The organism is Vibrio anguillarum (assembly GCF_001989995.2).
Lineage (GTDB): Bacteria > Pseudomonadota > Gammaproteobacteria > Enterobacterales > Vibrionaceae > Vibrio > Vibrio anguillarum.
In genome coordinates this window covers 1-57,671 of record NZ_JAHGUP010000018.1, presented here as the reverse complement: position 1 = coordinate 57,671, position 57,671 = coordinate 1, and the positions used below count along the sequence as shown (strand labels likewise).

The following is a 57,671-nucleotide window of genomic DNA, read 5'->3' as shown; positions in this document are numbered from 1 at the left end:
TAGGCTACGGGGGTGTGCCGTTAGAACCCAAACAATTCTAATAACTTAATCAGGAGCATAAACATGTTTAAAAACCTTTTTGCAAACCTGCAGAAAGTTGGTAAGGCTCTGATGCTTCCAGTATCAGTTTTACCAGTTGCGGGTATTTTGCTTGGTGTGGGTGCAGCGAACTTTAGCTGGCTACCAGAAGTTGTTTCACATTTAATGGAACAAGCTGGTGGTTCGGTTTTTGGTCAAATGGCACTACTCTTTGCAGTAGGTGTAGCATTAGGCTTCACGAATAACGATGGTGTTTCAGGCCTGTCAGCAATTGTTGGCTATGGCATCATGGTTGCGACGCTAAAAGTAATGGCAGTCGTAATGGGTGTTGATAACATCGAGACAGGTGTTCTTGGTGGTATCCTTGCAGGTGGTGTTGCTGCTTGGGCATTCAATCGTTTTTACAAAATTCAACTTCCTGAATATCTTGGCTTCTTCGCGGGTAAACGTGCAGTACCAATCATTACGGGTTTCCTTGCGATTGCTCTAGGTATTGTTTTATCTGTCATTTGGCCTCCTGTAGGTTCGGCTATCGCGACATTCTCTGATTGGGCTGCTAACCAAAACCCAGTAACCGCATTTGGTATCTACGGTGTTGTTGAGCGTTCATTAATTCCATTTGGTCTTCACCACATCTGGAACGTGCCTTTCTTCTATGAAGCAGGTACATGTACCAACAATGCAGGTACTACCGTTCACGGTATCATGACTTGTTTCTTGACTGCTGATGATGCGTCTCGCGCTGCAGGTAACGGTTTCGGTCAACTAGCGGGTGGCTACCTATTCAAAATGTTCGGTCTTCCAGCTGCAGCAATTGCAATTGCACACAGTGCTAAACCAGAAAACCGTGCCAAAGTAATGGGTATCATGGCATCAGCTGCATTGACTTCATTCCTAACGGGTATCACAGAACCTATTGAGTTCTCGTTCCTATTCATCGCTCCAGTACTTTATGTTGTTCATGCTTTGCTAGCTGGTCTTGCTTATGTATTGACTAACGCTCTAGGTGTTGTTCACGGTCACACGTTCTCGAACGGTTTCATTGACTTTGTTGTTCAATCTCCTCGTGCTGAAAACATGTTGCTATTGGTTGGTCTAGGTATTGCTTATGCAGTTCTATACTATGTCGTGTTTACTTTCGTTATCCGTACGATGAACCTGAAAACTCCAGGTCGTGAAGATGAATCTGAAGAAGCTTCTTCTGCTACAGGCAGTGAGTTAGCTGGTGAACTTGTTGCGGCCTTTGGTGGTAAAGAAAACATCACTAACCTAGATGCATGTATTACTCGTCTACGTGTTTCTGTTGCTAAAACAGAAGCAGTAAACCAAGAGAAATTGAAACAGCTTGGTGCTGCGGGTGTTGTTGTTGTATCGGGTGGCGTTCAAGCTATCTTTGGTACTAAGTCTGACAACCTTAAAACTGAAATGGATGAGTGGATCCGTAATCACGGTTAATTCATATCTTTTCATTCCCCTATAAAAAAGGAGGCGAAAGCCTCCTTTTCTTTTGCCGCTAACTCGCTCATCAGCCATTTCCTATTTTTATAAGTTGATCATTGCCATCTCATTTATTAGTTGAGTTGTCCGCTTGCGGCGATAAGACGGATCTCACACTTGGCTTGTTGACTTAATTCTCTTTTATCTCAAACGATAATCAAGTAAGGGCTATTTCGCTCTATTCCTTTATTCACATGTTTAATTTTGCTGTGGTTTGGGTGGCATGAATAGGTTTGGCTTCAAGAGGCAGGTGTAGCGGTTGTCGACAGGCATAAAAAAAGCCGATGATGACATCGGCTTTTAGAATCAACAGGATTATTGTTTGTTCATGGCTTTTTTAATGCAGATGGCGGCGCCACCCCACGTAATGCCCAAACCAATAATCATCATAATAATTGCACTTGTCGTCATTAGTTGCACTCCTTGCGGCTTGTTGCATTGATTGTTACGCCTATAGCGAATAGTAACCCGATCATGACCCATCCTAGGGTGAGGTCATAACCACCGTAACCCTCTGTGAATAGAGCGTTCAGTTTTGTGGCAACAATAATGGCCAAAATTACAGGTGAGATAAAGCGCAGACAAATATCAAACCACACGCCAATATTGAAATCGGAAATGCTGTTCACGTATTTGCGTACGTCAGAAATCTTAAATAGCCATGCCATGAGCGTAAGTTCCACTAGACAGCTCGCCATAATACCCACGTTGTTTGCGAAGTGGTCGACAAGGTCGAGTAGCAACAGGCCACCGTTGGTCGCAAAGGCCATTGAAACCAAAAACCCTACGCTGATAACTACATTAGCGGCCTTTTTACGGCTCCATTTTAGCTTATCGATGACGGCTGAGGTGACGGCTTCAATGATTGATATGTGTGAGCTTAGGCCTGCAACAACAAGTGCAAAGAAGAATATTGGCCCAAGAATATAGGGCGCTGGCAATAGGTTGATAGCCGCTGGTAACGTAACGAATGCAAGCCCAACGCCCGCAGACACGACTTCTGTCAACGGTTTGCCTTGTTCATGAGCCATGTAACCAAGAACAGAGAAAATCATAATCCCCGCCAGAATTGAGAAACCACAGTTGATCAATACTGTCATGAAGGCGTTATTCGTTATGTCTGATTTCTCAGGAAGGTAGCTGGAATATGCCAGCATGATGGCAAAACCAATACTTAGGGTGAAGAAAATCTGTCCATAAGCAGCAGCCCAAACCTTCACATCCCAGATCTTGTCAAAGTCAGGCTCAAACATGTAGTTCACACCATCTAATGCACCTGGTAGGAAAATCATGCGGCCAATCAAAAGCAGTACCATGATAAACAGTATTGGCATCATGATTTTTGAAGCGCGTTCGATTCCAGATTTCACTCCACCGACGATAGCAGCATAAGTAATGGCCCATGCAATCAGCATTGCAATGGCGATTTTCCATTGAATACTACCGAGATTGGTCGGTGAATTATCGCCTAGTGCTAAATAGTTGCTAAAGAAGAAAGCATTAGTATCGGTTCCCCAACTTTGTGTAAACGACATACCAAAGTAGGAAATAGCCCAGCCAATAACGGCCACATAATACACAGCAATAATAGCGGCAACCCCTACTTGGAACCAACCTAACCATTCAAATTTTGCGTGAATTTTAGCCAGTGTGGCTGGTGCTGAACCGCGATGCTTTTGACCCATACTGAACTCTAGGATCATAAACGGTATACCCGCTGTGATCATGGCGAAAAGGTAAGGGATGAAGAATGCACCACCCCCATTCTCATAAGCCATATAAGGGAAACGCCATATGTTTCCAAGACCGATAGCCGAACCTACGGCAGCCAGAATGAACCCTGCACGGGATCCCCATTGTTCTCGCTTCATTGTTTACTCCTTTACGACTTCCCTGAGGTATGAAGCTTCTCTTCGGCTGCGGAGCCAGTGTTGGAGTGATGAATACTATCGGTACACTAAATAGACCGTGAATATTTGCGCCATCATCCATGAACTGGCAAAAAGTTAGTGTTATATGTTGTCAGCTTTCAGAGAACTCAGAATATTGTTCTTAATAGTTCGATGTGTGTTTGCTGTATCTGAAATAATCAGCTACGCATGGGTTCGAGACTACAGACTAATCTAAGTTAAGGCAATAGATTGTAAATGTTATTCTCTGGTTTTTTGATGGTGTATTAGTTGTTAATTAATTGGGATTTAGGTGGAATGAACGTCATTTTTTAATAAGAATGGAATTTATAACTTCGTTGTCTAAAAAATATAAATGATAAAACTATTTTTTGTCGAAGAGTGTATGACTGAAAAACATACACTCACTAGTGAATCACACCACAATTTTATCTTGGTTTAAAAACGAACTGTTAGGCCGATATTAGCCGAAAATTGATTTATCCAATCAGATTTAAAACGAATCACGCACGTTTCTGAAGAAGGCAGTGTACAGGTTGCTGAAGTTTCGTTGTCAACAGAGGTACCTAACCAACGCACTTGGCTATTCAGCGCAATGTTATCGGTAAAGGCATACTCAAAACCCCCAAACAAGCTTGAAGAAAAACCATATTTATCTTTAGCCCAGTCAACATCCGTATAAGAACCACCGATACCTAGGCCTATATAAGCGGTCAATTGTTGGCTTGTCGGATAATAAATGCTGCTTTGAAAGTGGAGGTAATGGATGTTGGCATCCGCGTTAATGGTTTCAACAACGGTGTTTTGAGTGGCATAAAACAGACCAATTCGGCCTTTTTCGTAATCAGTTTCTATAGCGAGGCCATAACCAGAGGAAGCTTTTAAATCGTATTCATTGCTGGCTTGATCCTCGACTTCGCCCCCAATGATATACCCAAAAAAGGGAGAAACGATGACTTGCGCTTGTGCATAGGGAGCAGATAAAGCTCCGATGATAAGAATGATTTTATTGTATTGATGCATAATTATTAACCTAAGCCACTTTTTAACGATTAGGTTATTGTGATGGTAACTCCATAATTGTGCACGAAAAACCAACGATTCTTGAAGATACTTCACACTGATGTTATTACTTTGTTATCTGATAGGAGGTGGCTATGGAACTTGATCTAAAATATGCATTAGTGATTACTGCAACGGTCTTTACTATTCTCGTCGGTTTTGGTTTGATCGCTATCAGCCATTAATCAACGAGGGTTCTGCTGATGAACACTAGTGGAACTATCTCTGATAAAGAGACGAGAGCGGATTTAGATCGGCTCTCGAAGTACATTGGAGGAAAAAATGCATTGGTTGCCCAAGGTGGTGGCCAAAGAGGTATTTTTACCGCAGGTGTGTTAGATGCGTTCCTTCTTTCCAATTTTGACCCCTTTGATGAATTCTATGGCACCTCTGCAGGTGCATTGAATTTGTGCGCTTACCTATGCCGTCAGCATGGGTTAGGCAAGGCTTTTATTTTAGAACTCACCACGGATGCTAATTTTTTTAATCTATTTAGCTACGTTCGGCGTAAGCAGTTCATGAACTTGGATTGGGCTTTAGATCGCATATCGGAATTTCCTTATCGGTTGGATGTCGATATGGGAGCCCAAGTCCTTGCGAAAAGAAAAGCTTATGCTGCTGTTACCTCAGCACACTCACTCCACGACCATTATTTCCCGATATTAGAAAGTAACTGGCGAGAGGTGTTGATTGCCACCTGTGCGATTCCCCGCTTATATCCGCATGAAGTCAAGCTGGGTGATGACCTATATATTGATGGTGGAGTATCGGCATCAATTCCAGTTCAGGAGGCATGGCGTAGAGGTGCCCGTTTTGTCGCGGTAATCCGCACTGAATGCCCTGATGTCGACGCGGTAGAGAGTGGGTTACCGATGAAGCCGTTGCCTTCTGCTAAGCCTTACAACGAGGCTCATTGGTTACATGAACCTTTGCAAAATATTCAAGGTCAGTGGCGACAAAAATTGTCTTACTGGAAGCAAGAGTGGAGTGGTCTTCTCCATCAACAAATAGAACGTTCTAAGCTACAAAAACGTGAGCAAATGAATTTGGAGCTACTCAATGGTGGACGCTGGTTATTTGGCGCTGATGATATTTATCGCTTGAGTCATTTAATTGGTGACAAGTTTGATTCGGGGTTAGCGGATATGTTAATGGTGCATTACCAAACTTATTCTCTTACTCAAGAATTTTTGCGTGCGCCGCCGGATGATGTTTACATCCTACAGATTGTGCCCAGCGAACCACTGAGGTCAAGATCTCTCTTAAGCAGCAAAGAAGATCTGCTTTATGATTATGAGCTGGGACTGACGGCGGGTTATCGCTTTATCGACCAATTTAACCAAGCGCAGTCGGCATATCAGTCCCGTATTGCATCATCGGATTATTTTCCCCGCGACCATTAAGTCAACGGGGAGCACGGGTTATTCAAGGACCGGCAGGATACGCATGCAGTTGGTTGACCCTTCGACATCCATAATGTCACCTTGAGTGATGATCACTAAGTCACCGAACTCTAACAATTTTTTCTCCTTAAGCGTATTGAGAGCTGCAACGGCCACATCAAAACCAGTGTCTGCTTTGGTATCAAAATAGACGGGTGTGACTCCCCGATATAGAGCGCAGCGGTTTAAACTTCGTTCATTGGGTGACATAGCAAAGATAGGCAGTACAGAATTTAAGCGTGAGGTCATAAGCGCTGTTCTTCCTGATTCGGTCAGAGTCACCATGGCTTTGATTCCTTCCATGTGATTGGCCGCATAGATAGTGGACATCGCGATGGTCTCTTCAGCAGTCACAAACGAAGTATCGATTCGGTAATTTTGTTGGCTAGCTTCGATCATTTTTTCCGCGCCGACACACACTTCGGCCATCGAACGAACCGTTTCTACTGGGTATTTACCAGCAGCAGTTTCACCTGAAAGCATCACCGCATCGGTTCCGTCAAGCACCGCATTGGCAACATCCATTACCTCCGCGCGGGTTGGCATTGGGTTCTCTATCATTGACTCCATCATTTGTGTTGCGGTGATCACTACTCTATTGAGTGCCTTAGCGCGGCGGATCAGTTTTTTCTGCACACCAACCAGCTCAGGATCACCAATTTCTACCCCCAAGTCACCACGAGCGACCATGATCACATCGGAGGCCATAATGATGTCATCAATATTGTGATCACTGGCAACGGTTTCTGCCCGTTCCACTTTCGCCACGAGTTTGGCTTCAAGGCCTGCATCACGAGCGAGGCGGCGAGCGTATTTCATATCTTCGCCATTGCGAGGAAATGAAATGGCCAGATATTCAACCTGTATTTCGGCGGCGAGTAGTATGTCTCGTTTGTCTTTTTCGGTCAGCGCTTCCGCCGATAAACCGCCACCCTTTTTGTTGATGCCTTTGTTATTTGAAAGTGGACCACCGACGGTGACTATGGTGTGTATTTTAGCACCATCGACTGCTGTGACGAGTAGTTGTACTCGTCCGTCGTCCAATAGCAGCAAGTCATCCTGCTGCACATCTTGTGGTAGTTTTTTGTAGTCAATGCCAACCGAGTCTTGGTCACCTTGCCCTGGGGGGAGCTCTGCATCAAGAACAAATCGGTCACCTTCATTTAAGTAGACTTTTCCTTCTTTAAATGTGGAGACCCTAATTTTTGGTCCTTGTAAATCACCAAGTAAAGCGACATGGCGACCCAACTTAGCAGCGATAGCTCTTACTCGTTGCGCTCGCAGTTTATGGTCCTCGGAGCTACCATGTGAAAAATTCATGCGCACAACATTTGCGCCAGCTTTGATAATCGCCTCTAATATCTCGCCTTTGTCTGTTGATGGGCCTAAAGTAGTCACGATTTTTGTTCTTCTTAACACAGCGGTCATTGTGTTCTCCTGATGGGGCGGGAATCTAGATTGAGTATATGCAAGATCTGGCGAAAGAAAGGGGATAAGAGTGAAATTTATCGACAGGTGTCAGATGATTTTTGTCACAAAAAAAGAGGAGTTTCATATTTTTTGAATGTAAACAAATGGCAGTTTATTGGCTAAATACACGAAGATCTAGGTATATCCGTGATGCTTGTCACGGCAATATACTAAAGCGCTTCACAATTACTTCGCAAAGTAAAAAAATTGGCATGTTATTGATTTCTGGAGCTCCCAATGTATATGGCGCAACCAGGCCATATTGATCATATCAAACAGGTCAATGCTGGTCGTGTATATAAACTCATTGACCAAAAAGGTCCCATTTCTCGCATCGATTTATCGAAGGAGAGTGAGCTTGCTCCGGCAAGTATTACCAAAATTACTCGTGAGTTAATTGAAGCTCATTTAATCCATGAAACGACAGTACAAGAAGCGATCAGCCGTGGTCGCCCAGCCGTTGGTTTACAAACCAATAATGAGGGATGGCAATTTTTATCCATGCGTTTAGGGCGTGGCTACCTAATTATTGCCCTGCATGAGTTGGGTGGTGAAGTGTTGATCGACACCAAGATTGAGATCCATGAGCTAGACCAAGATGACGTGCTCGCTAGGTTGCTTTACGAAATTGAAGAGTTTTTTCAAACCTACTCGTCGCAATTGGATCGAGTGACGAGTATCGCAATTACCTTGCCCGGTTTAGTGAATTCAGAGCAAGGGATTGTACTGCAGATGCCTCATTACAATGTGGAAAATCTGGCTCTTGGTCCTGAAATTTATAAGGCGACGGGCCTACCTGTATTTGTGGCGAATGATACCCGAGCTTGGGCACTGGCTGAAAAGTTGTTTGGCCACTCGCAAGGCAATGAAAATTCGGTTCTTATCTCTATTCACCACGGTTTAGGGGCCGGCATTATCCTTGATGGCAGGGTGCTGCAAGGTCGGCACGGGAATATCGGTGAGTTAGGTCATATCCAAATTGATCCGCACGGTAAACGTTGCCATTGTGGCAATATTGGCTGTTTGGAGACAGTCGCCAGTTCGCAAGCAATTCGTGAAGAAGTGGCGCTGCGTATTGCAAACGGTGAGGTTTCATCATTGACTGAGCACAGTGAAATCACTATTGAAGATATCTGTGAGGCCGCAGCAGAGGGTGACCCATTAGCGGTGGATGTGATAGAGAAACTAGGGCGTTATTTAGGGGCCGCAATCGCAATTGTGATCAACCTGTTTAACCCAGAAAAAATTCTTATCGGTGGTGTTATCAACCAAGCTAAGAACGTGTTATACCCTGCATTGCAAAAATGCATCGAAGAGCAGAGCTTACCTGTCTATCATCAAGATCTCGAATTAGTGGAATCACGTTTTTATAAACAGGCAACCATGCCCGGTGCGGCTTTGATTAAACAAGCTCTCTATGATGGACTTTTGCTGATGAAAGTTGTCGAAGGTTAATTTTTTCGCGGTTAGATCATTTATATTTTTTACAATTAACCCATATGGCTATACTGTTATGTGAGTTCACTATAATTTTCGGGATTTCGTATGTCAGGTGTTTTAAATACGGTTGACCAGCGCACCAATCTTGTCGGAGAGAATCGACTTGAGTTGCTTTTATTCAGCTTAAATAGCCGGCAAATTTTTGCGATCAATGTATTTAAGGTGAGGGAAGTGATCAAAGTTCCTCAGTTAACGAAATTGCCCGGTTCTCATCATAATATTACGGGTGTAGCCTCATTGAGGGGAGTGCCAGTTCCTGTCATTGATTTGCGCAGTGCGATCGGTTTTCCTCCATCTCGCTTGGATAGCCAAGAACAGAACCTCATCATCACTGAGTACAATCGAACTATTCAAGGTTTTTTGGTTGGGCAAGTTCGCAATATTATCAATACCGCATGGACTGAAATTCAGCCACCACCGCGTTTAGCTGGCCGTTCTAATTACCTTACCGCTATCACCCATGTTAAAGAGGTCAACAGTAGCCATATTGTTGAAATCATTGATGTTGAAAAAGTGTTAGCTGAGATTATTGATTATGATGTTTCTATCTCAGAAGGCGTTCTTGACCATGATTTGGTTGCGGAGATGGTCGGGCGAAAAATTCTGATTGTGGATGATTCTTCAACGGCTCGTAACCAAATAAAAGGGACGCTCTCACAGCTTGGTTTGGAAATTGTCGAATGCAGAGATGGCTTAGAAGCATTGAATCTTCTGAAGTCGTGGAGCGATGAAGGAAGAGATGTAACGAGTGAGCTTTTACTGATGATCACCGATGCTGAAATGCCAGAAATGGACGGCTATAAACTGACTTCCGAGATCCGTAATGATCCGAGAATGAAATCACTATTTATTACGTTAAACACGTCACTCAGTGGCAGCTTTAATGAAGCCATGGTACAAAAAGTGGGTTGTGATCGTTTTATCTCTAAATTTCAACCCGATTTATTAGTACAAGTGGCACAAGACCGATTACGTGATGTGCTTTCGTAAGATTTTTAGCCATCATTACAATAAAGTCGTCTCTAATGTAATGTGCTGACATGAAATAGTAACGTTCACCTCAAACGACAATGCCTTGCTGATGAGGCAAGGCATTGAAAGATTAAGAAAAAGCTAAGCCATTACTTTTTCGGTTGTGCATCGATACATTGACCATTCACGGCTTGGCTTTCCGGCGCCATTAAATAGAGATAAAGCGGCATGATATCTTTAGGCGTTTTCAACAACTCCACATCTTCAGCGGGATAAGCTTTAGCGCGCATGCCAGTGCGCGTGCCACCGGGATTAATTGCATTCACTCGAATTGATGTGTTGCTTAGCTCATCAGCTAGCACTTGCATCATCCCTTCTGTGGCGAATTTTGACATAGCATAAGTGCCCCAAAAAGCACGACCATCATGGCCTACGGTTGAAGACGTAAATACAATCCGCGCATCTTGAGATTTGTGCAGCAATGGTAGCGCTGCTTGGGTGAGTAAAAACTGCGCTTTGACGTTGACCTGCATGACATCGTCATAAGAATCTTCACCAATCTGATCAAACGGGCTGATCACACCCAAAAGACCCGCGTTATGTAGCACGCCATCTAAGCGACCAAACTGCTCTGCAATGGTATCGATCATATCGAGATAATGTTGCTTGGTGGCTCCTTTCATGTCCAGCGGAACAATCGCAGCTGTTGCGTAGCCAGCGTTTTCTATCTCATCATACGTCTGTTCTAATTTTTTCACCGTGCGGCCGAGCAAAATGACGGTTGCGCCGTGGGCTGCATAGCTGATGGCGGCTTGTTTACCGATACCGTCGCCAGCACCCGTAACTAAAATGACTTTATCTTTGAGGGCATCTGCAGAAACTGAATAATCCACCTTGTGCTTCCTTATTGTTATGATTTGCTTTAAGTCTTCGTGACAAGATGGTTACAATACACCAAATCAAAACCTATGAGGATTAGGACGTTGGAATTTTTATTGGACTACGGCCTATTTTTGGCCAAGATTGCGACAATCGTCATCGCTCTTGTTGTGCTATTGGTCATCGTGAAATCGGTGGGCGGAAAAAACAGCGCGCAGAAAGGCGAGCTGGAAGTGGTGAATTTAACCGAGCGTCATAAAGAAATGGTCGAGCAGATGGAACACCATCTACATGATGAGGCTTTCTTGAAGGCTCGTGATAAAGCAGAAAATAAAAGCGAAAAAGAGAAAAACAAAGCACGTGATAAAGCGATCAAAAAAGCGGCGAAAGAGGGAGCATTAGATACCAAACGTGAACCGCATCTTTTTGTGCTGGATTTCAATGGCAGTATTGATGCTAAAGAAGTGAGTTCACTACGCGAGGAAGTGACCGCCATTCTCGCTGTTGCTCGTCAAGGTGATGAAGTGCTGCTGCGTTTAGAGACTGGCGGTGGCATGGTGCATGGTTATGGTTTGGCTTCTTCGCAGCTCGATCGCATTAAAGCGGCTGGATTACCCTTAACCATCGCAGTGGATAAAGTGGCTGCCAGCGGTGGCTATATGATGGCGTGTATTGCTGATAAAATTGTGGCCGCTCCTTTTGCGATTGTCGGTTCCATTGGCGTTATCGCGCAACTACCTAACTTTAATAAACTGCTTAAAAAACATGATATTGAATTTGAACAGTTGACCGCAGGTGAATACAAACGCACGCTGACTATGTTTGGTGAAAACAGTGATAAAGCGCGCGATAAGTTCAAGCAAGAACTCGAAGAGACTCACGAACTGTTTAAAGATTTTATCCGCGAGCATCGCCCAGCGCTTGACCTTGAGAAAGTGGCCACTGGTGAACACTGGTTTGGGACTCAAGCTCAAGAGCTCGGTTTAGTCGATGAGATCAAAACTTCTGACGACTTAGTGGTTGCTGCGTGTAAAGATAAAACGGTACTGGCGATCCATTATGTGCAGAAGAAAAAACTGACTGATAAATTGGCTGGCGTTGCAGGCGAAGCGGCCGATAGCGTGTTGCTGAAATTGATCAGTCGCGGCCAACGGCCAATCGTTTAAGTTAGGCGCTTCTTTCTCGAAGCAGGCAGATTATTTTTTCAGAGAGTATTAAGCGGATAAGCGGAGAAGTGCGTTACTTCTCCGTTTTTTTTGATCTCAGCCATTCACCGATGGCGAAGATCAACCCGGCCAACATGCCCGCTAAATGGGCTTCGATAGCCACGCGTGCATTAATAAGCTCACTAGTACTACTTGAAGCGCCGAACATTTGCTCCCAGACAACTTTGACAATAACACCAACCACCAGCAGCCAACTGCTGCGACGCCCTTGCAGTGCTTCTTGCAGCGCCAAATAGGCAAACATTCCATGGAGCGCGCCTGAAAGGCCGACATAGACTTGCATACGGCTCAAAAAAAGGCTGACGCCTACCATCAAGCTGGTTGCCAGAAGGCTGATTAACCATTTTTTACTGCTCGGTTGAAACACAAAATGGATAATCCACAGCCCTGCGAGGTTCATACCAAGGTGTGTAAAGTTGGTGTGTGTGAAATTTCCTGTTAGGATCCGCCACCATTGGCCCGCTTCAATGGCAGGCCGATTCCACGCACTGAGGGCGGCCAGTGGCGGCCATTGCAACCCCAAGCAGACCAAGCTGATAGCAAGTAGTGCAAAATAACGATTTTTTTGATGGTTTATGTTTAGTAAGCAAAGGCGAAAGTAATTCACGTTATGTCTCGATACTGTTCTCAATGTGGTAAAGCGCGAAAAGCCTGCATCTGTTCTTTGATCGTACCGCTTTCCTCGTCGGTCGAGCTTATCATTCTTCAACATCCGACAGAAGAACATCGCCCAATGGGCACAGCCCGAATTCTCGATTTATCTTTAGCCAATTGCAGGCGCTTTGTTGCCGAAGATTTTAGCCGGCACACTCAGCTGAATGAGTGCTTAGCTGAGCCGGATGTGCTCAACTATGTACTTTACCCGCATGAGACTGCGCAGCCCGTGTCGGCTATGAATATCAATGCTGATACCAGAAAAGTACGAGTTATTTTACTCGATGGTACTTGGAAGAAAGCGTATAAAATGTGGCAACTCTCGAGCAATTTACATTCGCTACCGTGTTTGCACTTGCCGACCGATCTCAAAGGCAATTATCGCATTCGCAAGGCACCGAGTGAAAACAGCTTATCAACTGTTGAAGCTGGTTTTCATATCTTGTCATTGCTTGAGCCTCGGCAAAATTTTCAACCGCTCCTTGATGCTTTTGATGCGATGGTTGCCTTTCAAATTAGCCAAATGCCAGCTGGGGTTTTTAAGCAAAACTATATCAGCGAGTAACCGCTATATCAGTGAGTAATGATGGCAGAAGCTACCACTCAACCAGCCATTAATAGTGATTATGAGCTGAGAAGAGTTGTTGATGGAGCCTTTGCGCATAGCCATCGGTCATAGCCGAAATATAGTCACAGATAACGCGCATACCATCGTTTTCATTGGTTTGGGCTTGCCACTTACCGCGCGTTGTTTCTGGCAGTAAGCGTTCAGGATCGGCGCTTAGCGCTTCAAATAGATCCATGATGATTTGTTGGCCTTTGTATTCAAAACGCTGCACTTGCGGAATTTGAATCACATATTGGCTCACAAATGATTTCAGTACTTCCAGTGCGGCGGCCATATTGGGTTCTAAATAGGCGTTGAAGGCGAGTAGTTCATTCTCGAAATGCGCATCAACGGCTTGAATATGAATGCTAGTCAGTAGCGCATTAACAATCCCGCCAATCGCATCTTTACGACGGTAATGTTTGCCTGCAAACAGCATTTCACTGATGGAAGCGATGTGTTCTTCAAACCACGCATCGCCGCATTCGGCCAGTTTCGAGGCTGCGGCCTCTTGCCACTGTTGGCGAGTCACCATGCCAAGCACGATGGCATCTTCTAAATCGTGCACGCCGTAGGCAATGTCATCGGCCAGCTCCATGATTGAGCAATCGAGTGATTTAAAGCGAGTCTTGTGATGTTGATAAGGCGTTGCGGGCTGACCACGCATTTGACTGAGTAGGGCTTTATCTTGCGCAGAGAGCGGCTCCGTTACCCAAGAAAAAATCGCGTGATCGCAATCGTATATTCCCTTAGCAGGCGACCACTCTTTAGCCTTCAACTGACGCTGGTGAGCGACTGCATTGGGTTGCTGTACGGCGCGAGTTTGGCTCAGCAGCGCAGGGTATTTTAATAACCCCAGCACAGTGCGGCGTGACAGGTTCATACCATGGTGTTCGGTGTAAGGCTCTAAGCTGGTCACAATTCGAAAGGTTTGCGCGTTGCCTTCAAAGCCGCCGTGATCGCGCATCATATAATTGAGCGCCACTTCGCCGCCATGACCATAAGGAGGGTGACCGATATCATGCGCTAGGCATAAGGAATCGATCAAACTATCCGAAGGCAGCAAATCACGAAACTCTGGTTGTTTGAGTTTAATTTGCGCCACTATTCCAGTGCCGAGTTGCGCAGCTTCTAAGGAGTGAGTGAGGCGAGTGCGATGGAAATCATTCAAGCTAGTGCCATGTACTTGAGTTTTGGCTTGCAAGCGACGAAATGCTGCCGAGTGAAGAATACGTGCCCGATCGCGTTGGAAAGGGCTGCGGTGATCATCGCGGCGGATTTTATGCTCATCATCTTGGCGTTCAAGCCATTTGGGGTCAATGGATATATCCATGCCATCTCCTGCAGTACATTTATGTTTTTCAAACACTTAACAAGTAACTTAGCGTGAGTTAGCTGATTTCGTCCAGCGTTAATTCGAAACTAGGGGCAAAGGTATTGAGAAAATACTCCATCTCAGGTGTATGGCGATCTCGTAAGGTCACGTCTAAACGTTTTTTGGCCAGCGCATATTCATGGTTGCCCGCGCTGAGTTCTTCTAAGCATTTGAGATAGGCGCAGAGTGAATCTGCCTGTTTGACTATCGCCACATCTTCAGGGTGCGCGGCGTCTGAAACGAGATATGGAGCAAAATCCTCACGCAGCTCTTTAGGCAACATCGAGAGCAGTTTTTGTTCGGCGGCGGCTTCTATCTTTTTGTATTCTTTCGCAATATCGGGGTTGTAGTATTTAACTGGTGTCGGAAGATCGCCCGTCAACACTTCACTGGTATCGTGGTACATACCTAAAATCGCAATCCGTTCAGGGTTGACCTTGCCGCCAAATTTTTTGTTTTTGATCACGGCTAAAGCGTGAGCGACAAATGCCACTTGTAGGCTGTGTTCTGAGATATTTTCACTGGAGATGGATCGCATTAAAGGCCAGCGTTGAATTAACTTCATTCGGGCTAAGTGAGCAAAAAAGTGACTCTCTTTCATTGCAATAAACATCCTTGCTGTGTTGGGGCCAAGAGAAAAATTGGCCATCAAAAGAAAACGGGCGCACTTTGTATCGAAAAGTGCGCCCGTTTAGCATATGGAAGTTTACGTCAGAATGCTACTGACTGTAGGTCGATAAGAAACGCTCGAAGCGGCCAATGGCAATTTCCAAATCTTCAATATGCGGTAAGGTGACAATGCGGAAGTGGTCCGGTTTTGGCCAGTTAAAGCCTGTTCCTTGAACCAAGAGCACTTTCTCTTGTTTTAAGAAGTCGAGCACCATCTTTTGATCATCTTTAATACTGTACATTTTCGTGTCAATTTTCGGGAACAGGTACATGGCTCCTTTAGGTTTGACACATGAGACGCCGGGGATCTGGTTGATGAGTTCCCACGCGCGATCGCGCTGTTCGAGCAGTCGGCCGCCGGGCAAAATCAACTCATTGATACTTTGATAGCCACCTAATGCGGTTTGAATCGCATGCTGCATGGGCACGTTGGCACACAAACGCATTGAGGCAAGCATTTCCAAACCAGCCACATAACCTTTGGCGATGTGTTTTGGCCCGGTAAGGAACATCCAACCACCACGGAACCCGCACACACGGTACGCTTTTGACAGGCCGTTAAAAGTGACCATTAAAACGTCATCAGCCAGTGTTGAAATGGGCGTATGGGTTGCACCATCGTATAAGATTTTGTCGTAGATTTCGTCGGCGAAAATGATCAATTTATGCTTTCGGGCAATCTCAACAATTTCCAGCAGGAAATCACGGCTATAGACAGCACCTGTTGGGTTATTGGGGTTGATCAACACAATACCGCGTGTTTTGGGCGTGATTTTACTGTTGATGTCGTTGAGATCAGGATACCAATCGGCTTCTTCATCACACAAGTAATGCACAGCAGTGCCACCGGAGAGGGCGACCGAAGCGGTCCATAATGGATAATCAGGAGCAGGGACAAGCATTTCATCGCCATTATTAAGCAGCGCTTGCATCGCCATCACGATAAGCTCTGAAGCACCATTACCGATGTAAACATCTTCTACATCTAGGCTACGCAGCCCTTTTTTCTGGTAGTGCTGCACCACGGCTTTGCGCGCGGAATAGATCCCCTTTGAGTCGCAATAGCCTTGTGAAGTAGGCAGATTACGGATCACATCAACTAGGATTTCATCTGGGGCGTCAAAGCCAAATGGGGCGGGGTTACCAATGTTTAACTTCAGTATTTTATGCCCCTCTTCCTCCATGCGTTTAGCATGTTTGAGTACAGGACCCCTAATGTCATAGCAGACATTGTCGAGTTTTGACGACATCCCGATATTTTGCATTGTATAATTCCTGAAAAATAAATAATTTCTTTATTAAACTACACTAAATTGATGTTTGATAGAATAAAAATCTGCCACTGTCCGCTTTTAGGATACAGATGAGGATGCCCGTTATCACAGGAATCTGCAAAAGATAACTCGTAACCTTGATTTCGTTTCCCTCTCTAAATAGAGTAGCCGTCAGTAGAGCCCGTGTCTCAATGTTTTCGAGGTCGATTTGTCGCATTTTCATCAAGCTATTGCTCGGTTAATCGAGCAAATAAACGACGCGAAGGATGATGACGTTCGTTTTGTACAAATACTGCAAGAAGCTCCCCCTTTCGCGCCAATTGATTGGCTTGAAGCGCAACCCATTTTCCCTAAATTTTATTGGCAGTCACGTGATACGCGCGAAGAAGTAGTGGCATTAGGTCAACTGTATACTTTTTCTGAGGCTGAACCTGCCTACGCTATTCTTGGTCAGGAACAGCGAGTTTGGGGTGGACGTTCTTTTGATGGGCATACGGACAAAAATCGCCGTTGTCTATCCTCATTTTTCTTTTTACCGCAAATTGAGCTGATTTGCTGTGATGGTCAGTGGTCATTGGCGGCGAATATTACCGCTGAACGCCAACGAACCTTGGTCGCACTGCATAAACTGCAACTTGAAGTTAGTCCGTTACGTGGTATGACGTCACATATAAAACAGGTCACCCATCAACCTAATGAGGTGAAGTGGCAGCAGTTGGTCAATCAAGTGCTTGAGGGAATTGATCATCAAGCGTTTAAGAAAGTGGTGCTCGCGCGGCAAACGACACTCAGTTTAGATAAGCCGTTAAGCGCGGCGCAGTTGCTTAAGGCAAGTGCGGCGCACAATCATCACAGTTTTCATTTTTTATTAGCATTTGATCAAAAACACAGCTTTATGGGGTCGACACCTGAGCGTTTGTACGCTCGTCAAGGGCAGACTTTGTATACCGAAGCGCTGGCGGGAACTATAGGTAGGGGAGAAAATGCGAGCCAAGACATGGAGTTATCTCATTGGCTTACTCAAGACAGTAAAAATCTTAATGAAAATCAATATGTAGTGGATGACATTATTGAACGGTTAACGCCTCATTCTGAAAGGGTTGATGTTGAACAGGACGTCCGTTTAGTGCGTTTGCGCAAAGTGCAACATTTAAAACGGGGTATCCATGCGCAGCTGAAAAAGGGTGTGAATGGTGTACAACTGCTGAACGCGTTACAACCGACCGCAGCCGTGGCTGGCCTGCCGCGTAAAGCGGCGATGGATTTTATTCAGGCTAATGAGCCTTTTGCACGTGGTTGGTATGCCGGCTCAGTCGGTTATTTTAGCCATCAACAAGCGGAGTTTTGTGTGGCGATTCGCAGCGCTTTGCTGGTGGACAATCAGGTCCAACTGTTTGCCGGAGCGGGCATTGTTCCAGGTTCAGTTGCTGAGCATGAATGGCAAGAGTTAGACAAAAAAATGGCAACCTTACTGAGTTTGATCAGCGACCATTTTCCTCTAGGAGTGGCGTCATGAAGCATGACCAAGCAGTGCTGAACCGAATTTGGAGCCAAACGCTACTTGAGGAGCTTACTCGACTTGGGGTGCAAGAGATCTGTATTGCACCAGGTTCACGCTCGACACCTTTGACCTTAGAGGCGGCCGCCAATCACAAGCTCTCAATCCATACTCACTTTGATGAGCGTGGGCTGGGCTTTCTTGCTTTAGGTCTTGCTAAGGCGAGCCAAAAGCCAGTTGCGGTGATTGTCACTTCTGGCACGGCGGCGGCTAATTTACTGCCAGCGATTGCTGAGTCACACCTCACGGGTGAAAAACTCGTTGTACTCACGGCTGACCGGCCCGTTGAGCTCGTGGGATGCGGTGCGAATCAAGCAATCAATCAAGTAGGTATTTACTCATCACATGTCACGCAGGCGGTGAATCTACCCAGTCCATCGACGACTATCCCATTGGCTTGGTTGTTAACCACAGTGGATGAGGCCATGGCCAACCAAGATCACATGGGGGGTGCAATACATATTAACTGTCCCTTTCCCGAACCACTTTATGCCGAACATCATGATGTAGATCTCTACGCGGACTATTTGGCTGTGATTGAAGCGTGGCGTCAGCGTGAGCAAGCATTCAGCTCTCGCCAGTACCAAACCGAAACAAAAACGTTAGATGATGGTGCATGGCTGAGTAAAAAAGGGCTGGTGATTCTTGGGTCGTTGACGTTAGCTGAAGCGAAGAAGGCTAAGCACTTTGCCAACAAACTTGGCTGGCCAGTCTTATGTGATCCACAATCAGGCGTGAGCAGCGAATGGGCGCATTTTGATTTGTGGTTACAAAATGCGCGAGCACGTGAGCTGCTTAGTGAAAGTGAGGTGGTGATTCAATTCGGTTCACGGCTGGTCTCAAAACGGCTTACTCAATGGCTAGCTAGCCATGCCCACACGGGTAACGTGCAGTATATTTACGTTTCACCCCAAATGGCACGTAATAATCAAAACCATCTGATGCAACAGCAGTTTGTCACTGATATTGCGTGCTGGGTCGATCGGCATATTGGTAAATTAACGGCTTTAGGTGCGGCGCAAGCGGGTTGGTCGGATCGGATAAAAAGTGTGGCGCAAGAGATTGCCCAACTGGCTAAATTACATTTGAACGGTGACTCTTCCATTACAGAGATTGGTTTAGCGCTCGATATGGCCGAGCGTAGCGAAGGGGCCGACCTATTTATCGGAAACAGTTTGTTCGTCCGTTTAGCCGATATGTTTGCTCAAATTGAGGGACGTTCGGTTTACTCCAATCGAGGCGCTTCGGGTATTGATGGCTTAGTGGCAACCGCCGCAGGAGTACATCGAGCTAATCATAATCCAATGTTGGTATTTATTGGTGACACGTCATTGCTGTATGATCTGAATTCTCTAGCTCTGCTTAGCCAAGTCAGCACGCCTCTGGTGCTGGTGGTGGTGAATAATGATGGTGGCGCTATTTTTGATCTATTACCCGTTCCCAAAACGCACAAAACCGCCTTGTACCAAATGCCCCATGGCTACCAATTTGAACACGCCGCACGGCAGTTTCGTTTAGGTTATGCTTGTCCGCAAACCTTATCTGCTTATCAAAGCTTGGTCCGTGAACATTTACAGCAGGGTATTGGTACCTTATTGGTTGAAGTGACCACGCCGTCTGGGCAAGCCGGTGAGCAAATCACACAATTTACCCAGCAAGTCTATGCTTTGTAGTCGTTTTTATTGCAGCACCACCACAGGTTCTACGTCGGTCGAGCCAGTGTTGGTTTTTCTACATGGTTTACTAGGCAGTGGGCGAGATTGGTCGAAAACGGCGCTTTTCCTTGCGCCATACTCGCAATTATGGATTGATCTTCCCGGTCATGGCGGTAGTCAGTCTCTCTTATGTGATGACTTTGATGAGTGCTGCGCTCACATTTCTGCAACCGTGCTTAAGCAGCTTGGTGAAAAAACACCTATCGTATTGGTGGGCTATTCACTTGGTGGAAGGCTGGCAATGTATGGCGTGGCGATGCAGCGTTTTTCGGCGTTGAATATTCAAGGTTTGATCGTTGAGGGTGGCAACTTCGGCTTGCAGAGTTCTTTTGAACGTGAGCAACGATTGAAAAATGATCACCATTGGGCACATCGTTTCCAAACTGAGCAGATTGAGCGAGTTTTGGTCGATTGGTATCATCAACCCGTTTTTTCTTCATTAAATCATGAGCAAAGACAAACTTTAGTCACTCAACGCAGTGCTAATCTTGGGGCGGCAGTGGCTCACATGCTACTTTCGACTTCATTGGCAAAGCAGCCTTATCTGCTCGCACAACTTGAGCAAGTCGCATTGCCAATTGTCTATGTTTGTGGGGAGAAGGACAGTAAGTTTGTTCAGCTGGCACAACAAAGCGGTTTCGAATATCGCCAAGTGCAGGCTGCAGGGCATAATGTCCATTATGAGCAGCCCGAAGTATTTGCTCATCTTATTCAAGAGTTTATCAGCCAATGCTAACGCGTTGGTTCAAAAACTATAATTAATAGAACAATGGAAAGCACCATGGCTAAAACAGTCGGTATTACTGAACAAGAATTGTATGCACCAGTCATCTGGAGTGACTGCAGCGCCGAATATGAAGATATTCACTATCACAAATCGCAAGATGGTATTGCCAAAATTACGATTGCCCGTCCTCAGGTGCGTAATGCCTTTCGCCCACAAACGGTTAAAGAGATGATCAGTGCGCTGGCCGATGCGCGTTATGATGAGCAAGTTGGCGTGATCATTCTAACTGGTCTTGGTGAAGCGGCATTTTGCTCTGGTGGCGATCAAGAAATTCGTGGCGACTACGGCGGCTATCGTGATGAGTCCGGTACGCATCATCTCAATGTGCTCGATTTCCAACGCCAAATTCGTACCTGTCCGAAACCTGTAATTGCGGCGGTTGCTGGTTGGGCTGTCGGTGGTGGCCATGTGCTGCATATGATGTGTGATTTAACTATAGCGGCAGAAAATGCCCAGTTTGGTCAAACAGGGCCCAAAGTGGGTTCATTCGATGGTGGATGGGGTGCGTCTTACATGGCCCGTATCGTTGGGCAGAAAAAAGCGCGTGAAATTTGGTTCCTTTGCCGTTTTTATGATGCTCAAGAAGCGTTGGACATGGGGCTGGTCAACACGGTTGTGCCAGTAGCTGATTTAGAAAAAGAGACGGTTCGCTGGTGTCGTGAAGTATTGCAGCATAGCCCTATGGCGCTGCGCTGTTTGAAAGCAGCGCTCAACGCAGATTGTGACGGCCAAGCAGGTTTGCAAGAACTAGCGGGTAACGCAACCATGATGTTCTATATGACAGAAGAGGGGCAAGAAGGGCGCAATGCCTTCAATGAAAAACGCCGCCCTGATTTCAATAAATTCCCTCGTAATCCTTAAGCGTAAAATCGGCTCAAATCATCCATTTTCCGTGATGATTTGGGCTAGTGGTCTCAATGAACAAAGTCGAATATCGAACAAAAGGTTGAAATTATGCGCAGCGCAACACTGTATCGCTACTGTTTACCGATGGATAGCGGCGTTATTCTCCGCAATCAGAAGCTGGTAGAACGTGAAGGTCTGATCATTGAATTACAAGATGATCACGGTTCAGCGTTGGGTGAAGTTGCCCCATTACCCGGTTTCAGTTTAGAGTCACTTGAGCAAGCACAGCAGCAGTTAATCGCGCAGCTTCAGCTTTGGGTTAGTGGTGAGCTTATTACCTATGATGATCTTTTTCCTTCTGTTGCCTTTGGTTTGTCGATGGCGGAGTTAGAGCTGAATGGTGGGTTGCCTCAAGCCGGACACTATCACGCAGCACCTTTGTGCTCAGGGGATCCTGATGAACTGATCCCGCTTCTGAACGCGCTACCGGGCGATCATAGAGTTGCGAAGATTAAAGTTGGGCTGTACGAAGCGATTCGCGATGGGATGATCGTAAATCTGTTTTTAGAATCCATGCCTGATTTGCAATTGCGTCTTGATGCTAACCAAGCTTGGACACCCGCTAAAGCTGAAAAATTTGCCCAATATGTCTCTCCTTCGCTGCGTCAACGCATTGCGTTTTTGGAAGAGCCGTGTCCATCTCCCAGTGACAGCTTGGCTTTTGCTATCAATACGGGCATTGCGATTGCGTGGGATGAAACCTTACAGCAAGCCGTTCGCCGTGCAGATTTTCAGCTAGAAGATCTGACGGGAGCGAAAGCCATTGTGATTAAACCGACCTTGATTGGGTCGGTACAGCGCTGTATCACTTTGATTGAAAAAGCTAAAACATTAGGCATTCAAGCCGTTATTAGCTCTAGCATCGAATCGAGCTTAGGACTTTGCCAATTAGCTCGTTTTGCGCAGTGGCAACTGCCTAATGAAATTCCGGGGCTAGATACGATTAGTTTGTTTAAAGCACAACTCGAAAGCGCATGGCCCAACAGCGCATTGCCGATACAAACGCTCGCTCAGCAAACGGTGGTTTGGCAATCTCAATGCGAGTAGGCGTTTCCTTTTGCCAAAAGCCGTGGCAACAACATGCTTTGTATACGCCGCACGCGATCGCATTGCGTACGGCGAATCAAACCTACACTTGGCAGCAGTTAGCGAACCGTATTGACGCTTATGCTTTTGCAATGCAGCAACAAGGTTTGCAGAACCAAGATGTGCTGACGTTAGTGGGTAAGAACAGCCTTGAGTTAGTGTTAATCTACCTTGCGTCGTTAAAACTTGGCGTGATCTGCGCCATCACCATGCCACAACCTGTGATGCTGCTGAAACAGAAACTCAGTACCTTATACGGAGAGAATAAACCACATTGGTTATGGTTAGGTGAAGGAGCTAGGCTCAAGGAGAATGAGCTAACTTCATTGCTCGCTGACGCTAACATCCGGCTTTATACTCATGAACATGTTACTCATGAACATGTTACTCATGAACATGTTTCGCAGCCCACGAGCGCTATGGTAAACAAGGCTGAGACACAGTTTGCCTCAATCATCTTTACTTCTGGCTCTACTGGGGTTCCTAAAGCCGTTATTCATACTTTTCAGCAGCATTGGTCGTCAGCCAGTGGTTTACTTGAGGTATTTTCATTTCGTTGCCATGATACGTGGCTGCTGAGTTTACCGATGTATCATGTGTCTGGGTTAGCCATTATTTATCGCTGGCTAGTAGCTGGTGCTTGCTTAAAAGTCGGCAGCGGCGATCTCACCCAAGATATAATTCATGTCACGCATGCTTCATTGGTTGCTACTCAACTGAAGCGTTTATTAGACAGTAAAACACCACTCGCATTAACGCATGTGCTGCTTGGCGGAGGGCATATCCCAAACTATCTCGCCCAGCAGGCGGCAAAGCATGGCATTGAAACTTGGGTGGGTTATGGTATGACGGAAGCGGCTTCCACTGTCACAGCAAAACGTGTTAACGCAAGCCAGAGTGTTGGTCATGTGCTACCCAAACGGCAAGTGAAACTACAAGGCCAGCGCATTTTTATTGGCGGTGAAACCATATCCAGTGGCTATTACCAACAAGGCTTAATCACGCCTCTTATGGATGAACAAGGATGGTTCGACAGCCAAGATCTTGGCCATTGGCAGAATGATGAGCTGTGCATTATTGGCCGCGTTGATAACCAATTTATCTCTGGAGGCGAAAACATTCATTGTGAAGAGATTGAAGCGGTATTATCTCACCACCCCGACATTGCTTTAGCTATGGTGATCCCTGTTCATGATGATGAGTTTGGCGCGCGCAGCGTTGCTTTGTTGCAATGCCAAACTATGCCTAAAAAAGAGGCGTTAGAGCAGTGGCTCAATGGCAAGCTTGAAAGATTTAAATATCCCATCGATTATTTTTTAATACCAAATCATTTCAGTGAGACGGGCATTAAAATCTCGCGCAAAGTCCTAAAAACCTGGCTTACTAACCATCAGCATCGTTACTTTCCTCTCACTTAGCTCGGTGAATAAGATACTCTACCTGAAATATTATCTTCGGATGCTGGTTGACTCTATTGAGAGGTGAACTATTACTTATCTATACCACCGACTGAATATTATTAGATAAGTTTTGGAGCGATTGATGAAAAAATACTTAGTATGTTTACCCGCAATAGCCCTCTCTTTCGGTGCTTCTGCCGCGACGAATGTGACCATATATGGTGATGATTCGTATCCACCTTATTCATACAGTGAAAGTGGACGTATTACTGGTATTTATACTGTAATTTTGGAACGCATATTTTCTAAAATGCCAGCCTATAATGTCACGATCAAAGAAATCCCTTGGAAGCGTGGCCTATCAGAAATCGAAAACAGCAAAATATTTGCATTATACCCACCTTATAAACGAATTGAGCAGCGTCCCTATATGGAGTACGAGATGCCTATCCTTGACGAAAAGCTAGTGGTTGTCTGTACAAAGTCAGTGTTAAGTACTCCAAGACCGAATTGGCCAGAAGATTATATGGGCCTTACTATCGGTAATAATTTAGGTTTCGCTGCAGGGGGAGATGAATTCCGTGCGGCTGTTGCGGCTGGTAAGATCGCACTCTCGGAGACCAAGGGGACGCCAAATAATCTCCTTAAGCTGATTGCAGGGCGCGTAGATTGCTACATGAATGACGCTTTATCTATTCGCTGGGAGCTCAGTAAGCTGCAAAAAGAAGGTAAATATGATGGGCAGAGTGTTATGGAAGGCGCAACCATTAGCTCTGAACAAGGATTTCTGGGTTTTGTGACGGATGGTGGTCAGTTCCCTTATAAAGATGATTTTAAAGCCACATACCACAAAATTTTATCTGAAATGAAAGAGAGTGGTGAGCTAGAACAAGTGGTTAGTAGCTTTTTGCAGTAATCCGTAATCGTTATAATCAACAGTATTATTTTAACTTAAAGGTAACAATGACAGGATACTAAAAATAACTGTCATTATTACCATTTGATGGTCTGGTGCTGCCAATCCACAAAACAGACGGGCTTATCTAACATTTCCTTTTGATGAAGTTGATAAAGTTGCTTAGCCACAAACTCCGGTTCAAAGAGCTTATCGCTAGACACATTATGCTGAAATGGTTTAGAAAGCGGGGTGTCGGTGGTTCCCGGATGAAACAGAATGGTTTGTGTGTTGGGATGAGTGCGAGAGAGCTCTATCGCAAAACTTTTCGTCGCCATATTTAGCGCCGCTTTACTCATCCGATAGCTGTACCAGCCGCCACTGTGGTTATCCTCTAAGCTACCTATCCGCGCGCTAAAAACCGTAATTTTTGCAAAAGATTGACGATCAATAAGTGATGGTAAATATTGAAACCAACGCACTTGGCTCAAAACGTTACATTGTAAAAGCCATTGAAAGTAAGACTCGTCAAACCTTGAGATACGCTTTTCTGGTGTATAGGTGTCGTTGTGTAGTTGCCCATTAAAAAACACAATTTGATCAAACTTATGCCCGATATCGGCCAATGTTTTGGCAATCAAGGCCGTTGATTCGATACTGTAGTCGGTTGGAAAATGTTCGCTTGAGGATTGGGCGAGATATTTTTGTCTTGAGACGGTAACGATTGCTGGCGCGAAAGTCTGCGCTTTGAGCTCCTTTATAAAAGCTTGGGCGATGATGCTTGAGGCGCCAATAATGAGGTATTTCATTGTTATCACTCTCTGTTTTTACAAACGCCATTACGGCATTGAGCATGACTAAACCAGCGAGATATCGACATGCGATGTTTTGCAAAAAGGAGATAAATTTGGTCGCTAATCCATTTTAGGACGGGTAAGCGCGTAATGAATAACCAGCGATGTTTGTTGACTAAACGCCAAGCTAGAACGGTCACATCCAGCCCATAAAGCAGATTGCCTTGTTGATCTAAGCCATGCAGTATCGATAACGCCTTGCTTTTGTCGATAGAAGGAAAGCTACGCATAGCATCGCCGTCATTTATGTCGATAAGCTGAACCCGACCATGGTGATCGAAGGTTTTTAATGAACGCATTTCATTGCAGCATAAAGGACACTGCGCATCGAAAAAAATCACTAAAGATGGGGTACTCATATGTATGTCATCAGCCTAACAGCCCGTGAATAACATATTTGTACGTTCACTCTTCAGTATAAGATCAAGCTAGTGTTTGGTTTGCACTCAATCCCAATCTAACGCCAATCTCCCCTGAGCTCGGCGACTTTTTGTTGCATCACTTGTGTTGTTGCCTCTTTGGGGGGGACGGGCTCGCCAGCTTCAATTTCTATATGTGACCAAAAACGAGTCGGTAGCCCACAGCAGGCGCGCCCTTTGGCACGGCTAAAATAGCTTCCCCACAATCCCTTCAATGCCATGGGGATGACAGGCACAGAGCTGCGTTTTAAAATAATATCCATCCCGCGCATGAAATCGCTGATTTCGCCATCCGCGGTTAACCGTCCCTCTGGGAAAATGCAGACGATATGCCCCTCTGCCAATGCTTGTTCTACATCGTTAAAGGCTTGGCGGATAGAACCGCGACGCGTTGCGGAAATAGGTATCACGCCTGCACGTTTCAAAAAGCGACGAAGTGGCGGCAAATTGGCGTAATCCTCTTCCATCACAAAACGAATTAAGCGAGGGCAAACCGCGCTCAGCAACAGTGCATCCATATAGCTAACATGATTGCACACCAGCAGTGCTCCGCCCTTTTCAGGTAAGTGATGAAGATTTTTGTGGCTGACTCGATACATGGTATGCGTCAGCATCCACATTAGAAATCGCACCAAGAAGACCGGGACTTGGTAGCATAAATAGAGTGCAACAAAGCCATTAAGCAAAGCTAATATAATGAAGAACTGAGGGATCGTAAGCTCAAGAAAGCTCAAACAGACAATCCCTAATAGTGCGCTCGCCACCATAAACAGTGAGTTGTAGATATTTAAAGCGGCAATGACTTGTGCGCGTTGAGTGACTTTAGCACGCTGCTGCATTAGCGCATATAAAGGCACAATGAAGATGCCACCGCAGACGCCAATCAACAATAGAAAAAGAAACATCGGCCATAGTGATTGGTAGCTGATAAATTGATAAAAATCAGTAAATTGAGGCAGATTTTCTGGCACGGAGGTTGCCATTAAATAGCCAAATAATGTAATGCCAAAACTGCCGATAGGCACGATGCCGATCTCTATTCTATGATGCGATAATTTGTCGCAGGTCAATGAGCCAGTGGCAATACCAACAGAAAACAGTGCTAGCAAAAAAGAAACGGCGCTCTCTGTGCCATATAAATAGTGATGCGTGAAATTTGGAAATTGAGTTAAGTAGGCAGCACCTAAAAACCAGAACCAACTGATCGCCATTACGCATTGGAAAATAGTACGGTCTTGTTTGGCAATCGCAATGGTCTGCTTGGTTTGCTTAATGGGCTGCCAGCGAAAAACGAGATCGGGTGCGCAAGCAGGGGCTTTAGGAATATGACGGCTGGCTAAATAGCCTAACAACGCAAATACTACCACCGCGCCAGCGGCCACGTATTTAGTGTAGGGCATCGAGGCAATGAGCCCAGCCCCCAATGTGCCTAATAAAATCGCTAAAAATGTGCCTGTTTCCACTAACGCATTACCCGGAACCAATTCATTTGGCTTGAGTTGTTGCGGCAATAAAGCGTATTTGACTGGGCCAAAAAAGGCCGATTGTGTCCCCATCAAAAACAGTAATAACAGTAAAATGGCGTAACTCTCGGTCATAAAACCGATCGCGCCAAGACACATGATGCCAATTTCAGCCAATTTCACTTTACGAATGAAAGCGGATTTTTCGTACTTGTCAGCAAGCACACCAGCAGAGGCAGAAAAAAGGAAAAAAGGAAGAATGAATAGCCCTGCGGCAAGGTTAATAAATAAATTACTGGAAACCGGTAACACGTTCGCTCCAGCAAACGCGACCAATAGCAGCAAGACATTTTTAAAGATGTTATCGTTAAATGCGCCAAAAAACTGGGTGATGAAATACGGAAGAAATCGTTGCTGAGTCAGCAATGAAGATTGAGATTGACTCATTGATGGTCCTTATCGCGCCCAGTGATTAAGATAGTTTGAGAGTAGGTTTTCAATCAGCTCTTTCCCATCGATGGGTTCGGCGGCGAAAAATTTATCATCTACGCTTAATAAGGTAATACCATGTACGCCAGACCACAGGACTCGGCTTGCTTGCAGCACTTCTTGTTGCGAGTGTTGTGGAGCAAGGATGGTCAATAAACCTTCAAGCATGGCGGTCATGTTGTCGATGCGCTCTGCTTGCCACTGGGGAAGTAGTTCGCCATTCATATTATGTTCAAAAATAAGTTGCCAGCGATTGGGGTGCAACTGAGCAAAATCGTGGTAGCAATAGGCCAATTTATACAACGCTTCTTTTGGATCGCTACACTTACCCACCACTTTTTTCGCTTGCGAAGAGAGTTCATCCAAGGTTTGAGCTACCACATGCAACAATAAAAGATTGTAACTGCCGAAGACATTGACCAAAGTGCTAGGTACGTAGCCAATCATGGTTGCGATTTTACGCAGGCTGAGCTCGTGATAAGTGTGATTTTGAAGAAAATGCTTCGCGGTCTTGAGTGTCAATGCAATCAGTTCTTCTCGTGTGTGATCGTTTCGTCTGGCCATGGTTACGTATCAATTATGAACAACGTTCGATATTCTAGTGGGGTGGTGTATAAGCGTCAACTTATGGACGGTTAATTTGCAATATTCTGATACATGTCTGCGAGAAGCAACGGTTTTCTTGTCTATCCGAAGTGGTTATGATGAGTAAGCCTCAATAATTATAACCCTAAGGAAAAACATGAAACGTTTTTTTTCCCTTGTAGCACTGCTGATGGTTGCTGTTGCGATCACACCGATAGCAGAAGCAAAGAAATTTGGCGGTGGTAAATCGTTTGGTAAAAGCTATAAAACGGCTCCAGCGCCCAAACAGCAGACTCAAAAAAATGACACCATTAAGCAAGATCAAGCAGGTAAAGCTGGTTCGACCAAAAAAGGTCTGATGGGCGGATTACTGGGTGGTTTACTCGCTGGTGGTCTACTGGCGGCTTTCTTTGGCGGCGCGTTTGAGGGTATCCAATTTATGGATATTCTGATCTTCGGCCTGATTGCTTTTGTGCTCTTTAAACTGATGCGCGGTATGCTTGGTGCGAAGCAGGGCAGCATGAATCGGCAGCAGCCTGCGTTTGGTGGCGTGAATAACCGGACGGAGTTTGAACAGCCTAACGTGCACAATTTTGAACAACAGCCTCAAGCCACGGGTGGTTTTGGAGCGAATGCACACAGCGATATCCCACATAACTATCCAGCCGGTTTCGATAAGGCCGCTTTCATTAATGGTGCGCGTGAGCACTACCGTATTTTGCAAGGTGCTTGGAACCATAACCAACTTGAAACTGTTGAAGAATATGTATCGGCGAGCTTGTTTGAAGATTTAAAACAAGAGCGCGCAAAGCTAAACGGTGAACAGCACACAGATGTGATGTACGTAGACGCTGAAGTCGTTCGCGCCGATTACGATGCAAGTAAAGCGCAGTTGAGTTTGCAGTTTACTGGCCGCTACCGCGATTCCGTGGAAGGCATTGAAGAAGATATTAATGATGTGTGGCATTTAGAGCGTGATTTAACCGTACCTAATGCACCTTGGTTGATTGTCGGCATTCAAGGCTAAGACTTTTCACGATGGATCCAAAACGCCCAAGTTTGTCTTGGGCGTTTTGCTAGGTCACTAAGCTAATTTAGCCGTTGTTTCAAAGGCTTCTAATTTTGAAAGATAAGGTGTTAAATCACCAATATTGTTTTTCACCCAATCGGCACAGTAATAGGTATCTAAATAACGTTCGCCGCTGTCGCATAACAGCGTCACGATGGAGCCTGTTTCACCTCGTTGTTTCATCTCACTGGCAATTTGCAAAACCCCATAAAGATTGGTGCCGGTAGAAGGGCCTGCTTTGCGGCCGAGTAGTTTTTCCAACCAATAGATCGTAGCGACACTGGCGGCATCCGCAACGGTACGCATTTCATCGACTACGCCGGGAATAAAACTCGGTTCAACTCGTGGACGACCAATTCCTTCAATTTTGCTACCACACTGCAAGGTTAAGCTTGGGTCTCGGCTTTTGAAATAATCATGAAATACCGAGTTTTCAGGGTCGACAACGCACAGTTTGGTATTGTGTTTTTGGTAGCGAATAAAGCGGCCTATAGTTGCTGAGGTTCCGCCTGTGCCTGGGCTCATTACAATCCATGTTGGAACGGGGTGATCTTCCATTTGCATTTGGTTAAAAATACTGTCGGCAATATTGCTATTACCACGCCAGTCGGTCGCACGTTCAGCATAAGTGAACTGGTCCATATAATGACCATTCAGTTCTTTGGCTAAGCGGTGTGATTCGGCATAAATTTGATCAGAGCGATCGACTAAATGCGCTTGGCCGCCATAAAGCTCAATCTGCTCAATTTTTTTACGTGCAGTACATTTGGGCATTACAGCAATAAAAGGCAAGCCTAGTAAACGGGCAAAATAAGCTTCTGATACCGCAGTACTGCCCGATGAAGATTCAATGATAGTCGTTTCAGGGCCAACCCAGCCGTTACAGATGGCATACAGAAAAAGAGAACGGGCGAGGCGATGTTTCAGCGAACCCGTAGGATGCGTACTTTCATCTTTGAGATAAATATCGACCCCAGCGACACAAGGCAAATCGAGCTTGATCAGATGAGTATCGGCCGAGCGTTGGTAGTCCGCTTCTATTTTTCGAATTGCGTTGTTAATCCATTGATGATCGGTGCACATGGTTCTCTCTCCATCGTTATTATGAGGGTAATTTACCCTTAATGTGAGAGAAAAGCTTTGCTATGTTGCCTGTCATTTTGTAGTTTTGGAGAAAATTATTCTCTTATTCTGGGGAAACTATGGAGCTTGATAGAATTGATCGTATGATCCTCTCATTACTGCAACAAGACAGCACTTTGTCGCTAAATGATTTGGCTGAAGCGGTGAACTTAACCACCACACCTTGCTGGAAGCGGTTGAAAAAGCTTGAAGAATCTGGCGTGATTGCGCAGCGAGTTGCCCTGCTTGACCCAGAAAAATTAGATTTGAGTTTTACCGCGTTTGTGTTGATTAAGACCAGCGATCACTCTCACGAATGGTACAGCCATTTTGTCATGACTGTGTCTGAGTATCCTGAGGTGATGGAGTTCTATCGAATGGCGGGTGAGTACGATTACATGATGAAAGTGTTGGTCAAAGACATGAAGTGTTTTGACCAGTTTTATAAAAAACTGGTCAATGGCGTGAAAGGGATTAATAACGTGACTTCAACCTTTGCAATGGAGTCATTGAAGTACACTACCCAATTGCCTCTGGCATAGCCTGCTCGTCCGAGTCTTGTTATTTGGTGAAGCGCATCACACCTTCTTGCACTGCTGTTGCGACTAAATCTCCTTGGCGGTTGTAAATCTCGCCACGCACTAAACCACGGGTATTGCTGGCCGTAGGGCTTTCTATTGCGTAGAGCAACCATTCATCCATTTTGAATGGGCGGTGGAACCAAATCGAATGATCAATCGTCGCGACTTGAAAGTTAGGAGTCATCAAAGAGACTTTATGAGGATGCAACGCTGTGACTAAAAACCCCCAATCAGACGCGTAACCGAGCAAATATTGATGGATGAGTTGGTTATTTGGCAACTCACCATTAGCGCGTATCCACATGTACTGTTTTGGCTCCGCTTTTTGTGGTTTTAGCGGGTTAATTACGGTCACTGGACGCATCTCAATCGCTTTTTCGCCACAAAAAACCTTTTTTATTTTTTCAGGTAATAAGTGTGCAATCTGGGCTGCCAGTTCAGATTCAGAGGCAAAATTTTCAGGACCAGGAATATCAGGCATGGTGTTTTGATGTTCAAAACCGGGCGCTTCACCGTGATAAGAAGCGGTGAGATAGAAAATCGGCCGACCATTTTGAATGGCTTTGACTCGTCTGGTACTGAAACTGCGTCCGTCCCTTAAATTCTCAACATCATAAATGATTGGTTTTTCAGGATCCCCGGGGTAAAGAAAATAGCTATGAAATGAGTGAACAGTGCGGTCGGAATCAACCGTATAGCGAGCCGCCGAGAGCGCTTGGCCAATCACTTGTCCACCATACACTTGTGGCAGACCTAAGTTCTCGCTCTCACCTCGGTATAAACCTTCTTCTAGTTTTTCCAGTTGCAGCAAATCCAATAGTTCATTTAATGGTTTACTCATAGACCCTCACCGAGATTCTTAATGTAATTATTATCATTGTTGACTAAGTCAATATCTTGTTAATACCAAATTGACGACCATGACAGCAGATAAAACCGAACCTATAATCATCACCTATCTAACACCATAACTGAGGTTTTATCCTTATGAAAAAGGCACTGTTGCTGATTATGTCGTCTGTTTTGGGGCTAATACTTGTGGGTTGCCAGTCAGCGCCAAAATCAACCTCTTCCGAGAGCAATATTCAATCTATCATGGGTACGGTTTCATACCGTGAGCGTATTGCACTGCCGGATAAGGCGCTTGTCACTATCACTTTGCAAGATGTTTCATTGGCTGATGCACCCGCTAAAGTGATCGCAAAACACCGCTTTGAAACTAACGGAATGCAAGTGCCGCTTAAGTTTGACTTGGCATTCGACAACCGAAAAATTGATGCTCGCCACCGTTACAGCGTCAGTGCTCGTATCGAAGTAGATGGAAAACTGCGCTTCATTACGGATACCAATTACGCCGTGATTACTGATGAGAATAACACTAAACGGGTTGATTTGCGTTTGGTTGGTGTTAAACAGTAGTAAAAACAGAAGCAATAAAATAGACGCAATACTATAAAAAACAGTAAAACAAGAAATAGTAAAACAGCCCTTTCCCGAGCTAGATAAGCGGGAAAGGCGCTTGACCGAAAGGGGCTTAGGGGCGCCACTGGTATAATCGAAGTTTTATTTTGCCATGCTCGTTCACTTCGACGCCTTCGGCGATCAATTTCTGTCGTTGACGTAATAAATCCTCTCCTTTTAGCGAAATCTCTCCTTTGCTGTTGATCACACGAAACCAAGGTAATCGGCTGTTTTGAGGTAGGTTACCTAATGCTTTTCCAACATGGCGTGCGTAGCCGGGGTAGCCAGCTAAGCGAGCAATTTCCCCATAGGTGGTCACTTTTCCTGCGGGAATTTGATGTATAACTGCAAAAATCTGCGCTAAAAATTGGTTCATGCTGACAATTCGTCCATACTAGCAGTGTCCTAGTTCGATAGTTACCAAGGAACGGTATAAGGAGAGGGCATGCTATTTTCTACCTTTCAATTTTTAATCACAACCGTGTTGGCTGTGGTTTGTGCAAGAGCAATAGGTTTAAGCGAAGGGGACATCCCTGTGCTGGCCATCGTGATCCCTGCGCTGTGGATTTTACCGCAAGGGGGTGTCGCGGGTGTGTTGCTACTGGCCGCAATGACCGCTTACGGTTTCACTTTATCTTATCAGCCGATCGCCCTTTCTGTCAGTGTTTGGGTGCTACTCCCGTTGTTGATGGTGGTCTTTTCTAAACGCAGTAGCATAGGTGTTATCTTAGTGAGCACGCTGATCGTACTGACGTTGCAAGTCGGTATCATCGTTACTCAATCGGCTGGGAAATTAGGCGGTACAGGCTGGCTTACTGTTATTCAGACTCTTTCTGTTATCGTTGTTTGGTGGTCGGTTGCGCACTGGAAGCCATCCAATAAGCACCGTTGGTGGGCGTTAGGGTTACTGCTACCGCTATGGATGGCCGATTTCTCGTATGCGGTGTTAGTTGCGTTAAGCATTACTGGCATTATGGCGTCGATGGAAAGTTTAACCCAATCCAAACCAGTCGCAGTGAATTGGAATGGTTTGTTATGCTGGACACTTCCAACGGTAGGCTTTGCAAGCTTAGTCGTCTCGCCCACAAGTGACGTACCAAACCCAGTATTCGTGGTTTGGATCTGTTTGCTGGCTACCGCTTGGATGACTGATTATCTACTCAAGAGCACCGAAGAGAATACCGAATGACCAGAACACAACTGAATGTAGATTAGAGCATGTTGTGGGTGAAGTTGTGACTTCATTCTTATGCATATATAGAGCATTAGTATATGATGCTCTCCTCTCATTATAATAATATAAACGTCATGGTTCGTGCATTTCGGCTAATAGGTCTTTTATGGCTAGCAACGGCGGCACACAGCGTCACCAGTGCTCCCATAATCAACGCTAAAACATATCGAGTAGCGACAGAAGCGGACGATGTTGTCACGCGTATTTTGTTTGATGCCATTGCTTACCAATTTCGCCTTGAGATTGACTATGTTAATTACCCCAGCTTTGATGCGATCTTGACCGCTATCGAACAAGGGGAGAGCGATTTTGCAGCCAATGTGACTTACACCGAACAGCGTGCTCAACGCTTTGATTTCTCAAGTCCTACCAATATTGAATATACCTATGCATTTAGCCACAGCAACGTACAGTTAACCGATCTGGCGAGGGTCGGGGTTCCCAAAGGAACGATTTATGGTGAGCTGATTGCCGCTTATTTTCCTCATATTATACAGGTTGAGTATGATGGTGCTCGGCGTGCCAAAGAACTTTTAAGCACGGCTGAAGTCGATGTTGTCGTAGACGCGATTAATCAATTAAAGCCGATGTTGATGGCAGGGCTCGATGCGCAATTGCTTAATGACCAACTGCCTATTCAGCCGGTTGCCATTATTACGCCAAAAGGGCACAACACTTTATTACTCAACAAAATTCAAGAATATGTACACTCAGCGTCGGTACAAAAACTGCTTAGAGAATCAGTACAAAAATACCAATTTGATATCCGCAAGCAGGCGTTGCGTCAATCCGTCATCGATAGTGGCTTAAACGTGCAGCGACCGTTAAAAGTAAAATTGGAGAACATCAGCCAATTTGCTCAGTATCAGCACGATGGTAAAGTGAAAGGAATAAACGCGGACATTGTTTTTAAAGCATGTGACATTCTGTTGCTCAAATGCGAACTGGCCAGCCAGCCAGACGAAACGTGGGAGAGTATGTATGCCGATTTGGTCAATAAACGCATTGATATCCTAGTACCAGTTACCGTCTCTCAACAACGAAAATCCGACGTTTATTTCAGTGACACGTATTACCAGCCTGAAGCCGTCTTGATTAAGCGTGAAAATTACAAAGACAATGTTTACAGCAATGTGTCTGAATTAATTGTTGAGCGCATCGGCGTGATTAAAGAAGATTTCTTTGAAGAGCTGTTAGGAAAAATGCTGCCCAATAAAGTGCTACATGTTTATAAAACTCAAAATGAATTGGTCAAAGCCTTGCTCGGTAAGGAGGTCGATTACATCGTTCTAAACCGTGCCAACTTTAACCAAATATTGCGCGAAGCGGATAACTTATTGCCGTTGGAGGAAGATCTATTTATCGGCAGTTTTTACTCGTCTGAGATTGCAATGGGCTTTCCCAAAAATAGCATGGGCGCTTCGCTGGCTCCTTTATTTACTCGTGCTATTAAGATGATTGATACGCAGAAAATCATCAACACCTATGATTATCAACCGAATTGGCGAGCAACGTTAGCGGCCGAGAAAACTTTTTCACGTCACACTCAATGGCTGTTTACGTTGGTATTTGGCTTCTTGTTAGTGGTCGCTTTCTATCTACACTCACAATCTGTTACCGATAATTTAACCAAGCTGCGTAATCGCCGAGCTTTATATCGCCGTTATTCGAGAGGCTTAAACAGCGATCTAACCTTGATTTATTTAGATGTGAATAACTTTAAGCCGATAAACGATAACTATGGTCATGAAGTGGGGGATGAAGTGTTGAAAGCACTTGCCAGCCGTATCGATTCTATTTGGCGTGGTCGTAGTTACCGAATCGGGGGTGATGAGTTTATCCTGATTGGGCAATATAGTGATGAGGAGCTTGAGCCTGTGTTAATGCAGTTAGAGTCCTTTACCTACAGCGATTCTGCTCGAAATTTAAACATAAAAGTCAATGTGGCGATTGGTGTGTCGAATTACAGAGATCATTTCATGAGCCTGGAAGAAGTATTGCACCAAACTGATATTGCCATGTACCAAAGTAAGCACCACGGTAGCGGTCAACGAGATAATACAAAGCCTCTTCTCAAGATAATCAGAAGTTCAAACAAGAGCTAAAATAGTCCACCTATTTTATTGAGTAGAAGAGAAAACAGAAGATTTGTTCAAATGGTGTTCACTTAAAACAAAAAGCTTCCATCCATTGGGATTTCGGCTTGCAATCATTACTATGATGCTTGATAATCGCCGCACTCTTTGGCTAGCAAGCCAAGAAAACAAATCAATGGAGGCTCTGGTCCTCCCGCAACACTAACTTGTGAACTCGGTCAGGCCCGGAAGGGAGCAGCCGCAGCAGGCGACGTGTGTGCCGGGATGTGGCTGGGGCCTCCACCCTTTTGATGTTTGCAACATATGTTCGCATAAATTGCAGAATAGTTTGCAAATTTGCATTATAAGTCTTCATAGACTATTTTTTGTTGTATGTTTACAACAAAAGTGACTTGGCTATGTTTGACCAAACTAAGAAATCATCTCACGTACACAACATCTGTAAGTTCATGAGCTTGAAGAATGATGCTGTTGTTCGCACTCTCTCCATTCTGGAGTTCGATTTCTGTTTTCACCTCGAATACAACCCAAACATCAAAAGTTTTACCTCTCAACCTTTTGGCTTTCATTACCAATTCAATAATCGTAAATGTCGATATACCCCAGATTTTTTAGTGACGGATCACAAGGGGCAATCAACTTTCTTCGAAGTTAAGCACTCCAGTCAGATACTCAAACCTGATTTTAGGGAGCGCTTTGAAGAGAAGCAGAGAGTAGCGTTGAATGAGTTCAACAGACGGCTAGTTTTAGTTACTGAAAAGCAAATCAGGATGGGACCAACGTTAGACAACTTTAAGTTGCTACACCGCTATTCTGGATTGCGTACAGTGACAGAATTTCAAAAGCGAGTTTTGGCTTTTATTCAACGCAAGCAAATGGTGAAACTGCAAGATGTGTCTTTGTATTTTGGTCTATCAGAGCAAGACACACTTATCTCTACTCTACCTTGGATCTCTTCGGGGCACGTTAAAACAGACCTCAATACGATTGGCTTTGGTCTAGAAACTTGCGTTTGGTGCTAACTATGCCATCGGACTCTAATAATATATTTGGGTTCTTTGATGAGTTTGAAGCGTCAGAAGAAGAATCACAACGGCTTCCCAAAGAGCTAGTGCTAGAACCCATTGAAGTACTGTCGACCATAGATAGCTTGCCAGCAAAAATTCAGGAAGAGGTTCTTCGCCGCATAAAAGTTATTACCTTTGTGGAGACGCGCTTGAAAGGTGGGTGGACTGAGAAAAACTTGAACCCCATCTTAAGTCGCGTTGAGTCAGAATTACAGCTTACTCCCCCTAGTTGGCGGACTGTAGCAACTTGGAAAAAATCCTACTCTGAAGCAGGTAGAGAACCATGGGCACTTATTCCGAAGCATACGTTTAAGGGCAACCGCCAAAAAGAAATGGATTCGCAATCCTTGATTGACGAGGCAATTCAGAGCGTATACCTGACACGTGAACGACTTAGCGTTGCAGAAGCATACCGATATTATAAGAGTCGAGTGATTCAAATAAATCGAGGGATTGTTGAAGGAAAAATCAAGCCAATTGCCGAACGTTCTTTTTACAATCGAATAAATGAGTTGCCCCCTTATGAAGTGGCGATTGCAAGATTTGGTAAACGATATGCAGATCGGGAGTATCGCTCGGTTGGTCAGCAGGTCGCTGCAACTAAACCTATGGAGTTTGTTGAAATAGACCATACACCAGTTCCAGTGATTTTGATTGATGATGAATTAGATATTCCTTTGGGCCGCCCCTATTTGACGATGCTTTATGACCGTTTCAGTAAGTGCATTGTTGGTTGCAGTATCAACTTTAGAGAGCCAAGCTTTGACTCTGTTAGAAAGGCTCTGTTGAATTCACTTTTGGATAAAAGCTGGCTCAAAGCAAAGTATCCATCGATTGAGAATGAGTGGCCTTGCCACGGTAAGATTGATTGCTTGGTCGTCGATAACGGTGCCGAGTTTTGGACTCAAAGCTTGGAAGATTCGTTACGGCCTTTGGTGTCAGACATTCAATACAGTCAAGCAGCGAAGCCTTGGCGAAAGTCAGGGATCGAAAAGTTGTTCGATCAAATGAATAAAGGGTTAGTTAACGCGCTGCCTGGAAAAACCTTCACCAATCCTACTCAACTACAAGATTACAATCCGAAGAAGGATGCGGTGGTCAGGGTATCGGTATTTCTTGAATTACTCCATAAATGGATTGTCGACTATTATCACATGGCACCAGATTCTAGAGAGCGTGAGATTCCATACCACAAGTGGCACCAATCGAAATGGACGCCTTCTTACTATGATGGTGCTGAGAAGGAGCAACTCAGAGTAGAGTTAGGATTGCTTAGACACAGAACCATTGGAGTGGCTGGGATCAGGCTGCATAACTTACGTTATCAGTCCGCCGAGCTTATTGAATATCGGAAATATTGCACACCTAATAATGGCAAAAAGCTTTTTTTTAAGACCAAAACAGATCCTTCTGATATCAGCTACATTCATGTTTACCTAGAATCAGAAAAGAAGTACATAAAAGTTCCAGCGGTAGACAACAGCGGGTATACAAACGGACTTTCACTTTTTGAACACCAGCGCATACAAAAAGTACGCAGACTGAACACCAAGGAGCTCGCTGATGATGAGGCTCTTGCGGATACATTTCTATATATGAAAAAACGTATCCAGGAAGAAACCGATAGATTCCGTCGTGTTAAAAGTAGCAAGCCCAATCTTCCTAAAACAGGTAACACTTCGAAACTAGCAAAGTTTAATGATGTCGGATCTGAGGGACCAAGCTCGATCAACGAGACTCCTGTTAGGCACAAATCTGAGGTTGTCTTCGATACCACAGAGCACTTAGATGACGATGATTTTGAAGATATTGAAGGGTATTAATTTGAATTTAACGCCAAAGCAGCTTGAGCAGCTAAAGTCCTTTGAAACCTGCTTTATCGAGTATCCCGCGATAACTGAAATCTACTCTATTTTCGATCAACTTCGTTTCAATCACACTCTAGGTGGTGAACCAGAGTCTTTCTTGTTAACTGGTGAGGCCGGAAGTGGAAAGACGGCTCTGATCAACCACTACTTATCACGCTTTCAATCAGGTTCAACTTGGGGAAAGCAGCCAGTATTAAGCACTAGAGTGCCAAGCCGTATCAATGAACAGAATACGCTTACCCAATTTTTGGTTGATTTAGATTGTAAATCAGGAGGAAGAGGTGTTCGGCGTCGTAATGAAATCGCTCTTGGCGAAGCGGTTGTAAAGCAACTTAAACGAAAATCTGTTGACCTGATTATTGTTAATGAAATTCAAGAGCTTGTTGAGTTTTCAACCGCAGAACAGAGACAAGTTATTGCCAACACATTCAAATATATAAGTGAAGAAGCAAGAGTCTCGTTTGTGCTAGTGGGTATGCCTTATGCTGATGTGATAGCGACAGAACCACAATGGAACTCGCGGCTAAGTTGGAGGAGAAAGATACATTATTTCAAGTTGTTGAAAGCGAATAGTCATTCGAGTAGAACGGCATCTTATGGGTTTGACTTAGAACAAAAAAAGCATTTCGCCAGATTTGTCGCGGGTTTGAGTTCAAGGATGGGCTTTGATGAGCCACCAGTACTTACAAAGAATGAACTGCTATATCCTTTGTTTGCAATGTGCCGAGGAGAATGTCGAACGTTAAAACATTTCTTGAAAGACGCGCTGCTTATGAGTTTTAACGAGAATGCTGATACGATCGACAGAGCAATTTTGTCACGCACTTTTGCATTCAAGTTCCCTTACCTAGATAACCCGTTTGATCGTCCTTTAGAGAAGCTTAGTCTTCATCAAATTGACTCTGGTTCTGTTTACAACTTAAATGCGATCACCACTGAAGATAAAATAGTGGCTCCTCGCTTTACTGACGCCATTCCGTTGAGCATGCTATTGAGTAAAAATGGGCTTAAAGCTTAGAGGCTACTTTTCACGGTTTAGGCTGTCCAACAGCATCGCTTTCTCTTCATCACTCATTTTGTCAATCGCACACGCCAATTCTGCGCTTAAATCATTTTCACAAAAGAAATAATTTAAAGGAACATTAAGTTCCTCAGCCATACGCTGTAGCGTGCCAATATCAGGTACATGTCTTCCTTTTTCGTAATGATTCATACGACCACTAGCCGAGCCTTGTTCCATGCCAATTTTCACCCCTAAATCTTTTTGGGTGATCTTGGCTTTTTTACGCGCAGCTTTGAGCCTCGCTGGGATTGGGTTGTCTTTTTGCACTTACACATTTCTTTTCAACCTTTAGATAACTTAGATTGTCTAAGTTTTACTGATTTTTGTATACTTAGCAATCCTAAGTTTTAGTTGTGTAAATGTTCAGATGAAGAAATCCAAGAAAATAAACGCATACATGTTTAACCTATTGATAGAAAAAGAGATGGATAACTTTTTAGTTGTTGAACTGAGAGATGCGTTGATGTCGATTACTAAAAATGTCACAGATCCGGATGAAGCGAGAAAGTATGTATATAGGCAAATACTCTCATTTGAACGTAAAGGTTGGCTTTTTTCTACAGGAAAAGATCGGGCTAAGAGATACCAAAAGACAGAGTTATTTCATCAAATAGACTTTTCACCCCGTGAATCAGAGGTCAAGTCACCACCTGAAACAGAGTTAATCACTGAAGTACCGATGAGTGGATTAGCTGTATTACTAAAAGAAAAAAATCAGCATGAAGGTGAGCTGGCAATTGTTCTTGGTGAAGTTGAAGAATATCAATCCTTGATCAACCGATTTCCACAAAATCGTGATCTGTTTTTACCTTTGTTTACTGATGCAAAGGAATGTTCAGCTCGTCTGCTTGGTAAAATTAACGCTATATCTAAAGCTCTTAAAGCATCTGGTTTTCGAGGGATTGAATGTTAAGGTTATGGCAAGATCAATGTGTACAAATAGCTCTGAATAAGTTTGAAAAACAACATGCTCACTTCTTTTGTCAAGCAACGCCGGGTGCAGGTAAAACAGTGATGGCCGCTGAATTAGCAAAGCAGTTATTTATACGTGATGAAATAGATCTCGTGTTGTGCTTCTCTCCATCACTCACAGTCTCTGAGAGCATTAAACGAACATTTTCTTGGAAATTAGATTGCTCATTTAATGGTGGTTTGGGTTCTTTAGGCGCTTCTTATACTTATCAAACTATTCGTTTTTTAGGTGATGATTTTTGGAGTACGATGAGCAAGCATCGTGTGTTTGTAGTGTTTGATGAAATTCATCATTGCTCCTATGAAGAGCAAGGGCGATCAAATGTATGGGGTGAGCAAGTGCTCGCGAAAATTCAAGGATTGGCTAAATACACTCTCGCTTTATCAGGAACGCCGTGGCGTTCTGATTCTCTACCTATTGCGATGGCTGACTATACCGACCCTGAAGGTCAGCTAATTTTCGATTATCAATATGGATTAAAGCAAGCCATCCAAGATCAGGTCTGCCGACGTCCAAAAATCGTATTGGTAGACAATGAACATTTAACCATCGACGGCAAAGGTGAGATGCAGTCCTTTTCTTCGATATTAAATCTTCTCAAAGAATCAGATATTTCTTATCAAAGCGTTATTCACAATGAAGAGGCTATGGGTTATTTGCTTGAGGAAGGGTGCAAAAAACTAGCGCAGATCCGTCAACAATCACCGCAAGCTGGCGGTCTAGTTGTTGCTTCCTCGGTTAAGCATGCGAAAGTGATACAGGAGTTACTGATACAAAAATTTGGGCAATCGGCGTGTATTGTTACGTACCATCATGATTCGCCACTTGAAGAAATTGATGCTTTTAGGCATGGGAACAGTCAGTGGATTGTCAGTGTTGGGATGATCAGCGAAGGCACTGATATTCCTCGGTTGCAGGTTTGCTGTCATATGAGCTCAGTGAAAACAGAACTCTATTTTAGGCAAGTTTTAGGTCGAATACTGAGAGTCACAGACAGCCCAAATCAAGAAGCGTGGCTTTTTACCTTTGCGGAGGAAAGCCTTGTCGGTTTTGCTGAACGGATCGAACAAGATATCCCAGATACGTGCATGTTCATAAAGGATAAACAGGATGAAGAACAGTTAAATTTTCTTAATACTTCAATAGCTCCAAAGTCAGAATTAAACCGATATTCATCAACGCAAGCGAATACTTTTACTTGGCAACAAATAGACAGTGACTCAGTGTCCAAGAATTCTGAGTACTCCCCAACGTTTGAGGAGCTGCGTTTTGGTCTGTTTAAGCAACGGGTTTTATCAGCATTTATTTAATGGTCGATTAGGTTAAGATGGGAACCATAATGTGATGAAGGCACGATATAACCTTAGGGCAGCAAAGGTAATGCGCTCGGCTTGATATGAACTTTGTTATATACTGCTCAACTAAACGATTTTCTGAGTCTGCAGTATGGTTACCGGCGTCAATAAAGCAAAATTATCTGAAACTGACATTATTACTAAGTTCATACTTCCTGCAATTAAAAATTCTGGCTGGGATGATATGGCTCAGATCCGCCAAGAAGTTAAATTGCGTGATGGTAAAGTCATTGTGCGAGGTCAAGCGGCTGCTCGTAAAAAAGTAAAATCAGCAGATATTGTTCTTTATCACAAACCAAGTATGCCACTTGCCGTTGTGGAAGCGAAAGCGAACAAACATGAAATTGGTAAAGGCATGCAACAAGGAATCGATTATGCCTCTTTGTTAGAAGTGCCTTTTGTTTTCGCATCCAATGGTGATGGTTTTATCTTTAGAGATTTAACCAATTCCGCTCAACTTGAAACTGAAATTCGTTTAGAAGATTTCCCAACACCACAACAGTTGTGGGAGAAATACTGCCTTTGGAAAGGATATAAAACGGAGCACTTACCCGTGATCACTCAAGATTATCACGATGATGGGAGCGGTAAGTCCCCTCGGTACTACCAGTTGCAGGCTATAAACAAAACAGTTGAAGCCGTCGCAACTGGGCAAGATAGAATCTTGTTAGTAATGGCGACAGGCACAGGTAAAACCTATACTGCCTTTCAAATCATTTGGCGACTATGGAAAGCGAAAGCCAAAAAGCGAATTTTATTTCTTGCTGACCGCAATATTCTTGTTGATCAAACCAAAACCAATGATTTTCAGCCGTTCGGTACAGCAATGACCAAAATAACGGGGCGCAAAGTTGATCCTGCTTTTGAAGTACACCTTGCGTTGTATCAAGCACTAACAGGGCCAGAAGAAGAGCAAAAAGCCTATAAGCAAGTTGACCCTAATTTCTTTGACTTAATCATTATCGATGAATGCCATCGTGGTAGTGCATCTGAAGACAGCGCTTGGCGAGAAATTCTTGAGTACTTTAGCTCGGCAACCCAAGTTGGTTTGACTGCGACGCCTAAAGAAACGGATGAAGTGTCAAACATTGAATACTTTGGCGATCCTGTTTATACCTACTCGCTAAAAGAAGGCATCGAAGATGGTTTCTTAGCCCCTTACAAGGTTATACGTGTCGATATTGATATTGATGTTCAGGGTTGGCGACCAACCAAAGGGCAAACCGATAAGCACGGTGAAATCATTGAAGATCGAATCTATAATCAGAAAGATTTTGACCGGACGATGGTAATTGATGAGCGCACAGAGTTAGTTGCTAAAACCATTACCAACTATTTAAATCGTACTGACCCAATGGCGAAAACTATTGTCTTCTGTAATGACATCGATCATGCAGAACGTATGCGCCGAGCACTGGTTAATCTAAATCCAGAGCAAGTGAATAAGAACGACAAGTACGTAATGAAGATCACGGGCGATGATGAAGTTGGCAAAGCTCAGTTGGATAACTTCATCAACCCGAAGAAAAAGTACCCTGTTATTGCCACAACATCAGAGCTAATGAGCACCGGTGTGGATGCTAAAACCTGTAAGTTAGTAGTACTTGATCAAGGTATCCAGTCAATGACCAAGTTTAAGCAGATCATCGGCCGTGGTACTCGTATTGATGAGCGCTATGGCAAGCTATGGTTCACTATTTTAGATTTCAAAAAAGCCACAGAGTTGTTCGCTGATGAACGCTTCGATGGTACTCCTGAGCGTGTAAAAGTTACCACTCCTAAACAGTTTGAAGATGAAGACGACTTAGATGACATCATTGAGGGTATGGATGATATTGATGCCGACAACCCATTTGGTGATGAAGATATTGACTCTGATTCAATCCAAGAGCCTGAATCTTCTTACGGTGATAATTTTGGTGGTTCATCGAAAGGCGGTGCAGAAGGCAATGATGATTGGAACGACGAAAACAGAGTTCGTAAATTCCATGTAAATGGCGTATCCGTTAAAGCCCTTGCTGAGCGTGTTCAATATTACGATTCAGATGGTAAGCTTGTGACCGAATCATTCAAAGATTACACACGTAAGACAATGGTGAAGCAGTTTGCATCTCTCAATGACTTTATTAAACGTTGGAATGAATCTGAACGTAAACAAGCCATTATTGATGAACTAGCAGAAGCAGGTATTTTATGGGAAGTACTCGAAGATGAGGTAGGTAAAGATATGGACCCATTCGATATGATTTGTCATGTCGTTTACGGCCAACCCGCTTTAACTCGTAAAGAACGTGCGGACAACGTCAAGAAGCGTAACTATTTCACCAAATATGGCGATACCGCTCAACAAGTACTGAACAATCTGTTAGACAAATACGCCGATGGTGGCGTGGCAGAGGTTGAAAACATTACCGTGCTTAAAGTCGCACCATTTAATGAAATCGGAAGCATGAAAGAGATCATTAACAATGGTTTTGGTGGCAAACCGCAATACTTAGAAGCAGTTAATGAACTAGAAGCGGCTATCTATCAATCTGCGTAACGATATTCACAAAGTGTAGATACGGAAACTGTTGAGGTCGCTAAATTAGCGGCCTTTTTCATTGTCATTGAACAGATCTAGTTCTGCAGAGAGTTCTGTTAGTTGGTTAGCTAAAGCGTTATTGATGCAGTCATGCTCAACATACTTGGGAATCACCATTCCTAGCTTTAAAGCTTGATAATCAGGGTGTTCCGCGAGTATTTTCAAGTATTGTTTTAGCCGTTCGTCAGGAGTGGATTCACGTTTTAGGTGTTTTTTGATATTTTGACCCAGCTTACGAATCTCATCTTTGTCAGTCTCTTTAAAATCATCGTTATTGTTGAGCTCATCATAAAGCACGCTTGCAAACTGATGATGACTCCAACCCAAGGCATCCAAAGTGTGTTGAATTTGTTTTTGCTTTTGTTTTTTAGCTGTCCCCATTTGTCCCTAACCTCCTAGTTATTATTCCTTTGTCTTAGCGAAGACACATTAATCACGATAACAAAGGATAAAATCATGACTAAATCTAAAACCCCAATGACACCTGAAGCCGCTGCTCGCATTCAAGGTAATGTCGCAAAACAAAATGGTGGCAAAGTACCAAAAGGCGATTTTGTTGGCCGAGCACAGCGTGCTGCTGCCAACAACCAAAAAACATCTAAATAGAGGAAATTACCATGAGTACTCAAAACCCAAACTACCCAAGCAAAACTGGTAACCCATCTGGTCCCGGGCGCGGTAATACACCTAAGCGTTAATATTTAAAAGAGAGGTAGCTAAATGCTGCCTCTCTTATTTAAGAGCAACTTCTAGCATGTTGCTTGAATGTGTGAAGGAACATATCTTGATCAGACTTATAGTCTGAGAACGCCACATCATTTTCGGTTTTTTCTAATGCGCATAAACAGGTTTCCCGTTTACTTTCATACCAACTTACCGACACAAGGTTTTCGCTAGAATTTACGCAAGTATCGACAATTGCGTATTCTACTTCCAAAGGATACCTTTTTTTGTCTAATTCACTTTCAACAGCGTAAGCGCCTACAGCACCAACCAGAAAAGCTGTACTGGCAGAAACGAGCTTTCGTTTACTGAATTTATAACCTTTGAAATTTTTCTTACATTCAGTGCATGAAATGTTCTCAGCAAATTCAATCAGGTTATCCGTCTGACAATGCGGGCATTCTATTTTCATTTTCTAGCCAAATTGGTGGGTTATTGTTCTATGAGATCGTTTTAATACGTGTTTGAGTGATTAAAGCATAATCATTCCTATACATTCATAGAGCTAGCTTAAATTTTTTGATCTAAGTTCTGCTATAATTCGGCCAAATTTTAGGTCAGTTAAAGTAGTAAGCCATGTCTATCAGTTCAGTAATCAAATCCATTCAAGACATCATGCGTAAAGATGCGGGGGTCGACGGTGATGCACAGCGCCTTGGACAAATGTCTTGGTTGTTATTTCTTAAAGTGTTTGATGCTCAAGAAGAAGAGTTAGAACTGGAACTGGACGATTATAAAACTCCAATCCCTGAGCAATACCTATGGCGCAATTGGGCTCAAGATGCTGAAGGCATTACCGGTGATCGACTGCTTGAGTTCGTAAACGACGACTTGTTCTACAAGCTAAAAAACCTAATCGCCCCTGTTGACTTGAACCCACGTGGTTATGTGGTGAAAGAAGCGTTTAGCGATGCGTTCAACTACATGAAAAACGGTACGTTGCTTCGCCAAGTAATCAACAAACTGAATGAAATTGATTTTACTGATTCTTCAGAGCGCCACCTATTCGGTGATATCTACGAGCAAATTTTAAAAGACCTGCAAAGCGCAGGCAATGCGGGTGAGTTCTATACTCCTCGTGCAGTCACTCGTTTTATCGTTGACCGTCTAGATCCAAAATTAGGTGAATCCATTATGGACCCTGCAACGGGGACGGGCGGTTTCCTTGCTTGTTCATTCGACCACGTTAAAAACAACTACGTAAAAACAGCAGCTGACCACCAAACGTTGCAAAAGCAAATCCACGGTGTCGAGAAAAAACAACTGCCACACCTTCTATGTATTACCAATATGATGTTGCACGGCATTGAAGTACCTGTACAAATTAAGCACGGCAACACACTAAGCAAACCGCTTTCAAGCTGGGATAGCAATATCAATGTAATTGCGACTAACCCACCGTTTGGTGGCACGGAAGAAGACGGGATTGAAAAGAACTTCCCGGCTGAAATGCAAACTCGTGAAACGGCGGATTTGTTCCTACAACTGATTATTGAAGTACTGGATCCTGCAAATGGCCGTGCGGGTGTGGTATTGCCTGATGGCACCTTGTTTGGTGAAGGCGTAAAAACCAAAATCAAAAAGCTGCTAACCGAAGAATGCAACCTGCACACCATTGTGCGCCTGCCAAACGGCGTGTTTAACCCTTACACGGGCATTAAAACCAACATTCTGTTCTTCACCAAAGGCAAACCAACCAAAGACGTGTGGTTCTTCGAGCACCCATACCCAGAGGGTGTGAAGAACTACAGCAAAACCAAACCGATGAAGTTTGAAGAATTTCAGGCAGAAATCGATTGGTGGGGCAATGAAGCAGACGGCTTTGCCAGCCGCGTAGAAAGCAACCACGCGTGGAAAGTCTCGATTGATGAGATCATCGCCCGTAACTTCAACCTAGACATTAAAAACCCGTATCAAGGCGAAGTGGTCAGCCATGACCCCGATGAACTGCTAGCAAGCTACCAAACGCAACAGCAAGAAATCACCGAGCTACGCAACCAACTGAAAGATATTCTGGGGAATGCCCTGTCTTCTTCACAAACAGCTTCATCATCGCAAACTGCGGATGAGGTGAAGTAATGTCTGCAGAAAAACTGATTACTGATCATATCGATATTTGGACGTCGGCCATCAAAGCAAAATCTGCGTCTGGTCGTGGTAGCAGCAAAAAGCGCGAGCTTTACGGCATCAAAAAACTGCGTGAGCTTATTTTGGAATTGGCAGTGCGTGGTAAGTTGGTGCCGCAAGATCCGAGTGATGAGCCTGCTTCAGTACTGCTTGAGCGAATTGCGGCTGAGAAAACGCAGTTGGTGAAAGATAAAAAGATCAAAAAGCCGAAGCCACTGCCGCCCATCAGCGACGAGGATAAGCCGTTTACTCTGCCGCTAGGGTGGAAGTGGGCAAGACTCGGTTCTTTGGGATTGATGGCATCCAGCTCCCGTGTCCACAAAAAGGATTGGCAAGACAGCGGGGTCCCCTTCTACCGTGCGCGAGAAATTGTACAGCTATCCAAGTATGGTTCAGTGGATAATGACTTATTCATCTCTGAAGCGCTTTTTGAGCAGCATGCTCAGAGCGGTTTTGTACCTGAACCGGACGATCTGATGGTGACCGGCGTGGGGACTATTGGCATGCCCTACGTTGTTAAAGCTGGCGAAAAGTTCTACTTCAAAGATGCCAGCGTACTTATTTTTAAGAACTATCACGGGCTAAGTGCCGAGTTCCTGTACTACCTGTTCAAGTCTCGGTACTGGCTCGATGCAATTCACAAAGAAAGTATGGGCACTACGGTGCACACGCTGACGATCAGCCGAGCCAATGAAACGCTTGTTCCGGTTATCCCTGTTGAAGAACAACACCGCATCGTCGCCAAAGTCGACGAACTGATGGCGCTCTGCGACCAACTAGAACAGCAAACCGAAGCCAGCCTTGATGCACATCAGGTATTGGTAGAAACCTTGCTGGCGACGCTCACCAACAGCCAAGACGCCACCGAACTGATGGCGAACTGGACACGCATCAGCGAGCACTTCGATACCTTGTTCACCACTGAGCAAAGCATCGACCAGCTAAAGCAAACCATCCTGCAACTGGCGGTGATGGGTAAGCTGGTACCGCAAGACCCAAATGATGAACCAGCAGCAAAACTGCTTGAGCGTATTGCGGAAGAAAAAGCGCAGTTGGTGAAAGAGAAGAAAATCAAAAAGCAAAAAGCCCTGCCGCCGATAGCTGATGATGAAAAGCCGTTTGAACTGCCGAATGGGTGGGAGTGGGCGAGAATTTTCGATGCTTCTTTGTTCAGCGAATATGGAAGTTCAGAAAAAACTGTCACAGAGCTACCTGATGGTGTCCCCGTATTAAAGATGGGTGATATTCAGGCTGGTAAAGTCATTCTAAGAGAGCATCAAGTAGTTTCTGCACAAATCGAGGATTTACCAAATCTATACCTGAAGTTTGGTGACGTTCTATATAACCGTACGAACAGCGCTGAACTAGTAGGCAAAACAGGTATGTTTAAAGGGGAGGATGATGTTTATACATTTGCTTCTTACCTAATTCGTATACGTTGCAGCTTCAATAACGTGATGCCTGAATATTTGAGCTTGAGTATGAATACTCCATTATTCAGAAAAACTCAGATAGAACCGCACATCAAGCAACAGTGTGGACAAGCAAATGTAAACGGTACGCTAATGAAGCACATGCTCGTATCAGTGCCACCAGTTAGAGAACAGGCGCGATTGATGGCAAAAACCAAAGAGCTTCTCTCATTTTGTGAACAGCTAAAACAACGCTTACGCGACAGCCAACAAACCCAACTTCAGCTTACTGATGCTGTTGTTGAGCAGGTAGCTTAGGTATTCGCTTGTGAAGCATAATCTCCCACCTTTGCAAATAAAGGAAATGGACATCCATTAGGATTAATAGATGATAACTAACTTTGAATTAGAAAACTTTAAAGCATTTTCCCATAAACAAGCATTAAGGCTAGCTCCGATTACATTAATTTATGGTCCCAACTCTTCGGGGAAAAGTTCTGTCATTCAGGCTTTGATGATGCTGCAACAAACAATGTTAGCAAAAGATAAACAAGGGGAGCTAGTCACTTCGGGTGATTCAATTAACCTTGGTACATTCGAGTCTCTTGTTCATCGGCAAGATAGCAATAAGAAACTATCATTTTCGATTGAATATACCAGTCAGCATGATGCTCAAGAATATAGGCAAAGGCACTCATATGATATGTTATTTGCCAATGCTGATATACGCAAGTTAGAAATTTCGTATGAGAATAAGAATGATAAAACTGTTTTAACAAATTACAGCTTTAAGTGTGGAAGCAAGAACCTAGAAAAAGTTAGCTTCCAACTTGAGAGAAAGCGTGATACTTCAATCGGTCCAATATATTCACTTACACAGAGCGACAGCTTGCGTAGAGTTATAGGAAGCCGTGAGAAGATAGCTAAAGATGATGGTAAGGCTTGGAACAGTCTGGATAATAGTCTGTCTCAACCGTTTTATGTTTCTTCAAACTTAAATCTCCCTACAAGTGTTAATTCTACAGAGTCAGCTTTAAGCTCTTACACGAACAAAGTGATTGATGACTTTAGTTATGTTGTTGGAGATCTTAAATATTTAGGACCGTTAAGAAGCTCTCCCAAGCGATTTTATTCTGATGCGATTAGCAGCTACCAACGTGGACAAGGCAAGAATAACTTAGGTTTAGAAATCTATAAATCGAGTGCTACTACGAAAGATAAGATGAACTCGTTCCTTGCTGAATTTAATATTCCGTACAAAATTGATGTTGAAGATCTTGGTAATGTGAATTCAGGTCCATTAATTTCTATTCAGCTCACAGATTTACGCAATGGTGCAGTTGTAACTCCTAAAGATGTCGGCTTTGGTATTGGACAGGTGCTTCCGATAATATTAGAAGCGATAGTCTCAAAAAAGAAACTGATTTGTGTTGAGCAACCTGAAATACACCTACATCCACGCCTTCAGGCTCATCTCGCAGATCTATTTATAGAATCGGTATCAGCAAACCATAAAAATCAATGGATTATCGAGACTCATAGCGAAGCTTTAATGCTTCGTATTCAAAGACGAATTCGCGAAGGAACTTTACCAAAGGAAATGGTATCAGTTTTATATGTAGATGTGGGCGATTTAGGAGCACAGGTTACAGAGCTCAAGCTGGATGATGAAGGCGACTTCTTGACCCATTGGCCGAATGGTTTTTTTGAAGAACGTGTTAATGAAATGTTTGGACTTTAATTATGCTGACAACATTTTATTTTGATAGTGAGCTTTTTGATGATAAATCTTTACAGCTAATCGCTCAGTTGAACATATCATTATTAGAGAGTTGGCAGCACTATGGCTGTTTAGGTATCTGCGCAAGTCACAAAAAGGAAATACTTGCTTCTATAAATAAAGTACCGCCTAAATATTCTGTTAAATGGCAAACTGCATTATCTCAGTTTAAAAACACAGTGATTACACCAAGTATAGTGACAATATCTGACTACGATAGTTTCGACCATGTAAAGGATGAACTAGTTAAGCAAAATGTTACTACCGGAATAATTGCAACGGACTATGCAGATGATTTTAAAGGATATGATAACCCTGACAAGTTTGAAATCGTTTCTCCAGTGAATTTTGGGGAGTCAAAAAACTTCGAAAAAAGTAAGAGCTTATGTTTAAAACAAATCAAAAATGGTGATGATATCAATACGATTTGGGACGAGAGGTTTAAGAACCTAGCGCTTCATACTAAGAGAATAACCATTATTGACAGGTTCTCTGCTCTTAATATCTTAGAAGATCATAAATTAGGGAAGCGAACAGCTCTAGATAAATTTATAGAGTTTCTTTCAACTACGGGTAAAAAATATGAGATAACTATATTTGGTGCATGTGATATAAATGGAAAAATGACGAATGCAACAGATCTAAAGTCCTATTTAGATAATGTGCTTAGGAAAAAGCCTTTTTATAACCAATCTGTTGTAAATTGTAGTTTTGCTCTGTGTAAGAATCGATTTTTTGGCCAAGAGGCACATGATCGAATGATACGTCTAGATGATTATGTGTTTGAGATTGGTAATGGTATCGATATTTTCCGAGAAAAACCTATTTCTAATAATTCATTTACCATTAAGCCTCTAACTTTCACAAATTTTGAAGACATTTATATTGCTTTAAATCGCAATCGTGAACCTGGTTGTACTAGCTTGTAAAGTGGGGGCAATTGTAATTTGGACTAAACTTTAAATTGATTTCTAGTCACAATTTGACTCTACAGAATTTGAATTACTCGGATTAACGGCCATACTAAAACTTAGACATTCTAAGCTTTGGCGGTGGCATGTGAATACAGACATTCAACTTTACCCTAACGAGTCGCTCGAAAGCTTCTTGCTGCGCTTATCGCAAGAACAAGGCTACGAGCGATTTTCTCATTTCGCGCAAGATATCTGGTTTGATACGATGGATCAGCATGAAGCGATTGCTGGTGCTTTCCCCCTTGAGCTCAACCGAATCAATATCTACCACGCTCAAACCACAAGCCAAATGCGGGTGCGAGTGCTTATCCATCTTGAGAACCAATTAAGGCTCAACAACTTTGGCGCACTTCGCCTTGCGTTGTCACATTCAAAAGCTCAATTTTCTCCCGAATACAAAGCCGTTCATCGGTTGGGATCTGATTATCCTTTCATTTTTCTTGGTAAACGCTTCACGCCTATTTGCCCCCTATGTATTAGTGAGGCTCCATACATTCGTCAACAGTGGCAATTTATCTCTCACCAAGCTTGTGAACACCATGGCTGTAAACTGGTTCATCACTGTCCTGAGTGTAAGTCGAGACTTGAATACCAAAGTACCGAGAGTATTAACCAATGTGAATGTGGTTATGATCTACGAAACTCGCCATTAGAGGATGCGCCAGAGGCTGAGGTATTGGTCGCTCAATGGTTGTCAGGAAATAATTCAAAACCTTTGAGATTACTGAAGGCAGAAATGACGATATCTGAGCGCTATGGTTTTTTACTATGGTACGTTAATCGTTACGGCGATATTGAGAACATCAGCTTTGAGTCATTCATTGAATATTGTGGCGCTTGGCCAACGCCATTGTGGCAAGACCTCGATGCCTTGAAAGAGAAGGCTGAACTTGTCCGAGTAAAAGATTGGAAGAAAATTTTTTTCAATGAAGCTTTTGGTGCTCTGCTTAAAGATTGTCGCCAATTACCGAGTAGGCAGTTAAGTCGGAATGCTGTACTCACTCAAGTGTTAGCCTACTTTACCAAGCTAATGGCAATGTTGCCTTCAAGTGCTAAAGGAAATATAGGCGATGTTCTGCTTAGCCCGTTAGAAGCTTCTACGCTGTTCTCTTGCACAACCGATGAAGTGTATCGCTTGTATGAGTTTGGAGAGATAAAAGCTGCTATCAGGCCGCGAATGCACACCAAAATAGCGAGCCACGAATCTGCCTTCACTCTAAGAAGTGTTATCGAAACAAAATTGACGCGAATGTGCTCTGAAAGTGATGGTTTAAGCGTATACCTACCTGAGTGGTAATCATGACGAAATTAAATGATTTATTAGCAATTGAAGGTGAGACGGTAAAGCAAGCCGTTCTGAAGAAGATGTTCATGCCGTATACGGAAAACGTCTGTATCGATGGGCTAGAAAAAGAAGCTCTGACTATTCTGTTGAACTTAAGCTCTAATCATAAAGGAGATAAATGCACCGATTGGTTGGACGTTGCCCGTGCTAAAAAGTACTTAAAAAATGATGAAAATCTGGCTGAGTCTCTTGCTGAAATCCAATGGCTCCACACTCATAACCTAAAGTTTCCAGATTGCCGTGTTAAGGATCAGCGGATAATTGCGCGACCTCTTTCTACAACCGAGGAGTTTATTTCAAGTGCAGGATTGGATCAGCGATTGGGATGGGCTCATAATTCTGCTGTCTATCGTCACACATTGTGGTTACTGAATCCTTTTAAATGGCAATCACAGCCAGTGTGTATTCTTTCGCTTATTCAGCAGAAAAACCCAGTTTGGCTCGATCTACTTACAGAATTTGGCTTGGATGTGAAGTCACTTGCTCGCTTACAACGTGCAATTGAAGAACAACTCCCTGAGAATAGTTTTCCCGACAGTGTCAGTACTTACAGTAAGCAACTACGGTTTCCATGGGGGGATGATTATGTTTCGATAACCCCCGTTGTGAGTCATGCTCTTCAGTGCGAATTAGAAATAAGAGCGCGAAGTCCTGAAAACAAGCTCAGTTTTGTCTCTTCGTCACTGCCTAACTCTCCCAGTATTGGGAACCTGTGTGGCAGTTTGGGTGGGTATATGAGAGTCCTAAATTACCCGCTAGGCGTTAAACAGACCAAGGGTGGGACGTTAACGGCAAGTCGTCAAAAGAGTGGTCATTACTTTGATGACTATCAGGTAACTAACGCCAAAATTTGTCAGGTACTAAATCGCCTAACTGGGTCTGAGCCATCCAAAACACAGCGGCAAAGAGAAAGAGCTCGTCAGGTTAGGAGTAAGATTTTACGAAAGCAGATAGCCTTGTGGATGCTTCCACTCATTGAGTTAAGAGATATCGCCGAATCTGAACCCAATCAGCAGCAACTAGAGTATGACGACACCTTAGCTCAAGCCTTTTTGTCGTTACCAGAATTGGAGCTTGGCTCTTTGGCTGGTGAGTTTAACCGACGCTTACATCTCGCGTTTCAAAATAATATTTATTCTGCCAAGTTTGCTTATCACCCAAAACTGATGCAGGTAGCTAAAGCCCAAGTGACATGGGTGCTTGAGCAACTTAGTAAGCCAATTAACAATCAAGATATGGTGACGGGGGAGCAATATATCTACCTGTCGTCAATGAGAGTGCAAGATGCGGTAGCGATGAGCAGTCCTTATTTGTGTGGCGTTCCTTCGTTAACGGCCATTTGGGGGTTCATGCACGATTATCAAAGGCAATTTAATCAATTAGTTAACAATGGTTCCCCAGTTGAGTTTTCGAGTTTCGCTTTTTATGTTCGAAACGAGAATATTCAATCAACAGCGAAGCTGACTGAACCTAATTCAGTGGCCAAAGCGCGAACGGTTTCTAATGCGAAACGACCGACCATTCGTAGTGAACGATTGTCTGATCTAGAGATAGATCTGGTCATAAGGGTTAATAGCGAGAGTCGAATTTCTGATTTTGAGTCAGCGCTTAAGACCGCACTTCCAAGTTCGTTTGCTGGAGGGGCGTTATATCAGCCATTGATATCGTCACAGATAGACTGGCTCAGAACCTTTACGAGCAAGGGTGAGATTTTCCATGTGTTAAAGGGGTTACCGGCATACGGGCGATGGTTATACCCAAGCGAAAAGCAGCCTGCGAGTTTCGACGAACTAGAGCAGTTTTTAGCAAAAGATGCAGATATTTTGCCTGTTTCTATTGGATATCATTTATTAGAGCATCCTACTGATCGGGGTAACTCAATTACCGACTGTCATGCCTATGCAGAAAATGCTCTTGGTATTTCTAAGCGCTTGAACCCGATAGAAGTTCGTTTTAGTGGAAGAGATCACTTTTTTAGTCAGGCCTTTTGGTCGCTAGAATGCAGTAGCGAAGCTATTCTTATAAAAAACGATAGGAATTAATCGCTTATGGAACTTTGTAATCAGTTGAACTATGTACGATCACTCTCTGCTGGCAAGGCATATTTCTACCATTTGTCTAACGATGGTGAGATGTGCCCCCTTGAGATCGACAGGACACGGTTGCGGGCCCCAAAAAGTGGTTATGCCGAAGCCTATAAGGGGGACAAGTTTGCTGAAAAGAATGTTGCGCCCCAAGATTTAGCTTATGCCAATCCTCAGTACATTGAAGAGTGCTATGTAAAGCCTGGTGTTGATGATATCTATTGCGCTTTTTCACTTCGAATCCGAGCGAACTCCCTAAATCCTGATGTGTGTAGTGATGATGAAGTGCGCCATAAGCTTTCATCATTGGCTAAAACTTATAAAGAGCTCAATGGGTATTCCGAACTTGCTCACCGTTACGCAAAGAACATTTTACTTGGAACATGGATTTGGCGTAATCGAGAGTGCCGAAAATTAACAATAGAAGTCAAAACCAGTGATTCAGAAACCGTGATTATAGAGAATGCGGCAAGGCTATCTTGGTATGGGCATTGGGATGAAGCCTCAACAGAATGTCTGGAAAAGCTCACTGCTTATTTGACACGAGCATTATCTGACTCAAGTGAATATTTCTATATGGATGTTAAAGCCAAGATAGGTGTGGGTTGGGGGGATGAGATCTACCCTAGTCAAGAATTCTTAGATAGCCGCGAAGATGGCGTTCCTACTAAGCAACTAGCAACCGTAGAGCTACTGAGCGGAAAAGAGACAGTCGCATTTCATGGGCAAAAAGTTGGTGCAGCTTTGCAGTCCATTGACGACTGGTGGCATGAAGATGCAGACAAGCCCCTAAGAGTGAATGAGTATGGTGCAGATAGGGAATACGTCATAGCAAGACGACACGTAACTTTCAAGAACGATTTCTATCAACTGCTCAGAAATACCGAGAATTGGATTGAAAGTATGACTGCTACCCAAACCATTCCTAATGATGTTCATTTTATTATGTCGGTCTTAATCAAAGGTGGACTGTTTAACTGTTCAAAGTCAAAGTCAAAAGCGAAGGCTAAGTAAGGGACAACCATGACCAAGCGTTACTACTTCTACATACGTTATATTCCTGCCCATGCTGACTTCGAACTTTTGGCGGGTCGATGCATTCATCAAATGCATATGTTTATGGTCAATAACCCACAAGTGATGAACCGAATAGGCGTTAGCTTTCCAAGCTGGGGTGAATCTTCAGTTGGCCAAACTATAGCCTTTGTTGCTGAAGATAAAGATATGATGATTGGGCTTTCTTTTCAGCCCTATTTTTCTTTGATGATAAATGAAGGTTTATTCGAACTATCGAGTGTCTGCGAGGCACCTGAGAGCTTGGGGGAAGTAAGGTTTGTTCGCAACCAAATGATTAACAAGAGCTTTTTAGGCTCGAAGAAACGGCGAATTAAACGTAGCATGGTGAGAGCCGAGCTTTCTGGGGCTGAACAACGATTACCAGTCGCGGTGGAAGAGCGTGTAATCGATAGCTTTCATAGAATACCTATTTCTAGCGGTTCATCAGGGCAGGATTTTATTCTGTTTATTCAAAAGGAGTTTGTAGGTGAGCGTGCTGAATCCAGTTTTAATAGCTATGGTTTTTCAACCAATAATGAAAAAAGAGGGACTGTTCCTGACTTGATGCTTTAACCCTTTTTTGAAAACTCTTGTTCAGATAAACAAAAACAATGACTTACAACATTTAAATATTATAGGGTATTTTTTTGATTTGTGACTTTAAGCACGCAGAATCAGAGACTTGATGACTATGCTTTATAGTGACCTGCCGCATAGGCAGCCAAGAAAATCATGCGTAACGCTTTTGCAAGTTCATCGTTGTGACCTGCCGCATAGGCAGCTAAGAATAGGTCAGGAAGAAAGCAACCTGCCTGCTGAACAAGCAGTTAATAAACGAAACCATCAAGTTTTTGGCTTGGTGGTTTTTTTGTTTAAAAGGTTCCCTATGTATTTAAAAAGACTTGAAGATATTGATGTTAATTTCAATGACTATGAGGTAGGACTGTAAGCGCCCCATGATCCC

Annotated in this window: 54 protein-coding genes and 1 other RNA gene; 36 read left to right on the top strand and 19 right to left on the bottom strand. The window is 43.9% G+C overall.

Translation table 11 applies throughout. The annotated features are described in order from the left end of the window. The first annotated feature begins 63 nt into the window (after positions 1–63). A complete protein-coding gene (gene ptsG, locus PL85_RS04595; protein ID WP_115339167.1) occupies positions 64–1,494 on the top strand; it encodes a PTS glucose transporter subunit IIBC in 1,431 nt (476 codons plus the stop codon). A 357-nt stretch (positions 1,495–1,851) separates the two neighbouring features. On the opposite strand, the gene PL85_RS04590 is transcribed toward ptsG, so the two are convergent. The 3 genes from PL85_RS04590 to PL85_RS04580 form a co-directional block, all read right to left on the bottom strand. Further along, a complete protein-coding gene (locus PL85_RS04590) occupies positions 1,852–1,947 on the bottom strand; it encodes a MetS family NSS transporter small subunit (protein ID WP_010319106.1) in 96 nt (31 codons plus the stop codon). Further along, positions 1,947–3,407 (bottom strand): sodium-dependent transporter, encoded by a 1,461-nt coding sequence (locus PL85_RS04585; protein ID WP_017045264.1) that lies wholly within the window; start codon positions 3,405–3,407, stop codon positions 1,947–1,949. Before PL85_RS04585 ends, PL85_RS04590 begins: the two co-directional genes overlap by 1 nt. Positions 3,408–3,884: 477 nt before the next feature. Beyond that, entirely contained in the window at positions 3,885–4,469 is a 585-nt protein-coding gene (locus PL85_RS04580; protein WP_174223798.1) for an outer membrane beta-barrel protein, read from the bottom strand. A gap of 134 nt (positions 4,470–4,603) precedes the next feature. On the opposite strand from PL85_RS04580, the gene cydH reads away from it, so the two are divergent. Together cydH and PL85_RS04570 are read left to right on the top strand one after the other, a co-directional pair. Continuing rightward, entirely contained in the window at positions 4,604–4,693 is a 90-nt protein-coding gene (gene cydH, locus PL85_RS04575) for a cytochrome bd-I oxidase subunit CydH (RefSeq protein ID WP_094123948.1), read from the top strand. A gap of 18 nt (positions 4,694–4,711) precedes the next feature. After that, positions 4,712–5,911, top strand: coding sequence for a patatin-like phospholipase family protein (locus PL85_RS04570; protein ID WP_064625709.1), 1,200 nt, complete (start codon positions 4,712–4,714; stop codon positions 5,909–5,911). 18 nt (positions 5,912–5,929) lie between these two features. Here the strand turns inward: PL85_RS04570 and pyk are convergent, their stop codons facing one another. Further along, positions 5,930–7,378, bottom strand: a complete 1,449-nt coding sequence (gene pyk, locus PL85_RS04565; RefSeq protein WP_017045267.1) for a pyruvate kinase — start codon at positions 7,376–7,378, stop codon at positions 5,930–5,932. A 279-nt stretch (positions 7,379–7,657) separates the two neighbouring features. On the opposite strand from pyk, the gene mlc reads away from it, so the two are divergent. Beyond that, positions 7,658–8,875 (top strand): sugar metabolism global transcriptional regulator Mlc, encoded by a 1,218-nt coding sequence (mlc, locus tag PL85_RS04560; RefSeq protein ID WP_013856420.1) that lies wholly within the window; start codon positions 7,658–7,660, stop codon positions 8,873–8,875. Positions 8,876–8,965: 90 nt separating this feature from the next. Further along, positions 8,966–9,910 (top strand): chemotaxis protein CheV, encoded by a 945-nt coding sequence (locus PL85_RS04555; RefSeq protein ID WP_017048555.1) that lies wholly within the window; start codon positions 8,966–8,968, stop codon positions 9,908–9,910. 131 nt (positions 9,911–10,041) lie between these two features. Here PL85_RS04555 and PL85_RS04550 read toward each other — a convergent pair whose 3' ends face one another. Next, the gene (locus PL85_RS04550) at positions 10,042–10,785 is read right to left on the bottom strand and encodes a YciK family oxidoreductase (protein WP_115339165.1); all 744 of its coding nucleotides are present in this window, start codon (positions 10,783–10,785) and stop codon (positions 10,042–10,044) included. Positions 10,786–10,875: 90 nt separating this feature from the next. Here PL85_RS04550 and sohB point away from each other — a divergent pair, with 90 nt between their 5' ends. Beyond that, positions 10,876–11,937, top strand: coding sequence for a protease SohB (gene sohB / locus PL85_RS04545; protein ID WP_115339164.1), 1,062 nt, complete (start codon positions 10,876–10,878; stop codon positions 11,935–11,937). A 73-nt stretch (positions 11,938–12,010) separates the two neighbouring features. On the opposite strand, the gene rrtA is transcribed toward sohB, so the two are convergent. Beyond that, entirely contained in the window at positions 12,011–12,604 is a 594-nt protein-coding gene (rrtA, locus tag PL85_RS04540; RefSeq protein WP_094500313.1) for a rhombosortase, read from the bottom strand. Between the two features lie 3 nt (positions 12,605–12,607). On the opposite strand from rrtA, the gene PL85_RS04535 reads away from it, so the two are divergent. Then, positions 12,608–13,216 (top strand): tRNA-uridine aminocarboxypropyltransferase, encoded by a 609-nt coding sequence (locus PL85_RS04535; RefSeq protein WP_088732716.1) that lies wholly within the window; start codon positions 12,608–12,610, stop codon positions 13,214–13,216. Between the two features lie 49 nt (positions 13,217–13,265). Here PL85_RS04535 and PL85_RS04530 read toward each other — a convergent pair whose 3' ends face one another. From PL85_RS04530 to PL85_RS04520, 3 genes are all read right to left on the bottom strand, one after another. Then, positions 13,266–14,591, bottom strand: a complete 1,326-nt coding sequence (locus PL85_RS04530) for an anti-phage deoxyguanosine triphosphatase (RefSeq protein ID WP_026028279.1) — start codon at positions 14,589–14,591, stop codon at positions 13,266–13,268. Between the two features lie 58 nt (positions 14,592–14,649). Next, the gene (gene yfbR, locus PL85_RS04525) at positions 14,650–15,234 is read right to left on the bottom strand and encodes a 5'-deoxynucleotidase (RefSeq protein WP_029189779.1); all 585 of its coding nucleotides are present in this window, start codon (positions 15,232–15,234) and stop codon (positions 14,650–14,652) included. A gap of 118 nt (positions 15,235–15,352) precedes the next feature. Next, entirely contained in the window at positions 15,353–16,567 is a 1,215-nt protein-coding gene (locus PL85_RS04520; protein ID WP_013856428.1) for a pyridoxal phosphate-dependent aminotransferase, read from the bottom strand. Between the two features lie 217 nt (positions 16,568–16,784). On the opposite strand from PL85_RS04520, the gene PL85_RS04515 reads away from it, so the two are divergent. From PL85_RS04515 to PL85_RS04485, 7 genes are all read left to right on the top strand, one after another. Continuing rightward, positions 16,785–18,092, top strand: coding sequence for an isochorismate synthase (locus PL85_RS04515; protein WP_013856429.1), 1,308 nt, complete (start codon positions 16,785–16,787; stop codon positions 18,090–18,092). Then, complete coding sequence (gene menD / locus PL85_RS04510; RefSeq protein ID WP_115339163.1) at positions 18,089–19,807, top strand: 2-succinyl-5-enolpyruvyl-6-hydroxy-3-cyclohexene-1-carboxylic-acid synthase; 1,719 nt, start codon at positions 18,089–18,091, stop codon at positions 19,805–19,807. The genes PL85_RS04515 and menD overlap by 4 nt, the downstream gene beginning before the upstream one ends. Beyond that, on the top strand, positions 19,797–20,585 hold the full coding sequence (gene menH, locus PL85_RS04505) for a 2-succinyl-6-hydroxy-2,4-cyclohexadiene-1-carboxylate synthase (RefSeq protein ID WP_115339162.1): 789 nt from the start codon (positions 19,797–19,799) through the stop codon (positions 20,583–20,585). The genes menD and menH overlap by 11 nt, the downstream gene beginning before the upstream one ends. A 45-nt stretch (positions 20,586–20,630) precedes the next feature. Beyond that, a complete protein-coding gene (gene menB / locus PL85_RS04500; RefSeq protein ID WP_115339161.1) occupies positions 20,631–21,497 on the top strand; it encodes a 1,4-dihydroxy-2-naphthoyl-CoA synthase in 867 nt (288 codons plus the stop codon). A gap of 93 nt (positions 21,498–21,590) precedes the next feature. Further along, the gene (gene menC, locus PL85_RS04495; RefSeq protein WP_013856433.1) at positions 21,591–22,589 is read left to right on the top strand and encodes an o-succinylbenzoate synthase; all 999 of its coding nucleotides are present in this window, start codon (positions 21,591–21,593) and stop codon (positions 22,587–22,589) included. Continuing rightward, positions 22,580–24,046 (top strand): o-succinylbenzoate--CoA ligase, encoded by a 1,467-nt coding sequence (gene menE / locus PL85_RS04490; RefSeq protein ID WP_115339160.1) that lies wholly within the window; start codon positions 22,580–22,582, stop codon positions 24,044–24,046. The genes menC and menE overlap by 10 nt, the downstream gene beginning before the upstream one ends. Positions 24,047–24,170: 124 nt before the next feature. Then, positions 24,171–24,944, top strand: coding sequence for a substrate-binding periplasmic protein (locus tag PL85_RS04485; RefSeq protein ID WP_017044397.1), 774 nt, complete (start codon positions 24,171–24,173; stop codon positions 24,942–24,944). Between the two features lie 77 nt (positions 24,945–25,021). On the opposite strand, the gene PL85_RS04480 is transcribed toward PL85_RS04485, so the two are convergent. The 4 genes from PL85_RS04480 to PL85_RS04465 all read right to left on the bottom strand — a co-directional run bounded on the left by PL85_RS04480 (position 25,022) and on the right by PL85_RS04465 (position 28,712). Beyond that, positions 25,022–25,732 (bottom strand): SDR family NAD(P)-dependent oxidoreductase, encoded by a 711-nt coding sequence (locus tag PL85_RS04480; RefSeq protein WP_088729001.1) that lies wholly within the window; start codon positions 25,730–25,732, stop codon positions 25,022–25,024. Positions 25,733–25,737: 5 nt separating this feature from the next. Beyond that, positions 25,738–26,136: a thiol-disulfide oxidoreductase DCC family protein gene (locus PL85_RS04475; protein ID WP_017044399.1), complete on the bottom strand. Its 399-nt coding sequence runs from the start codon at positions 26,134–26,136 to the stop codon at positions 25,738–25,740. A gap of 98 nt (positions 26,137–26,234) precedes the next feature. Continuing rightward, positions 26,235–28,106 (bottom strand): MFS transporter, encoded by a 1,872-nt coding sequence (locus PL85_RS04470; protein WP_115339159.1) that lies wholly within the window; start codon positions 28,104–28,106, stop codon positions 26,235–26,237. A gap of 9 nt (positions 28,107–28,115) precedes the next feature. Then, positions 28,116–28,712: a TetR/AcrR family transcriptional regulator gene (locus PL85_RS04465; RefSeq protein WP_013856438.1), complete on the bottom strand. Its 597-nt coding sequence runs from the start codon at positions 28,710–28,712 to the stop codon at positions 28,116–28,118. Positions 28,713–28,890: 178 nt separating this feature from the next. On the opposite strand from PL85_RS04465, the gene PL85_RS04460 reads away from it, so the two are divergent. Further along, the gene (locus PL85_RS04460; RefSeq protein ID WP_013856439.1) at positions 28,891–29,760 is read left to right on the top strand and encodes a Tim44 domain-containing protein; all 870 of its coding nucleotides are present in this window, start codon (positions 28,891–28,893) and stop codon (positions 29,758–29,760) included. A 57-nt stretch (positions 29,761–29,817) separates the two neighbouring features. Here the strand turns inward: PL85_RS04460 and PL85_RS04455 are convergent, their stop codons facing one another. Next, positions 29,818–30,885, bottom strand: coding sequence for a PLP-dependent cysteine synthase family protein (locus PL85_RS04455; protein WP_017045283.1), 1,068 nt, complete (start codon positions 30,883–30,885; stop codon positions 29,818–29,820). A gap of 119 nt (positions 30,886–31,004) precedes the next feature. Between PL85_RS04455 and PL85_RS04450 the strand changes: the two genes are divergently transcribed. After that, positions 31,005–31,466, top strand: coding sequence for an Lrp/AsnC family transcriptional regulator (locus PL85_RS04450; RefSeq protein WP_017044403.1), 462 nt, complete (start codon positions 31,005–31,007; stop codon positions 31,464–31,466). A 19-nt stretch (positions 31,467–31,485) separates the two neighbouring features. Here PL85_RS04450 and tesB read toward each other — a convergent pair whose 3' ends face one another. Next, on the bottom strand, positions 31,486–32,346 hold the full coding sequence (gene tesB, locus PL85_RS04445; RefSeq protein WP_017044404.1) for an acyl-CoA thioesterase II: 861 nt from the start codon (positions 32,344–32,346) through the stop codon (positions 31,486–31,488). A gap of 146 nt (positions 32,347–32,492) precedes the next feature. On the opposite strand from tesB, the gene PL85_RS04440 reads away from it, so the two are divergent. Then, entirely contained in the window at positions 32,493–32,924 is a 432-nt protein-coding gene (locus tag PL85_RS04440; protein ID WP_115339158.1) for a YbaY family lipoprotein, read from the top strand. A gap of 115 nt (positions 32,925–33,039) precedes the next feature. Here the strand turns inward: PL85_RS04440 and PL85_RS04435 are convergent, their stop codons facing one another. Then, a complete protein-coding gene (locus PL85_RS04435) occupies positions 33,040–33,342 on the bottom strand; it encodes an MGMT family protein (protein ID WP_013856444.1) in 303 nt (100 codons plus the stop codon). A 69-nt stretch (positions 33,343–33,411) separates the two neighbouring features. On the opposite strand from PL85_RS04435, the gene PL85_RS04430 reads away from it, so the two are divergent. From PL85_RS04430 to PL85_RS04405, 6 genes are all read left to right on the top strand, one after another. Further along, on the top strand, positions 33,412–34,155 hold the full coding sequence (locus PL85_RS04430) for a VP0952 family biofilm-associated protein (RefSeq protein WP_115339157.1): 744 nt from the start codon (positions 33,412–33,414) through the stop codon (positions 34,153–34,155). Positions 34,156–34,238: 83 nt separating this feature from the next. Next, positions 34,239–36,305 carry a GGDEF domain-containing protein gene (locus tag PL85_RS04425; protein WP_115339156.1) on the top strand — a complete coding sequence of 689 codons (2,067 nt, stop codon included), beginning with the start codon at positions 34,239–34,241 and terminating at the stop codon, positions 36,303–36,305. Between the two features lie 173 nt (positions 36,306–36,478). Then, positions 36,479–36,575: signal recognition particle sRNA small type (gene ffs, locus PL85_RS04420), an RNA gene on the top strand. 119 nt (positions 36,576–36,694) lie between these two features. Then, positions 36,695–37,318 (top strand): TnsA endonuclease N-terminal domain-containing protein, encoded by a 624-nt coding sequence (locus PL85_RS04415; protein ID WP_017045287.1) that lies wholly within the window; start codon positions 36,695–36,697, stop codon positions 37,316–37,318. Between the two features lie 2 nt (positions 37,319–37,320). Further along, the gene (locus tag PL85_RS04410) at positions 37,321–39,186 is read left to right on the top strand and encodes a Mu transposase C-terminal domain-containing protein (RefSeq protein ID WP_115339155.1); all 1,866 of its coding nucleotides are present in this window, start codon (positions 37,321–37,323) and stop codon (positions 39,184–39,186) included. Next, positions 39,152–40,249, top strand: coding sequence for a TniB family NTP-binding protein (locus PL85_RS04405; protein WP_115339154.1), 1,098 nt, complete (start codon positions 39,152–39,154; stop codon positions 40,247–40,249). The genes PL85_RS04410 and PL85_RS04405 overlap by 35 nt, the downstream gene beginning before the upstream one ends. A 3-nt stretch (positions 40,250–40,252) precedes the next feature. Here the strand turns inward: PL85_RS04405 and PL85_RS04400 are convergent, their stop codons facing one another. Continuing rightward, a complete protein-coding gene (locus PL85_RS04400) occupies positions 40,253–40,561 on the bottom strand; it encodes a helix-turn-helix domain-containing protein (RefSeq protein ID WP_017045290.1) in 309 nt (102 codons plus the stop codon). Positions 40,562–40,661: 100 nt separating this feature from the next. On the opposite strand from PL85_RS04400, the gene PL85_RS04395 reads away from it, so the two are divergent. From PL85_RS04395 to hsdR, 3 genes are all read left to right on the top strand, one after another. Next, the gene (locus tag PL85_RS04395) at positions 40,662–41,207 is read left to right on the top strand and encodes a hypothetical protein (protein ID WP_064625671.1); all 546 of its coding nucleotides are present in this window, start codon (positions 40,662–40,664) and stop codon (positions 41,205–41,207) included. Beyond that, positions 41,201–42,577, top strand: coding sequence for a DEAD/DEAH box helicase (locus PL85_RS04390; RefSeq protein WP_115339153.1), 1,377 nt, complete (start codon positions 41,201–41,203; stop codon positions 42,575–42,577). Before PL85_RS04395 ends, PL85_RS04390 begins: the two co-directional genes overlap by 7 nt. A 136-nt stretch (positions 42,578–42,713) precedes the next feature. Next, entirely contained in the window at positions 42,714–45,164 is a 2,451-nt protein-coding gene (hsdR, locus tag PL85_RS04385) for an EcoAI/FtnUII family type I restriction enzme subunit R (protein ID WP_115339152.1), read from the top strand. Positions 45,165–45,209: 45 nt separating this feature from the next. On the opposite strand, the gene PL85_RS04380 is transcribed toward hsdR, so the two are convergent. Further along, complete coding sequence (locus tag PL85_RS04380) at positions 45,210–45,587, bottom strand: elongation factor Ts (RefSeq protein WP_115339151.1); 378 nt, start codon at positions 45,585–45,587, stop codon at positions 45,210–45,212. Positions 45,588–45,662: 75 nt separating this feature from the next. On the opposite strand from PL85_RS04380, the gene PL85_RS04375 reads away from it, so the two are divergent. After that, entirely contained in the window at positions 45,663–45,812 is a 150-nt protein-coding gene (locus PL85_RS04375) for a hypothetical protein (protein ID WP_017045295.1), read from the top strand. Positions 45,813–45,942: 130 nt separating this feature from the next. On the opposite strand, the gene PL85_RS04370 is transcribed toward PL85_RS04375, so the two are convergent. Further along, complete coding sequence (locus PL85_RS04370; protein WP_017045296.1) at positions 45,943–46,341, bottom strand: hypothetical protein; 399 nt, start codon at positions 46,339–46,341, stop codon at positions 45,943–45,945. Positions 46,342–46,505: 164 nt separating this feature from the next. Between PL85_RS04370 and PL85_RS04365 the strand changes: the two genes are divergently transcribed. From PL85_RS04365 to PL85_RS04325, 9 genes are all read left to right on the top strand, one after another. Then, positions 46,506–48,008 (top strand): N-6 DNA methylase, encoded by a 1,503-nt coding sequence (locus PL85_RS04365; protein WP_115339150.1) that lies wholly within the window; start codon positions 46,506–46,508, stop codon positions 48,006–48,008. Then, complete coding sequence (locus PL85_RS04360; protein WP_115339149.1) at positions 48,008–49,786, top strand: restriction endonuclease subunit S; 1,779 nt, start codon at positions 48,008–48,010, stop codon at positions 49,784–49,786. Before PL85_RS04365 ends, PL85_RS04360 begins: the two co-directional genes overlap by 1 nt. Before the next feature lie 70 nt (positions 49,787–49,856). Continuing rightward, positions 49,857–51,209, top strand: a complete 1,353-nt coding sequence (locus PL85_RS04355; protein ID WP_115339148.1) for an AAA family ATPase — start codon at positions 49,857–49,859, stop codon at positions 51,207–51,209. A gap of 2 nt (positions 51,210–51,211) precedes the next feature. Next, complete coding sequence (locus PL85_RS04350) at positions 51,212–52,177, top strand: hypothetical protein (RefSeq protein ID WP_115339147.1); 966 nt, start codon at positions 51,212–51,214, stop codon at positions 52,175–52,177. A gap of 130 nt (positions 52,178–52,307) precedes the next feature. Next, positions 52,308–53,519, top strand: a complete 1,212-nt coding sequence (locus PL85_RS04345) for a TniQ family protein (RefSeq protein WP_115339146.1) — start codon at positions 52,308–52,310, stop codon at positions 53,517–53,519. A 2-nt stretch (positions 53,520–53,521) separates the two neighbouring features. Beyond that, a complete protein-coding gene (locus tag PL85_RS04340) occupies positions 53,522–55,609 on the top strand; it encodes a type I-F CRISPR-associated protein Csy2 (RefSeq protein ID WP_115339145.1) in 2,088 nt (695 codons plus the stop codon). Positions 55,610–55,615: 6 nt separating this feature from the next. Then, positions 55,616–56,665 (top strand): type I-F CRISPR-associated protein Csy3, encoded by a 1,050-nt coding sequence (csy3, locus tag PL85_RS04335; protein ID WP_115339144.1) that lies wholly within the window; start codon positions 55,616–55,618, stop codon positions 56,663–56,665. 9 nt (positions 56,666–56,674) lie between these two features. Then, positions 56,675–57,280 (top strand): type I-F CRISPR-associated endoribonuclease Cas6/Csy4, encoded by a 606-nt coding sequence (gene cas6f / locus PL85_RS04330; protein ID WP_115339143.1) that lies wholly within the window; start codon positions 56,675–56,677, stop codon positions 57,278–57,280. 112 nt (positions 57,281–57,392) lie between these two features. Then, positions 57,393–57,656, top strand: a complete 264-nt coding sequence (locus PL85_RS04325) for a hypothetical protein (protein ID WP_115339142.1) — start codon at positions 57,393–57,395, stop codon at positions 57,654–57,656. Positions 57,657–57,671 lie beyond the last annotated feature (15 nt).

Coding starts and splice junctions, on each gene's coding strand:
- ptsG (WP_115339167.1), top strand. CDS start 64: ATGTTTAAAAACCTTTTTGCAAACCTGCAGAAAGTTGGTAAGGCTCTG.
- PL85_RS04590 (WP_010319106.1), bottom strand. CDS start 1,947: ATGACGACAAGTGCAATTATTATGATGATTATTGGTTTGGGCATTACG.
- PL85_RS04585 (WP_017045264.1), bottom strand. CDS start 3,407: ATGAAGCGAGAACAATGGGGATCCCGTGCAGGGTTCATTCTGGCTGCC.
- PL85_RS04580 (WP_174223798.1), bottom strand. CDS start 4,469: ATGCATCAATACAATAAAATCATTCTTATCATCGGAGCTTTATCTGCT.
- cydH (WP_094123948.1), top strand. CDS start 4,604: ATGGAACTTGATCTAAAATATGCATTAGTGATTACTGCAACGGTCTTT.
- PL85_RS04570 (WP_064625709.1), top strand. CDS start 4,712: ATGAACACTAGTGGAACTATCTCTGATAAAGAGACGAGAGCGGATTTA.
- pyk (WP_017045267.1), bottom strand. CDS start 7,378: ATGACCGCTGTGTTAAGAAGAACAAAAATCGTGACTACTTTAGGCCCA.
- mlc (WP_013856420.1), top strand. CDS start 7,658: ATGTATATGGCGCAACCAGGCCATATTGATCATATCAAACAGGTCAAT.
- PL85_RS04555 (WP_017048555.1), top strand. CDS start 8,966: ATGTCAGGTGTTTTAAATACGGTTGACCAGCGCACCAATCTTGTCGGA.
- PL85_RS04535 (WP_088732716.1), top strand. CDS start 12,608: ATGTCTCGATACTGTTCTCAATGTGGTAAAGCGCGAAAAGCCTGCATC.
- PL85_RS04530 (WP_026028279.1), bottom strand. CDS start 14,591: ATGGATATATCCATTGACCCCAAATGGCTTGAACGCCAAGATGATGAG.
- yfbR (WP_029189779.1), bottom strand. CDS start 15,234: ATGAAAGAGAGTCACTTTTTTGCTCACTTAGCCCGAATGAAGTTAATT.
- PL85_RS04520 (WP_013856428.1), bottom strand. CDS start 16,567: ATGCAAAATATCGGGATGTCGTCAAAACTCGACAATGTCTGCTATGAC.
- menD (WP_115339163.1), top strand. CDS start 18,089: ATGAAGCATGACCAAGCAGTGCTGAACCGAATTTGGAGCCAAACGCTA.
- menH (WP_115339162.1), top strand. CDS start 19,797: ATGCTTTGTAGTCGTTTTTATTGCAGCACCACCACAGGTTCTACGTCG.
- menB (WP_115339161.1), top strand. CDS start 20,631: ATGGCTAAAACAGTCGGTATTACTGAACAAGAATTGTATGCACCAGTC.
- menC (WP_013856433.1), top strand. CDS start 21,591: ATGCGCAGCGCAACACTGTATCGCTACTGTTTACCGATGGATAGCGGC.
- menE (WP_115339160.1), top strand. CDS start 22,580: ATGCGAGTAGGCGTTTCCTTTTGCCAAAAGCCGTGGCAACAACATGCT.
- PL85_RS04485 (WP_017044397.1), top strand. CDS start 24,171: ATGAAAAAATACTTAGTATGTTTACCCGCAATAGCCCTCTCTTTCGGT.
- PL85_RS04480 (WP_088729001.1), bottom strand. CDS start 25,732: ATGAAATACCTCATTATTGGCGCCTCAAGCATCATCGCCCAAGCTTTT.
- PL85_RS04475 (WP_017044399.1), bottom strand. CDS start 26,136: ATGAGTACCCCATCTTTAGTGATTTTTTTCGATGCGCAGTGTCCTTTA.
- PL85_RS04470 (WP_115339159.1), bottom strand. CDS start 28,106: ATGAGTCAATCTCAATCTTCATTGCTGACTCAGCAACGATTTCTTCCG.
- PL85_RS04465 (WP_013856438.1), bottom strand. CDS start 28,712: ATGGCCAGACGAAACGATCACACACGAGAAGAACTGATTGCATTGACA.
- PL85_RS04460 (WP_013856439.1), top strand. CDS start 28,891: ATGAAACGTTTTTTTTCCCTTGTAGCACTGCTGATGGTTGCTGTTGCG.
- PL85_RS04455 (WP_017045283.1), bottom strand. CDS start 30,885: ATGTGCACCGATCATCAATGGATTAACAACGCAATTCGAAAAATAGAA.
- PL85_RS04450 (WP_017044403.1), top strand. CDS start 31,005: ATGGAGCTTGATAGAATTGATCGTATGATCCTCTCATTACTGCAACAA.
- tesB (WP_017044404.1), bottom strand. CDS start 32,346: ATGAGTAAACCATTAAATGAACTATTGGATTTGCTGCAACTGGAAAAA.
- PL85_RS04440 (WP_115339158.1), top strand. CDS start 32,493: ATGAAAAAGGCACTGTTGCTGATTATGTCGTCTGTTTTGGGGCTAATA.
- PL85_RS04435 (WP_013856444.1), bottom strand. CDS start 33,342: ATGAACCAATTTTTAGCGCAGATTTTTGCAGTTATACATCAAATTCCC.
- PL85_RS04430 (WP_115339157.1), top strand. CDS start 33,412: ATGCTATTTTCTACCTTTCAATTTTTAATCACAACCGTGTTGGCTGTG.
- PL85_RS04425 (WP_115339156.1), top strand. CDS start 34,239: ATGATGCTCTCCTCTCATTATAATAATATAAACGTCATGGTTCGTGCA.
- PL85_RS04415 (WP_017045287.1), top strand. CDS start 36,695: ATGTTTGACCAAACTAAGAAATCATCTCACGTACACAACATCTGTAAG.
- PL85_RS04410 (WP_115339155.1), top strand. CDS start 37,321: ATGCCATCGGACTCTAATAATATATTTGGGTTCTTTGATGAGTTTGAA.
- PL85_RS04405 (WP_115339154.1), top strand. CDS start 39,152: ATGACGATGATTTTGAAGATATTGAAGGGTATTAATTTGAATTTAACG.
- PL85_RS04395 (WP_064625671.1), top strand. CDS start 40,662: ATGAAGAAATCCAAGAAAATAAACGCATACATGTTTAACCTATTGATA.
- PL85_RS04390 (WP_115339153.1), top strand. CDS start 41,201: ATGTTAAGGTTATGGCAAGATCAATGTGTACAAATAGCTCTGAATAAG.
- hsdR (WP_115339152.1), top strand. CDS start 42,714: ATGGTTACCGGCGTCAATAAAGCAAAATTATCTGAAACTGACATTATT.
- PL85_RS04380 (WP_115339151.1), bottom strand. CDS start 45,587: ATGGGGACAGCTAAAAAACAAAAGCAAAAACAAATTCAACACACTTTG.
- PL85_RS04375 (WP_017045295.1), top strand. CDS start 45,663: ATGACTAAATCTAAAACCCCAATGACACCTGAAGCCGCTGCTCGCATT.
- PL85_RS04370 (WP_017045296.1), bottom strand. CDS start 46,341: ATGAAAATAGAATGCCCGCATTGTCAGACGGATAACCTGATTGAATTT.
- PL85_RS04365 (WP_115339150.1), top strand. CDS start 46,506: ATGTCTATCAGTTCAGTAATCAAATCCATTCAAGACATCATGCGTAAA.
- PL85_RS04360 (WP_115339149.1), top strand. CDS start 48,008: ATGTCTGCAGAAAAACTGATTACTGATCATATCGATATTTGGACGTCG.
- PL85_RS04355 (WP_115339148.1), top strand. CDS start 49,857: ATGATAACTAACTTTGAATTAGAAAACTTTAAAGCATTTTCCCATAAA.
- PL85_RS04350 (WP_115339147.1), top strand. CDS start 51,212: ATGCTGACAACATTTTATTTTGATAGTGAGCTTTTTGATGATAAATCT.
- PL85_RS04340 (WP_115339145.1), top strand. CDS start 53,522: ATGACGAAATTAAATGATTTATTAGCAATTGAAGGTGAGACGGTAAAG.
- csy3 (WP_115339144.1), top strand. CDS start 55,616: ATGGAACTTTGTAATCAGTTGAACTATGTACGATCACTCTCTGCTGGC.
- cas6f (WP_115339143.1), top strand. CDS start 56,675: ATGACCAAGCGTTACTACTTCTACATACGTTATATTCCTGCCCATGCT.
- PL85_RS04325 (WP_115339142.1), top strand. CDS start 57,393: ATGACTATGCTTTATAGTGACCTGCCGCATAGGCAGCCAAGAAAATCA.